The sequence below is a fragment of the Serratia sp. ASV30 genome, assembly GCF_016428815.1.
In the GTDB taxonomy this organism is placed as follows: domain Bacteria; phylum Pseudomonadota; class Gammaproteobacteria; order Enterobacterales; family Enterobacteriaceae; genus Chania; species Chania fonticola_C.
This window is the reverse complement of sequence record NZ_JAELTL010000009.1, coordinates 57672-113662: the sequence shown is the minus strand read 5'-3', so window position 1 is coordinate 113662 and position 55991 is coordinate 57672. Positions and strand designations below refer to the sequence as shown.

At 54.2% G+C, this 55991-nt stretch carries 57 protein-coding genes (2 of these 57 cut by a window edge); 33 read left to right on the top strand and 24 right to left on the bottom strand.

The annotated features are described in order from the left end of the window. From JHD74_RS06070 to yajD, 3 genes are all read right to left on the bottom strand, one after another. Positions 1-22, bottom strand: the beginning of a protein-coding gene (locus tag JHD74_RS06070; RefSeq protein ID WP_024485358.1) for a hypothetical protein. 284 nt of this gene lie to the left of the window's left edge; only the first 22 of its 306 coding nucleotides appear in the window; it begins with the start codon at positions 20-22; the stop codon falls past the left edge of the window. Then, a complete protein-coding gene (locus tag JHD74_RS06065; protein ID WP_024485357.1) occupies positions 19-654 on the bottom strand; it encodes a division plane positioning ATPase MipZ in 636 nt (211 codons plus the stop codon). Before JHD74_RS06065 ends, JHD74_RS06070 begins: the two co-directional genes overlap by 4 nt. A 336-nt stretch (positions 655-990) precedes the next feature. Further along, complete coding sequence (gene yajD, locus JHD74_RS06060; RefSeq protein ID WP_021180444.1) at positions 991-1332, bottom strand: HNH nuclease YajD; 342 nt, start codon at positions 1330-1332, stop codon at positions 991-993. A 231-nt stretch (positions 1333-1563) separates the two neighbouring features. Here yajD and JHD74_RS06055 point away from each other — a divergent pair, with 231 nt between their 5' ends. Next, positions 1564-2157 (top strand): LysE family translocator, encoded by a 594-nt coding sequence (locus JHD74_RS06055; RefSeq protein ID WP_065686795.1) that lies wholly within the window; start codon positions 1564-1566, stop codon positions 2155-2157. Here JHD74_RS06055 and JHD74_RS06050 read toward each other — a convergent pair. After that, positions 2133-2948 carry an AraC family transcriptional regulator gene (locus tag JHD74_RS06050; RefSeq protein WP_199062048.1) on the bottom strand — a complete coding sequence of 272 codons (816 nt, stop codon included), beginning with the start codon at positions 2946-2948 and terminating at the stop codon, positions 2133-2135. The genes JHD74_RS06055 and JHD74_RS06050 overlap by 25 nt on opposite strands. Positions 2949-3026: 78 nt before the next feature. Between JHD74_RS06050 and JHD74_RS06045 the strand changes: the two genes are divergently transcribed. Beyond that, positions 3027-3491 carry an isoprenylcysteine carboxylmethyltransferase family protein gene (locus JHD74_RS06045; protein WP_199062047.1) on the top strand — a complete coding sequence of 155 codons (465 nt, stop codon included), beginning with the start codon at positions 3027-3029 and terminating at the stop codon, positions 3489-3491. Between the two features lie 273 nt (positions 3492-3764). Here JHD74_RS06045 and JHD74_RS06040 read toward each other — a convergent pair whose 3' ends face one another. Both JHD74_RS06040 and amyA read right to left on the bottom strand, forming a co-directional pair. Beyond that, positions 3765-4616, bottom strand: coding sequence for a PA4780 family RIO1-like protein kinase (locus JHD74_RS06040; protein ID WP_065686797.1), 852 nt, complete (start codon positions 4614-4616; stop codon positions 3765-3767). Positions 4617-4739: 123 nt separating this feature from the next. After that, the gene (gene amyA / locus JHD74_RS06035) at positions 4740-6230 is read right to left on the bottom strand and encodes an alpha-amylase (protein WP_199062045.1); all 1491 of its coding nucleotides are present in this window, start codon (positions 6228-6230) and stop codon (positions 4740-4742) included. A gap of 246 nt (positions 6231-6476) precedes the next feature. Here amyA and JHD74_RS06030 point away from each other — a divergent pair, with 246 nt between their 5' ends. Then, a complete protein-coding gene (locus tag JHD74_RS06030) occupies positions 6477-7775 on the top strand; it encodes an SLC13 family permease (protein ID WP_074028005.1) in 1299 nt (432 codons plus the stop codon). A 51-nt stretch (positions 7776-7826) separates the two neighbouring features. Here JHD74_RS06030 and JHD74_RS06025 read toward each other — a convergent pair whose 3' ends face one another. Then, complete coding sequence (locus JHD74_RS06025; RefSeq protein WP_074028006.1) at positions 7827-8084, bottom strand: YdgH/BhsA/McbA-like domain containing protein; 258 nt, start codon at positions 8082-8084, stop codon at positions 7827-7829. Between the two features lie 432 nt (positions 8085-8516). Between JHD74_RS06025 and JHD74_RS06020 the strand changes: the two genes are divergently transcribed. Continuing rightward, positions 8517-9164 carry a TetR/AcrR family transcriptional regulator gene (locus tag JHD74_RS06020; RefSeq protein ID WP_024527444.1) on the top strand — a complete coding sequence of 216 codons (648 nt, stop codon included), beginning with the start codon at positions 8517-8519 and terminating at the stop codon, positions 9162-9164. A 46-nt stretch (positions 9165-9210) separates the two neighbouring features. On the opposite strand, the gene JHD74_RS06015 is transcribed toward JHD74_RS06020, so the two are convergent. Then, entirely contained in the window at positions 9211-9654 is a 444-nt protein-coding gene (locus JHD74_RS06015) for an acetyltransferase (protein WP_074028007.1), read from the bottom strand. A 116-nt stretch (positions 9655-9770) separates the two neighbouring features. Here JHD74_RS06015 and JHD74_RS06010 point away from each other — a divergent pair, with 116 nt between their 5' ends. From JHD74_RS06010 to trpS, 4 genes are all read left to right on the top strand, one after another. Further along, positions 9771-10655 (top strand): oxygenase MpaB family protein, encoded by an 885-nt coding sequence (locus JHD74_RS06010; protein ID WP_199062043.1) that lies wholly within the window; start codon positions 9771-9773, stop codon positions 10653-10655. Between the two features lie 126 nt (positions 10656-10781). Further along, positions 10782-11885 (top strand): suppressor of fused domain protein, encoded by a 1104-nt coding sequence (locus JHD74_RS06005; RefSeq protein WP_098928108.1) that lies wholly within the window; start codon positions 10782-10784, stop codon positions 11883-11885. Between the two features lie 45 nt (positions 11886-11930). Further along, entirely contained in the window at positions 11931-12458 is a 528-nt protein-coding gene (locus tag JHD74_RS06000; protein ID WP_199062041.1) for a cysteine hydrolase family protein, read from the top strand. 204 nt (positions 12459-12662) lie between these two features. Further along, on the top strand, positions 12663-13670 hold the full coding sequence (gene trpS, locus JHD74_RS05995) for a tryptophan--tRNA ligase (RefSeq protein WP_046808111.1): 1008 nt from the start codon (positions 12663-12665) through the stop codon (positions 13668-13670). Positions 13671-13706: 36 nt separating this feature from the next. Here the strand turns inward: trpS and JHD74_RS05990 are convergent, their stop codons facing one another. Together JHD74_RS05990 and JHD74_RS05985 are read right to left on the bottom strand one after the other, a co-directional pair. After that, complete coding sequence (locus JHD74_RS05990; RefSeq protein WP_199062039.1) at positions 13707-15065, bottom strand: MFS transporter; 1359 nt, start codon at positions 15063-15065, stop codon at positions 13707-13709. 210 nt (positions 15066-15275) lie between these two features. Beyond that, entirely contained in the window at positions 15276-16181 is a 906-nt protein-coding gene (locus JHD74_RS05985) for a GntR family transcriptional regulator (RefSeq protein ID WP_021805171.1), read from the bottom strand. A 149-nt stretch (positions 16182-16330) separates the two neighbouring features. Between JHD74_RS05985 and JHD74_RS05980 the strand changes: the two genes are divergently transcribed. The 8 genes from JHD74_RS05980 (at position 16331) to JHD74_RS05945 (ending at position 24462) form a co-directional block, all read left to right on the top strand. Continuing rightward, positions 16331-17356, top strand: a complete 1026-nt coding sequence (locus JHD74_RS05980) for a zinc-binding alcohol dehydrogenase family protein (RefSeq protein WP_074028011.1) — start codon at positions 16331-16333, stop codon at positions 17354-17356. Positions 17357-17426: 70 nt separating this feature from the next. Next, positions 17427-18884 (top strand): tagaturonate reductase, encoded by a 1458-nt coding sequence (locus tag JHD74_RS05975; RefSeq protein ID WP_199062037.1) that lies wholly within the window; start codon positions 17427-17429, stop codon positions 18882-18884. Between the two features lie 146 nt (positions 18885-19030). Next, the gene (gene phnC, locus JHD74_RS05970) at positions 19031-19864 is read left to right on the top strand and encodes a phosphonate ABC transporter ATP-binding protein (protein WP_021805168.1); all 834 of its coding nucleotides are present in this window, start codon (positions 19031-19033) and stop codon (positions 19862-19864) included. Between the two features lie 43 nt (positions 19865-19907). Continuing rightward, entirely contained in the window at positions 19908-20840 is a 933-nt protein-coding gene (gene phnD, locus JHD74_RS05965) for a phosphonate ABC transporter substrate-binding protein (protein WP_024527459.1), read from the top strand. 201 nt (positions 20841-21041) lie between these two features. Next, complete coding sequence (gene phnE, locus JHD74_RS05960; RefSeq protein ID WP_024527460.1) at positions 21042-21905, top strand: phosphonate ABC transporter, permease protein PhnE; 864 nt, start codon at positions 21042-21044, stop codon at positions 21903-21905. Next, positions 21905-22792 (top strand): phosphonate ABC transporter, permease protein PhnE, encoded by an 888-nt coding sequence (gene phnE, locus JHD74_RS05955; protein WP_074028012.1) that lies wholly within the window; start codon positions 21905-21907, stop codon positions 22790-22792. Before phnE (JHD74_RS05960) ends, phnE (JHD74_RS05955) begins: the two co-directional genes overlap by 1 nt. A 130-nt stretch (positions 22793-22922) precedes the next feature. Further along, complete coding sequence (locus JHD74_RS05950; protein ID WP_021180467.1) at positions 22923-23387, top strand: DUF1456 family protein; 465 nt, start codon at positions 22923-22925, stop codon at positions 23385-23387. A 136-nt stretch (positions 23388-23523) separates the two neighbouring features. Continuing rightward, on the top strand, positions 23524-24462 hold the full coding sequence (locus JHD74_RS05945; protein ID WP_074028013.1) for a cation diffusion facilitator family transporter: 939 nt from the start codon (positions 23524-23526) through the stop codon (positions 24460-24462). On the opposite strand, the gene JHD74_RS05940 is transcribed toward JHD74_RS05945, so the two are convergent. After that, positions 24457-24969 (bottom strand): GNAT family N-acetyltransferase, encoded by a 513-nt coding sequence (locus JHD74_RS05940; RefSeq protein WP_199062035.1) that lies wholly within the window; start codon positions 24967-24969, stop codon positions 24457-24459. The two genes, JHD74_RS05945 and JHD74_RS05940, sit on opposite strands and share 6 nt — an antisense overlap. A gap of 13 nt (positions 24970-24982) precedes the next feature. Then, positions 24983-25843, bottom strand: coding sequence for a 3-mercaptopyruvate sulfurtransferase (sseA, locus tag JHD74_RS05935; protein WP_199062033.1), 861 nt, complete (start codon positions 25841-25843; stop codon positions 24983-24985). A 94-nt stretch (positions 25844-25937) separates the two neighbouring features. On the opposite strand from sseA, the gene JHD74_RS05930 reads away from it, so the two are divergent. After that, positions 25938-26360, top strand: a complete 423-nt coding sequence (locus JHD74_RS05930; RefSeq protein WP_074028016.1) for an NUDIX hydrolase — start codon at positions 25938-25940, stop codon at positions 26358-26360. Here JHD74_RS05930 and JHD74_RS05925 read toward each other — a convergent pair. After that, the gene (locus JHD74_RS05925) at positions 26331-26843 is read right to left on the bottom strand and encodes a DUF523 domain-containing protein (RefSeq protein WP_024527466.1); all 513 of its coding nucleotides are present in this window, start codon (positions 26841-26843) and stop codon (positions 26331-26333) included. The genes JHD74_RS05930 and JHD74_RS05925 overlap by 30 nt on opposite strands. 254 nt (positions 26844-27097) lie before the next feature. On the opposite strand from JHD74_RS05925, the gene JHD74_RS05920 reads away from it, so the two are divergent. Then, entirely contained in the window at positions 27098-28228 is a 1131-nt protein-coding gene (locus JHD74_RS05920) for a Gfo/Idh/MocA family protein (protein WP_199062031.1), read from the top strand. 89 nt (positions 28229-28317) lie between these two features. On the opposite strand, the gene JHD74_RS05915 is transcribed toward JHD74_RS05920, so the two are convergent. The 3 genes from JHD74_RS05915 to JHD74_RS05905 form a co-directional block, all read right to left on the bottom strand. After that, entirely contained in the window at positions 28318-30189 is a 1872-nt protein-coding gene (locus JHD74_RS05915; RefSeq protein ID WP_199062029.1) for an amidohydrolase, read from the bottom strand. Between the two features lie 11 nt (positions 30190-30200). Further along, positions 30201-30746: an antibiotic biosynthesis monooxygenase gene (locus JHD74_RS05910; protein WP_024527469.1), complete on the bottom strand. Its 546-nt coding sequence runs from the start codon at positions 30744-30746 to the stop codon at positions 30201-30203. Between the two features lie 75 nt (positions 30747-30821). Continuing rightward, a complete protein-coding gene (locus JHD74_RS05905) occupies positions 30822-31466 on the bottom strand; it encodes a hydrolase (RefSeq protein ID WP_074028019.1) in 645 nt (214 codons plus the stop codon). A 139-nt stretch (positions 31467-31605) separates the two neighbouring features. On the opposite strand from JHD74_RS05905, the gene JHD74_RS05900 reads away from it, so the two are divergent. The 7 genes from JHD74_RS05900 (at position 31606) to JHD74_RS05870 (ending at position 38791) form a co-directional block, all read left to right on the top strand. Then, on the top strand, positions 31606-32499 hold the full coding sequence (locus tag JHD74_RS05900; RefSeq protein ID WP_024527471.1) for a LysR substrate-binding domain-containing protein: 894 nt from the start codon (positions 31606-31608) through the stop codon (positions 32497-32499). A 161-nt stretch (positions 32500-32660) separates the two neighbouring features. Then, positions 32661-33692, top strand: a complete 1032-nt coding sequence (locus tag JHD74_RS05895) for a fatty acid desaturase (RefSeq protein ID WP_199062027.1) — start codon at positions 32661-32663, stop codon at positions 33690-33692. 29 nt (positions 33693-33721) lie between these two features. Next, positions 33722-34651 carry an ABC transporter substrate-binding protein gene (locus tag JHD74_RS05890; RefSeq protein ID WP_074028022.1) on the top strand — a complete coding sequence of 310 codons (930 nt, stop codon included), beginning with the start codon at positions 33722-33724 and terminating at the stop codon, positions 34649-34651. A gap of 498 nt (positions 34652-35149) precedes the next feature. Continuing rightward, the gene (locus tag JHD74_RS05885; protein WP_199062076.1) at positions 35150-36304 is read left to right on the top strand and encodes an ABC transporter permease; all 1155 of its coding nucleotides are present in this window, start codon (positions 35150-35152) and stop codon (positions 36302-36304) included. Further along, a complete protein-coding gene (locus tag JHD74_RS05880; protein ID WP_074028024.1) occupies positions 36301-37236 on the top strand; it encodes an ABC transporter ATP-binding protein in 936 nt (311 codons plus the stop codon). The genes JHD74_RS05885 and JHD74_RS05880 overlap by 4 nt, the downstream gene beginning before the upstream one ends. Next, positions 37233-38003 carry an ABC transporter permease gene (locus JHD74_RS05875; protein ID WP_024527475.1) on the top strand — a complete coding sequence of 257 codons (771 nt, stop codon included), beginning with the start codon at positions 37233-37235 and terminating at the stop codon, positions 38001-38003. Before JHD74_RS05880 ends, JHD74_RS05875 begins: the two co-directional genes overlap by 4 nt. 5 nt (positions 38004-38008) lie before the next feature. Further along, the gene (locus tag JHD74_RS05870) at positions 38009-38791 is read left to right on the top strand and encodes a phosphate/phosphite/phosphonate ABC transporter substrate-binding protein (RefSeq protein WP_074028025.1); all 783 of its coding nucleotides are present in this window, start codon (positions 38009-38011) and stop codon (positions 38789-38791) included. Between the two features lie 6 nt (positions 38792-38797). Here the strand turns inward: JHD74_RS05870 and JHD74_RS05865 are convergent, their stop codons facing one another. Further along, positions 38798-38974, bottom strand: a complete 177-nt coding sequence (locus JHD74_RS05865; RefSeq protein WP_178380874.1) for a hypothetical protein — start codon at positions 38972-38974, stop codon at positions 38798-38800. 232 nt (positions 38975-39206) lie between these two features. Here JHD74_RS05865 and JHD74_RS05860 point away from each other — a divergent pair, with 232 nt between their 5' ends. Next, a complete protein-coding gene (locus tag JHD74_RS05860; RefSeq protein WP_037434423.1) occupies positions 39207-40142 on the top strand; it encodes an Rpn family recombination-promoting nuclease/putative transposase in 936 nt (311 codons plus the stop codon). Positions 40143-40241: 99 nt separating this feature from the next. Here the strand turns inward: JHD74_RS05860 and yedA are convergent, their stop codons facing one another. Both yedA and JHD74_RS05850 read right to left on the bottom strand, forming a co-directional pair. Continuing rightward, on the bottom strand, positions 40242-41156 hold the full coding sequence (gene yedA / locus JHD74_RS05855; RefSeq protein WP_024527478.1) for a drug/metabolite exporter YedA: 915 nt from the start codon (positions 41154-41156) through the stop codon (positions 40242-40244). Positions 41157-41296: 140 nt separating this feature from the next. Continuing rightward, a complete protein-coding gene (locus tag JHD74_RS05850) occupies positions 41297-41950 on the bottom strand; it encodes a metalloregulator ArsR/SmtB family transcription factor (protein WP_024527479.1) in 654 nt (217 codons plus the stop codon). 103 nt (positions 41951-42053) lie between these two features. Here JHD74_RS05850 and JHD74_RS05845 point away from each other — a divergent pair, with 103 nt between their 5' ends. Beyond that, positions 42054-43499, top strand: coding sequence for an MFS transporter (locus JHD74_RS05845; RefSeq protein WP_199062025.1), 1446 nt, complete (start codon positions 42054-42056; stop codon positions 43497-43499). 28 nt (positions 43500-43527) lie between these two features. Here the strand turns inward: JHD74_RS05845 and JHD74_RS05840 are convergent, their stop codons facing one another. Both JHD74_RS05840 and JHD74_RS05835 read right to left on the bottom strand, forming a co-directional pair. Then, a complete protein-coding gene (locus JHD74_RS05840) occupies positions 43528-43746 on the bottom strand; it encodes a hypothetical protein (protein WP_152529893.1) in 219 nt (72 codons plus the stop codon). Positions 43747-44060: 314 nt separating this feature from the next. Beyond that, positions 44061-44429 (bottom strand): hypothetical protein, encoded by a 369-nt coding sequence (locus JHD74_RS05835; protein ID WP_199062022.1) that lies wholly within the window; start codon positions 44427-44429, stop codon positions 44061-44063. 495 nt (positions 44430-44924) lie between these two features. Here JHD74_RS05835 and JHD74_RS05830 point away from each other — a divergent pair, with 495 nt between their 5' ends. The 3 genes from JHD74_RS05830 (at position 44925) to JHD74_RS05820 (ending at position 46856) form a co-directional block, all read left to right on the top strand. Beyond that, the gene (locus tag JHD74_RS05830; protein ID WP_074028028.1) at positions 44925-45770 is read left to right on the top strand and encodes an AraC family transcriptional regulator; all 846 of its coding nucleotides are present in this window, start codon (positions 44925-44927) and stop codon (positions 45768-45770) included. A 70-nt stretch (positions 45771-45840) separates the two neighbouring features. After that, complete coding sequence (locus JHD74_RS05825) at positions 45841-46548, top strand: AzlC family ABC transporter permease (RefSeq protein ID WP_074028029.1); 708 nt, start codon at positions 45841-45843, stop codon at positions 46546-46548. After that, positions 46545-46856, top strand: coding sequence for an AzlD domain-containing protein (locus tag JHD74_RS05820; RefSeq protein ID WP_021805142.1), 312 nt, complete (start codon positions 46545-46547; stop codon positions 46854-46856). Before JHD74_RS05825 ends, JHD74_RS05820 begins: the two co-directional genes overlap by 4 nt. Before the next feature lie 45 nt (positions 46857-46901). On the opposite strand, the gene JHD74_RS05815 is transcribed toward JHD74_RS05820, so the two are convergent. Then, complete coding sequence (locus JHD74_RS05815; protein WP_024527486.1) at positions 46902-47738, bottom strand: GNAT family N-acetyltransferase; 837 nt, start codon at positions 47736-47738, stop codon at positions 46902-46904. Positions 47739-47942: 204 nt separating this feature from the next. Continuing rightward, positions 47943-49037 (bottom strand): porin OmpC, encoded by a 1095-nt coding sequence (gene ompC, locus JHD74_RS05810; protein WP_074028030.1) that lies wholly within the window; start codon positions 49035-49037, stop codon positions 47943-47945. Between the two features lie 584 nt (positions 49038-49621). On the opposite strand from ompC, the gene JHD74_RS05805 reads away from it, so the two are divergent. Both JHD74_RS05805 and JHD74_RS05800 read left to right on the top strand, forming a co-directional pair. Continuing rightward, positions 49622-51193, top strand: coding sequence for a PTS transporter subunit EIIC (locus JHD74_RS05805; RefSeq protein WP_199062020.1), 1572 nt, complete (start codon positions 49622-49624; stop codon positions 51191-51193). A gap of 12 nt (positions 51194-51205) precedes the next feature. Then, positions 51206-52585, top strand: coding sequence for a glycoside hydrolase (locus JHD74_RS05800; protein ID WP_074028032.1), 1380 nt, complete (start codon positions 51206-51208; stop codon positions 52583-52585). Positions 52586-52709: 124 nt separating this feature from the next. On the opposite strand, the gene JHD74_RS05795 is transcribed toward JHD74_RS05800, so the two are convergent. Beyond that, a complete protein-coding gene (locus JHD74_RS05795; protein WP_199062018.1) occupies positions 52710-53429 on the bottom strand; it encodes a MurR/RpiR family transcriptional regulator in 720 nt (239 codons plus the stop codon). Positions 53430-53812: 383 nt separating this feature from the next. Here JHD74_RS05795 and dinG point away from each other — a divergent pair, with 383 nt between their 5' ends. Further along, on the top strand, positions 53813-55991 hold the 5' portion of the coding sequence (gene dinG / locus JHD74_RS05790) for an ATP-dependent DNA helicase DinG (RefSeq protein WP_024527491.1). 23 nt of this gene lie beyond the right edge of the window; the window shows 2179 of its 2202 coding nt (coding positions 1-2179); its start codon is at positions 53813-53815; its stop codon lies beyond the right edge, outside the window.

Below are 55991 nucleotides of genomic sequence, written 5' to 3'. Positions count from 1 at the left end.
GGGTTGGCGTACGTTTTTTCACAGGATCACCTCTGTTACCAGGCTTTCGATTTCGTGCTGCGCTTTTTCATTGTGCGCTTCATGCACGGTTAGCGCTTCGCCCCAGGCATCGCGATAAATTTTGCGATCGCACAGGCGGTTGTTCACCAACTTCAGTTCCGGGTATTCACTCAGCACTTCGGCCGCTTCGTTGGCTTCGTTAATGAAGATGTTGGTTGGGCACAGGTTGAGCACAATGTGGCCTTTTACCTTTTCATTGTATTCCTGGGCGGTGGAGAACATCTCGGACAGGTAGCCGATGGTATCCAGGTCCATCTGCGAAGGGCGCAACGGCGAGATAAACAGATCGGCGGCCAGCAGCCCGGAGCGTAATTCTGCGCTGTCGCGGCCAGCGGTATCGACAATCACATAATCGTAGTGACGATTCAGTTCCAGCAGGGTTTCTTTGATCTTGCCTGAGGCGGCCACCACTGGGATCTGTGGAAGCCCTTCTACATTCTGACGGTCGTTGAACCAGGTCATGATGGATTTCTGGTCGTCGGCATCGACGATAATGGCCGTTTTCTTCTGCTGCAGGATCAGATATCCGGCGATGTTTACCGCCATGGTCGATTTGCCGACACCGCCTTTCTGCGAACCAATCAAAACAATCATGTTGCCATCTCTCAAGTTGCCAAGCAGATAACTTATTAATCAACTAACTTAATAAGTTAATGCGCTTGCTAGGTTGGTAATTAAATGAGTTAACAAGTGCGTATGACGACAATATGCCCCATTGGCAGCGGCTTGCCAAGTAGTGAAAGTCTTAACTTGTGGGTTTACTTGTTTATCAACTTACTAACTTGGTAAGTAATTAGTTGAGAATAAGGACTCAAATAGGCGTTGGATTTAACCAAGTTAATAGCTTAACAGGTTGGTATTTTGTGAAGTGATTAAGGTAGGAGTCTGACGGAACCGCATGTCGGATGCGGTCCCGCTTGGGGGGGTACGCTACTTTTTCATCATGTTTTTCAGATTGGCGAAGGGGTTATGTGTGGCTAGCCCGACGTCTTTCTGTGCATCTTCACCGGCGACCACCGTAGAACCATACTGATCGGCTTCGGTGTATTTTGAGTGTTCATGATCGTGGCAGTACAGGCACAGCATTTCCCAGTTGCTACCGTCTTCCGGGTTGTTGCTGTGGTCATGATCGATGTGATGCACCGTCAGTTCACGCAGGTTGGAGTAAACAAATTCGCGTGAACAGCGCCCGCAGACCCACGGGAAAATTTTCAGTGCTTTTTCGCGGTAACCGGTTTCCAGTCGCGCGTAATTTTTTGGAATGTATGCCATGTGGGCACCTACAGGATCAGAATAATATTGCGCTCAATATTACCACAAACTGCCAGGAGATCGCGTAATCCGCACCCGATGCCCAAGAGAAGTCGTTCCCTGCGCCAAGCCCGATGAGTTTGAACGCTTTCCCTGGAAATCAAAGTGAAGTTGTAGGGCAATTTTGTTCAATACTCTCCCGCTGTAACCCGGCACGCTGGCACCTGTAACTCTCTTTTACAGGTGCTGACTATGACGCTTTATCTTTCTATGGCCGCTTTTGCGTTGGCCTCCTCTATTACTCCCGGTCCGGTAAACATCGTGGCACTTAGCTGTGGCGCGCAGTTTGGCTTCACGACCAGCCTGCGGCATGTGACCGGCGCAACCTTGGGTTTTACGTTATTACTGGTGTCGGTTGGCTTGGGAATGCACGAAGTGCTTACCTTATGGCCGGGGCTGACCACCGTTATTCTCTGGGGCGGCGTGGCTTTTCTGCTCTATATGGCCTATCAGCTTGCAGCGGATGACGGGAAACTGAGCCAGGGCAATCGGCAACAAACCCCCTCTTATTGGTATGGTGCCTTGCTGCAATTGCTGAACCCCAAGGCCTGGTTAGCTTCAGTTGCCAGTATGGGGGCCTTTGTCGGTGATGGGGAGATGCGGTTGCTGTGGCAATTTGCCGGGCTCTATTTTGTGATTTGCTACCTGTCGATAGCCTGTTGGGCCTACGCTGGGGCGATGCTTAGCGGTCTGTTGCAGCGGGCGCACAATCTGCGGCGCTTTAACCGCTTGATGGCGCTGCTGCTGGCGTTCAGCGCCTGTTACTTGCTGGCAGAGGGGATCTGATACTGGCCGGGGGTGGCTGCCAGCAGTTGTTTGAAGGTGCGCTGAAAGTGCGCCTGATCGGCAAACCCGCTTTCGTTGGCGGCAGCTGCAATGGAGAAGCCCTGTTTCAGTAGCCGCTGGCCGTGCTGGACGCGCTGATTGACCAGATAGGCATGAGGCGTCATGCCGTAGCGTTTCTTGAATGCGCGGATCAGGTAAGAAGGGGAGAGTCCGGATGCTTGGCAGATCGCCTCTAACGTCAGTGACTGGGTGCAATGAGTACGGATAAACGCCGCAGCCATTTCCAATTTAGGGGTCATATCCTGCTGCGGAACCGGAGACTCGCCGAGTAACTGCGGCAGGTTACTGAAGTAATCCACCAAGGCGATCTGTTTTTCCAGATGGCAACAGAGCGGATCGGTCAGTACCCCATACAGCTGATTCAGGCCGCTAAACAGTGCCTGATCCTGGCTGATAATCTGCTTGAACGGAATAAAGCCCGCATTAGGGTCCTGCTGAAGCGTTGCCAACCAGTGCTGGTCGATATAAAACATGGTATAGGCCCAACGCTGGTCGCCAATGGGGTTGCAGCCGTGCGCCTGCTGCGGGTTGATGATCACCACGTCACCGGTTTTGACCTGGAGGTGCTGGTCGCCGTTAACATAGGTGCTGGTACCGGCGGTGATGGTGCCAATACAGAAAAACTCATGGCTATGCAGCGCATAACAGAGCTTGCGGCCATCTTCGACGGCGCGGGCCTCAACGAACGGCAGGCGTTCATCGCGCCAGAATTGTGGGGCATATTGGCTCATCGTCTCTTCTCTGGCGTGGTTACAGGGAGAGCTTGTTATAGCGCAAATAGTATTGTGTGGTCGAGAGGGAACAGGAAAATGGTAGCGTGGTTGCAACGATTGGTTTTGCCGCCGGTGGTGATGGCAGTTTGTGCTGCTGGGATGGCGGCAACCTGCTGGCTAACCGAGGGGGGCTGGCAAGATAGCCTGCTTATTCTCTTGGCCGCTGGCGTATTGGCGGTGGCTTCCGTGACGATCATGTTTAGTGCCAGTTATGCCTTTCACCGGGCGGGTACCACGCTGCATCCACAAAAGTTTCAGCGGGTCAGCGCGTTGCTGGTCACTGGCGTTTTCCGTTTCAGCCGTAACCCGGTGTATCTGGGGCAGATCCTGCTGTTGGCAGCTTGGGGACTATTGCTGGGAGGGATCGGCGTCTGGTTATGGTGGGGGCTGTTTTTTGCCTACCTGGATCGTGTACAGATCCCGCGTGAAGAGGCGTTCCTACGAGACAACTTTGGGCAAGACTATCGGGTGTTTTGCGATCAGGTAAGGCGTTGGCTTTGAGTTGTTATTCCAGCCCGCAGTTTGTCTGTGCCCCTCACCCCAACCCTCTCCTTTAGTGAGAGGGAGCTGGAATGGTGTCGTAATCAGGTACGGTGATCACTCTATTACTTCCGCAAAGGGGCAGGTACAGTGCCTAGTCGTGTAGGGTGATCAATAAAAGAGATCTGACTCAGTGCGGTGATCAGGTAGACTTCTGCAACTGAAATCGAACTCGAACGGTCCCCTCTCCCTGTGGGAGAGGGTTAGGGTGAGGGGTAATTTTGAGGCTGAATATCAATCTTCTTCTTCGTTACGCGCCATCATTTGCCGCTGGTGCTCATCACTGGCCGCCTGGATCTCCTCCAGCACCGAGTCAACGTCGGCCCGCTTGCTGGTTTCAACAAACTTGCCTGTCAGCTCTGTCTCCGGCGTCAGGTTACCTTCCTGATACAGCGCCCAAATCTCTTTGGCATACTTGCTGCCCAGCAGTTGCGGCGCATACTGGCCGTAGTAGTGAGTCATATTGTTGATATCGCGTTCAAACATGCTTTTGGCGTGGTTGTTGGCGGCGGCATCTACCACCTGCGGCAGATCGATTATCACCGGCCCGTCTTTATCCATCAGCACGTTGAACTCTGACAAATCGCCGTGAACCAGCCCAACACAGAGCATGCGCACGGCATAGTTCATCATCAAGGCGTGATCGTTCAACGCCTGTTCCGGCGTTAACGTGACGTCACTCAGGCGTGGGGCTACCAGACCTTCTTCATCGGTGATCAGCTCCATCAGCAATACACCGTCCAGGCAGATATCCGGCTGTGGCACACGTACGCCAGCCTTGGCCAGCAGGTATAGCGCGTCCACTTCGGTATTCTGCCAGGCCTCTTCCTGCTGTTGGCGGCCAAATTTGGAGCCTTTACTCATGGCGCGTGCATCGCGGCTATTGCGCACCTTGCGGCCTTCCTGGTAGTTCACGGCCTGCTTGAAGTTGCGTTTATCGGCTTCTTTGTACACTTTGGCGCAGCGGATCTCTTTACCGCAACGCACGATAAATACGTCGGCTTCTTTGCCACTTTTCAAACGGCGGATGACGTCGTCGATTAAACCATCATCTACCAATGGCTGGAGTCGTTTTGGAATTTTCATGCAGCCTTGTACCCTATTTAGGCTCCGCTGTGAATATTTGCTTATGGTCTTAATGAAAAATCGGACCAAAAAGGCAAAAATGGGTTTTGCCGCCGGGGTGGTACATTGCCTCCCCGGAGGACCTTACTCTGCTTCAGCCATGACCCAGACGCTAACGCTGCCGCCGTTGACCGGGAAGGCTGCGCTACCGTGCTCATCTGTCATGATATCGTCCTCGCGGTTGCCGAGAAAGTCACGCCAGGATTTATGCGCAAAATTTTCGCCTAGTGCGACGGTTTTACTGCTTTCGGCCCCGTTGGTCATCACCACCACGCAACCCGGTTGCTCGGCAGTGCCACTGCGGCTGAAGGCGACGCAGTGGGGATCGTCAAAATAGTCGTGCTGTTCGCCGTTGGCAAAACGTTGACGCGCCTGGATCATCTTCTCCAGTTCGGCAATCACCGGCATTTCAATCTGGTATTCCTGGCCATCATCGCCTTGATCGCTATAACTGGCACCGTACAGATCCGGGTAAAACAGGCAAGGAACGCCTTGTTCACGCAACAGGATCAGGGCGTAGGCCAGCGGTTTGAACCAGGGTTCGACCGGCGCTTCGAGCGATTGCAACGGCTGAGTGTCATGGTTTGCCACCAGGGTTACCGCATGGGCAGGATCGACGGCGACCAGTGTATCGGTAAACAGCTGCGACATATCGTAACCATCGCCCTGTTTTGACGCCAGATGGAATTTCAGCTGTAGCGGTACGTCGAACAGCATCACCTTACCATCGACCAGTGCTAAATACTGTTGTAATGCCGCCAGATCGTGTGACCAGTATTCGGCCACGATAAACAGATCGCGCTGTGCCGCATCGCGCACGTGATCTGCCCAGTCTTTAAAGAACCAGGCTGGGATATGTTTGGTGGCATCCAGCCGGAACCCGTCACAAGGCAGGATTTCCATCAACCAGCGAGCCCAGTATTTTAGCTCCTCAACGACGGCTTGGTTACGGAACTCCACGTTAGCGCCCATCAAATAGTCAAAGTTGCCGTTTTCGTCGTCAACCTGGTCGTTCCAACCTTCTTCGCCGTAGTCATTGGCAATTTTGAAGATGCCTTTGTCATCTGGTTGCTCGATATAATCAACGCCGCTAAAGCAGGTGTAGTCCCAGATAAATTTGGAATAGGTGCCTTGCCGACCAGGGAAGGTAAAGCGGGTGTAGGCCAGCGCGTCGATGCCAACCTCTGCGATATCGTTACGGTTATCTTCATCAACCTTATAGACGTGCACCTGCTCTTTGTCATCGGCGCCGATCTTGTGGTTGAACACCACATCATAGATCACCCGGATCTGGTGCTCGCGCAAGCTATTAACGGCCTGCGTCAACGCCTCTTTGTCGCCATATTTGGTAGCGCGGGTGCCTTTTTGATCAAACTCCCCCAGATCGAACAGATCGTAGCTGTCATACCCCACCGAATAGCCACCCGCAGCCCCTTTATAGGCCGGTGGCAGCCATAGATCGGTCACGCCTAGCTCGGCCAGGGCGGGGGCACGTTCGGCCACCTCTTGCCATAGCTTGCCGCCATCCGGGTAGTACCAATGGAAAAACTGTAACAGCGTGGTCTTTTTCGTCATCAGTCAGTACCCCGGTTCGTCAGTAAACGTGTGCCAAATGCTCGCCCCTCTAAGCATGGGCCACTTTTGGCAAAAGGGAAAATAGCGGGTGCTAGCCTGCAAGCAGAGTAGTCTCTTGGCGCGGGGAAAGTATGGCCCATTTGGCCGCCGCCCGTGAACTGTGAGCCGTTTCACCGTTCGGGCGTTTCCGTTATGTGAAGATATAACCAGTTGATAACAAAATACTAACTATAGCAGGGAGTAGGGATGATGGATTACCCGATGGGCGTTTCCGCGCTGGTGACTTTGGTGGTGATCGCCTTATGGGCAACGTCGCGTTTGCCGGAGTATCTGGTTGCGCTGCTGTTTTTTGCTGCGGTGATGGTGTTACAGCTAGCGCCGACGGCCGTGGTGTTTTCCGGGTTTGCCTCATCGGCATTCTGGCTGGTATTGAGCGGCTTTGTGCTGGGAACGGCCATTCGTTGTACGGGGCTGGCCGATCGGCTGGCCAACCGCATTCTGCCGCTACTGGCCGGTTCCTGGCCACGGCTGGTGGGCGGTGTGGTAGCCATCAGCTATGCGCTGGCCTTTGTCATGCCGTCGAATATGGGGCGTATTACCCTGCTGATGCCGATCATTATGGCATTGGCCGAACGTGCCGGGTTGGCGGAAGGATCGCGTGGCCGCTACGGCCTGGCGTTAGCGGTGGGGTTTGGCACCTTCCAACTTTCGGCCAGCATTCTGCCTGCCAACGTACCTAATCTGGTCATGAGCGGGGCGGCAGAAAGCGCCTATGGTATTCACTTTACCTATCTGGCTTACCTGCTGCTGCATGCACCGATCCTGGGCCTGGCGAAAGGCGCGTTACTGACGTTATGCATCTGCTGGCTATTCCGTGCCAAACCACAGCCGGTGGAAAAAACCACCGAGCAGAGTCCACTTAGCTTGGCGGAATGGCGGTTGATTGCGCTGTTGCTGATCACGGTGCTGTTGTGGATCACCGATAGCTGGCACGGCATCGCTCCCGCCTGGGTAGGGCTGGCTGCTGCTTGCGTTTGCCTGTTGCCGCGCATTGGTTTCCTGACGGGGGAGCAGTTTGCTGCCGGTGCCAACATTCGCACCTGTCTCTATGTGGCCGGGATCCTTGGGTTGACGGCTTTGGTGAGCCATTCCGGATTGGGGGACTGGTTAGGCAGCGCGTTGCTGAACGTCATACCGCAAACCCAGGATCGGCCATTTACCGCTTTTGGCATGGTGATCGGTATTACGACGCTGTTGAATTTTGTCGTGACGGCCAATGGCGTACCCGCGCTGTTCACGCCGCTGGCACAGGTTCTGTCAGAGGGGAGTGGCTTGCCGCTAACCACGGTATTGATGACGCAGGTGATTGGCTATGCCACGCCGTTGCTGCCGTATCAGGCCTCACCGATTGTGGTGGCAATGGGGATGGGGAAAGTTCCGCCGCGTGAAGGACTGAAACTGTGCCTGCTGCTGGCCCTGTTAACCTTTGGGCTGTTGGTCCCGTTGGATTATCTGTGGTTCCGGCTATTGGGCTGGTTTGGCTGACAAGCAAAAGGCGGCACCAGGGCCGCCTCTTTGCATAAAACCGTTTAACGATCAGTTATAGATAATCGCGGTGCCGTGCAGTTTGTTGCTGCCGGTTGTTGCGATGATCTGGAAGGATTTGGCACCGGCTGCATCCGCTTTAGCCGCCAGTTTATTTTCCAGCGATGTCAGGTCAGAAGCGCCACTCACGGTGATCACGCCTGATTGTTGCAGATCGGCCGGTTGGCTGTTGACCAATTCTGCGGCGAAGCTACCGAAAGATACAGAAGCTAGTGCGATGGCGGCGAGGGTCATTTTCAGGTTTTTCATAATGGTTTCCTATCTCTACATGAGCAATAAAAGTTTTTGCGTTATCCCGTTTAATTACTTAACGGTCGATAAGTTAATGTTAGGCCTCTGCCCGAACGATTGCAAATGTTTTTTTAGTGGTCGTTAATTAATTCGTGCTATCCCGCTCAAGCTGCTGGCGGATGGGGAAGAAATGTTAAGATGGGGATTTAAATTAACGTATTGTTATTTAATGCTTATTATTAAAATTCATTCGAATTCTTCTCCACCTTGTAGCAAGATGCGGCCCGGATTGAACGCCATTTTCTGCCCGGCAGGGGCGTCATTGGCCGCATTGCTTACCGATCGCTAATTAAAAGTTGCTCGCTTATCATCGACGGCGTACTATTTTTTGTACCGATCGATAATTTAATGATTGTGCCCGCGTTGGGCCGCCGGGAAAGTGAGGGGTCTATGAGTATCAATAATGAAGACGCATGCGCGAAGAAATCACGCGGCAGGCCGAAGCAGTTTGATCGCGATCAGGCCGTTGAGCAGGCGCTTGAGCTGTTCTGGCGCCATGGCTATGAATCTACTTCGTTGGCCGATCTGGTGGAAGCGACCGGGGCTAAAGCGCCTACGTTGTATGCGGAGTTTGGTAACAAAGAGGGGCTGTTTCGCGCCGCAGTTGAGCGCTATCTGAGCCGCTACGTGGAATGTTACAACCGCCTGCTGGCCCAGGAGTTACCGATAGCCGATATCGTCGAGGCTTATTTGCGCACCTCGGCAGAGGTATTTACCGATCCGGAAAACCCTAGCGGCTGTTTTATGGTTTGTGCCAACGCCGCCTTGTCCTCCTCTTCAAACGATCTGGCCGAGATGCTGCGCAACAAGCATTTTGCGCAGGAAACCAGTCTGAAAGCCTGCTTTGATCGTAAGGTGCAGCAAGGGGAGTTGCTGGCTCGTACCGATACCGCATTGTTGGCGAAATACATAATCTGCCTGATTGAAGGGATGTCCGCCCAGGCGCGAGAAGGAGCCAGCCGTGAAGATCTGCTGCGGCTGCTGGATACCACCATGATGGTATGGCCGCGTTTGAGCCAAGTGGGCAATAAAGTTTGATCTGCCGTTAGACAGCCCCTCTCTCATCATGGGAAGGGGCCCGTTTTTACCGCGCTGTCAGCTTCATATGCAGTAATGGGAAAGGCTTGCCTTGGCCATCCAGCTCGCTGCGGCCCGTCACCACAAAACCGTAATGCTGATAAAATGCCAATGCCTGCGGATTCTGCTCGTTGACGTCCAGCAGCAGTTCCTGATGCATGGCCTCAACCTCCGCCAGCAAGGCCTTGCCAATGCCTTCGCCACGCCGATCGGCATCAATAAACAGCATCTCCACTTTGTTGCCATCCAGGCCGATAAAACCGCATAGCTGTCCCGTAGCATCTTCGGCAACCCAGACGCTGACCGCCGGGAGATAATCGTTGAGGATCAGCGGATATAGCCGCGTAATATCCTCTTCGGCCAGGAAGTTATGGGTGGCGCGCACCGAGCGCTGCCAGATTTCTACTAGCTGCACGTTATCCGTAACCACACGCTTTCTTATCGTTATCATCGAAATTCTCACTCTATTGTCATTATTGTCATTTTAGCTATCCACATAGCGAGTTGAGCAGTCTCAGACTCAGCCCCTCACTATGATAAACTGCGCCATAGGCCGTGGACAGGGGGATGGAAGTGATACGCGCAGCGATAGAGAAACAGGTGCTCAGCCTGACCGGGCTGGCACTCGGCGGGATTGATTTTGAAAATCCGGCTGGCGATCCGGGGCTGTTTGGCCCGCAGTCTGTCACTTGGCAAGTGCATGGTGACTTCACCTCCATGCTTTGCGGCGGCGTCAGTGCGCTGCTGTTGCAGATGCTGCACCCGTTGGCCTTGGCAGGAGTATGGGATCATTCCAACTTTCGTGAGGATATGCTGGGCCGTCTGCGTCGTACCAGCCAGTTTATCTCCGTCACCACGTTTGGCCCCAGTGCAGAGGCGCAACGCCTGATCGCCAAAGTCAAAGCCATCCATTTACAGGTCAACGGCACCGACAATAACGGCCAGCCTTATGCCGCCAGCGATCCGCATCTGCTCACCTGGGTCCATGTCGCCGAAAGCAGCCGTTTCCTGGCCTCGCACCTGCGTTACCGCAATCCGCATCTGTCCCTTGCTCAACAGGATACCTATTATCGTGAAGCGGCTCGCGTCGCGGAAGCCTTGGGCGCGCGCGATGTCCCAAAATCCTGTGCGGCGGTTGACGATTATCTGCAACAGATGCGCCCGCAGTTGGTCTGCGATGAACGCACGCTGGAAGTGGCGCGCATTCTGCTGGCGGCCCCGGCTCCCAGCACGCTGGCGCGGCCGTTCGGCGCATTGGTGATGCAGGCAGGGATCGATCTGTTGCCGGACTGGGCGCAGCAACAGTTGGGATTCACCCCAGGAGCGACCAGGCGGCGGTGCGTGCGTATTGGCATTGGCGGCGTTGGACGAGTGCTGCGCGCTTCGGTACGCAATGGCTCCTACCATCGGGCGATGCGGCGCATGAATAAGAGCGCATCAGCGCAATGTTAGCCAGCGCAGCCACTTTTGAGACTATTGCCCGTGATCCCGATTGATGATGCGTTCTACACTGGCCCAGAGAAATATTCTATTTTTAGCGTACAGCCTATTTGTGCGCCAGCAACCCCTTGAGGTGATATGAACGAGTCAAACGTACTTGCTGAAGTGAATAACGAGAATCAAACGCTGGTCGCGGTGGTTCAGCAAGATAGCCGGGCCGCCTATTTTTATATCTACCCAACGGAAGAGTACAGTGAACGTTTTCAGGTGCGTGCCTGCTGGCTGCGCAACCTGGCTACGGCTCCGCAGCAGGAAGATCGCGCCGCTATGGAAGCTGGCCTTCCCCCTATGTTGGCGGCTGAGTATTGCCGTAATCTGGAAGGCGAAGCGCCATTGGATCCCGCAGGGCTGATGGTTGTCTGGACGGAAAGCGACGACGGGGCTGCCCTGTGGTATCACGGGCAACTGCTAGCGGTGATCCCCGGCTGGAGTTTATACATCGATCACTCGGTCTGCTATTCGGCAAGCTGCATCAAAGAGAACCCATTGGCCTATCCGCTGGGCTCTGCATCCACCAATACGCAATATGCGCTGGCGGAAAATACCCGGCAGTTCTGGCGTAGCTGGCAGCGGGAAGAGGGGAATCCTTGGCCAAAAATGCAGAGTGATTACCTGGCTCAATACGAACAACACTTTGGCCCTTCGGTGAAGTATTACGCTATCGATCAGGGCAAATGGCCGCCGATGGCCATCACCCAGCATGAGCGCGACGGGGTTTACTATTTTCTGACCATGGGTGTCAGCATTCGGCCGATGCCGTGGGTAGAGATTCTGTTCAACGACGATGCTGCCAGATTCCGCCGGATGGAGATGGCGATAGCCATCGATGGGCAGTATATGACCGAAGAGAATGCGGTGCAGATGGCCAGCGCGCTAGCTGGATTTGCCCATGTGCCCTGGGCGAACATCACCTGGTTTGGCGAAGGCCATACGCTGGCGTCGGCGGTGGCTCCGCAGGGCTATGAAGGCTATGTGCTCTCTTCGTCATTTTATCCCTACAGTGAGCACTTGGTATTGCCTAAACAATACGGTGATACGGTGAATATTTTCTGGGCCAGCCCGGTGTTTGCCACCGAGAGGGAATTGGCGCAGGCCACGCCCAACGGTGGCCACGATTTGGTGAAGAATATGCGTGAGCAGGGTGTGGATCATATCTTCCGCCCACGTCAGCCACTTGTTTAACGAGTGCGAACACTGTCTATTTTACGATCGCTTTTGGAGCCAGCTATGAAGTCAGCGTTGTTAGTTATCGATGTGCAGCAGGGTTTGTTTAATCCCCCGCCAGCAGAGGCCGAGCAGGTTCTCACGCGGATTAATCAACTGAGTGAACGTGCCCGGCAGGCTGGTGCGCCGGTAATTTTTATTCAGCATCAGACGGCTCATGAGGAACTACCGCACGGCAGCGAAGCGTGGCAAATTCATGCTGCGTTACAGGTGAAAAACGGCGATCATCGAATAGACAAAACCACGCCGGATTCCTTTTTATGTACCAATCTCGGCAAATTGCTGATTGCCGAAGGGGTGACACAGCTGGTGATCTGCGGCTATTCCACGGAATATTGCGTCGATACCACCACCCGTCGAGCTGCTGGCCTGGGTTATCCGGTGGTGCTGGCGGCAGATGCACATACCAGCCACGACAAGCCCCATGCCAGCGGGTTGCAAATCCGTATTCACCATAATGCGACCTTGTCGAGTATCGAGAGTTTTGGCGTGGCGATCCGTGCCGTGCCTACAGCTGAAGTGAGTTTCTGAGCCGGATGTCGCCCTTGACGCGGTTCTGGGCGGGGTGTAACGTAGCCGAATGAATATCTTCCCGCAGTTCACATCTTGTTTTAGCTGGTGGCGCCTTTTCTAAGGGCGGCACGGGTATTCATCCCTCTTTTTTTAATGCCGCCGGTTTTGGCGGCATTTTTATAGCGTTGATCCGGCGGTCTGTTTACTTCCAGGAGCAAGGCTATGAGTTACACCATTCTGACTGGCGATCGCGCCACCGGTTCACTGCATTTGGGTCATTACGTCGGTTCACTGCGCCAGCGCGTTGAGCTACAGCATCATCATCAGCAAACGGTAATGGTGGCCGACCTGCAAGGGCTGACCGATAACGGCAGCAATCCGCAAAAAATCAGTGCCAACGTGCTAAACGTGGTGGCCGACTATCTGGCGGTGGGGATCGACCCTGCCAAGACCACGCTGTGTCTGCAATCGGCGCTTCCGGCGCTGGCAGAACTGACGATGTATTACCTCAACCTGGTCACCGTCGCCCGCCTGGAACGTAACCCCACGGTGAAAAGCGAAATCATCGAGAAAGACTTTTCACGTAGCCTGCCTGCCGGATTCCTGATTTACCCGGTCAGCCAGGCGGCGGATATCACCGCTTTTGGGGCGACTCATGTGCCAGTTGGGGAAGATCAGTTACCAATGCTGGAGCAAACCAACGAAATTGTCCGGCGCTTTAACCGCATCGTCGATCGCGAGGTGCTGGTGGAGTGCCAGCCGTTGCTGAGCCGCGTTGGTCGGCTGCCGGGGCTGGACGGGCAGGGCAAGATGTCGAAATCACGCGGCAATACCATCATGCTGGGGGCCAGCGCCGACGAAGTGCATAAGGCGGTGATGAGCATGTTTACCGATCCCAACCACCTGAACGTCAGCGATCCCGGCCAGGTGGAAGGCAATATGGTATTCACCTATCTGGACGCGTTTTGCGAGGACGCAGCGCTGGTGGCACAGTTGAAGGATCACTATCGTCAGGGCGGCTTGGGTGACGTGAAGATTAAACGGTTGTTGGAGGATTGCCTGCAAACCCTGCTGGAGCCTATCCGCACCCGGCGGGCCGAGTACAGCGCCGATAAGGGCGAGCTGATGCGTATCCTGAGAGAGGGCAGCCAGCGGGCCAATCAGGTGACTCAGGGCACCTTGGCACAGGTCAAGTCCGCGCTGGGTCTGGATTTTTTTGCCCTGGATTGAGGATCCCTCTCCGGTTGGAGAGGGAAAATCTGGCGATCAGGCCGCGCTGTCGGTGATCGGGTGTTTGACGATAAACACGTAGGACAGCGCCCCGATCAGGGTAACGCAGGAACAAATGGTCAGTGCCAGGCTGAATGAGTTGGTGGTATCCAGGATCCAGCCGGTGATCACCGGGGCAAACGAAGCGAACACAAAGCTGGCAAAGTTTTGAATGCTGCCCACCGAGGCGGTCATACGGGATGTGACCGCCACGTGGATCAGCCCCCAGCAGGAAGTACCGGCAAAGTGGATACAGAACAGCGCCATACTGATTAATGCCACCGCGCTGGTGGTGGTGGTGGCCTGTGCCACGACGGAGGTAAAACCAGCGGAAAGCAGCATACCGGCGACGATACAGATTTTACGGCTCTTGAGCGGAGCCATGCCCCGGCGCACCAGGAAGTCGGTGACAAAGCCGTTTGACAGCATGCCCGCCGCACCAAACAGGAACGGGATTGCCGCCAACATACCGGTACTTTTCAAATCCAGATGGTAGGTGGTCTGCAGGTAGCCCGGCAGCCAGGCCAGATACAGCCAGGCGGTGTAGTTGATGCCGCTAAAGCCGATCATCATCCCCCACATGGTGCGGTTTTTGAACAGCGATCGCCATTCCTTGAAGTTCATCGGCTCACGGCGTGCGCTCACGCTACCGGCGTTGAGATAGCTTTGCTCCTGCTCGGTGAGTTTGATGTCTTCACGGTTGCGATACAGCATGTACCAACCAATGGATAACGCAATGCCCAGTAAACCAATGGTGATGAACATCCCGCGCCAGCCTAACAGCAGCATCATGGCGGTGAGGATTGGTGGACTGATGGCTAACCCGATGGTGGAGGCCGAGTTAAAGATCCCCATCGGCATACCGCGATCTTTGATGTTGAACCAATCGTTGATGACTTTCACGCCGCAAGGGTTCATGGGGGCTTCGCCGATCCCCAGGCCGATACGCACCCAGATAAACTGGGTAAAGTTGTGGATCATGCCTGACATCGTCTGGAACGTAGACCAGACAAACATCCCCAGACCGAGCATGATGCGCGGGCCTTTGCGATCCAGCAGCGGTCCACAGGGTAATTGGGCAATCCCATAGGCCAGCGAAAAGGCGGAAAGCAGCAGGCCGATCTCGGTACCGCTCAACCCCATTTCTTCACGAATGGTGGAGTTGGCGACGGACAGCGAACTGCGATCGAGAAAATTAATCACGGCAGCAAAAAATAACAGGATCATTGCCGTAGTCTGGATTTTTTTAATTTTTGCAGAGCGCTCCGCTATGCCGCCTTTGGGTATAGGATTAATGCTATCTGAATAACTGTCCGCCGGTTCTTTACCAGTGCTCACGGTGGTTATCTTTTCCATCACTCGCCTCTATATTCCGTATTAATAATAGTTATTCTGCCGGGGCATGGCCCTGGTTCGGTGTTAACAACGGTATGTCTTTCGGCAGTGAGCCTAGGCGGCGAAAATGTTTCATGGTGCTTTTTTTAACCGGTTCCGTGCGGCGGTTACGATTTTGCTGTTTTTAATCGGTTTTAAATCCCGTTTCACTCGGTTTTTTATCAATAAAAATCAGCAGGCATCCTGTTTGATGGAACGGATCATCGACTGTTTGGCAGTATCAAGATGGCGGTGAAGCTCACGGGCGGCCTCCTGGTCGCTGCGGCAGATCAGGGCGCTTAAAATGGCCATATGCTCTTCAATCGCAATAATATTTCTTTGCTTCAGGTCGGTTTCATCCCATTGATAATGGAAGTGAAAAATCACCGAAATGATTTCCAGCGACTGATTGAAAAACGGATTGTTGGCTGCTGACAGGATCAGGGTGTGGAAGTCACGATCCAGCTGAGAGAACAGCCGATAATTGTCGCTGATGGTGTCGCGCAACTCGCGATGGCGGTTCAACAACTCTTTGGCCTGCAACCAGCGGCTATCCTGTGCGGGCAGGTTGATAAAGCGTGATAGCGCGTGGGTTTCCAGCATTTGACGGAGTTCAAACAGCTGCTCGGCATAGTTCTGATCAAATTTTTTCATGCTCCATTGGCCGCGGCGTACGTTGTCAATAAGGTCAAAGCGGCTGAAGCGCAGCAGGAATTCCCTCACCACTACCGGGCTGACGTTAACCGCGCGTGAAAGCTGCAATTCGGTGAATGAATCCCCCGCGCGCAGCTGCTTTTGGTTAATCATCTGATAGAACGCTTTCTCAAACAGCTTGCCTTGCTCGTCCAGCGAGTGGCTCATGCATTCAAAGCCGTCTTCTGCCAGCGGCATGCGCAGGATCACATAATCATCCTTGACCTTCTCCAGAACCCCGCGTTGATGCAGGTGCGTGAGCGTGTGACGCACCGTGGTGCGGCTGATGTTATACATTTCTGCCAGCCCCGCCTGGGAAGGCAGCGGTGAGCGGATATGGCCCTTGATGATGCCGTCGATCATCTGATTAACCACGTTCTGGCGGAGGTTTTGCGTTCTGCTCATGAGATCCCTCTGTGGGCTAAGGTGTTTTTTAAGCATTTAAAACCCATTTAAACCGGTTTAATTTGTGCTGACTCACAAATTCTCCTCATCAGCACAATACGCCTGTTCTTTTTGCGGGATAACAGCGCCACATCACAGGAGGAGGGATCATGACCACAATGAATACGCTAGTTTGTCTGGAGCCGACCCGGCTGGTTTACCAACAAAGGCCGGTACCGCAGCCTGCGCCGGACGAAGCGGTGCTAAAAATACTGACAGTAGGCATTTGCGGGACCGATATCCACGCCTGGTCTGGTCAGCAACCGTTCTTCAGCTACCCGCGGGTGCTGGGGCATGAAATATGCGGCGAGATTGTCAGCGTCGGTGGCCAGGTGAGTGAATTGCGCGTCGGGCAGCGTGTGGCGGTGATCCCTTATGTCTCCTGTCATCACTGTGGAGCATGCACCAGCGGCAGGCCCAATTGCTGTGAAAATATCTCGGTGATTGGCGTGCATCAAGACGGCGGTTTTAGCGAGTTTTTAAGCGTGCCGGTGAGCAACCTGCTGGCTGTGGATGATGTGGAGCCCCAAGCGGCGGCGCTGATTGAACCATTCTCTATCAGTGCCCACGCCGTACGCCGAGCGGCCATCGAGCAGGGCGATCATCTATTGGTGGTAGGGGCAGGGCCGATTGGTCTGGGGGTTGCGGCTATCGCCAAGGCGGACGGGGCAACCGTGATCGTGGCCGATACCAGCACAGAGCGCCGTGCCCATGTAGAAAAAATGCTTGGGCTGATCACGCTAGATCCATCGGACGCCGGTTTTGACGCGGCCTTAAGAGCCCAATTCTCCGGCATGCTGGCGGCAAAAATCATTGATGCCACCGGCAATCAGCATGCGATGAACCATAGCGTCAACCTGATCCGCCATGGTGGCAGCATTACGTTTGTCGGCCTGTTCAAGGGCGATCTGCAATTCTCCGATCCGGAATTCCATAAAAAGGAAACCACCATGATGGGGAGCCGCAATGCGACCAAAGAAGACTTTATCAAGGTAGGGCGATTAATGGCCGCCGGAAAAATAACTGCCGGGATGATGCTTTCCCATCAATTCGAATTTTCCACGCTGGCAGATATTTATGAAGCAGAAGTGATTAATAATAAACAGCTGATTAAAGGCGTGATTCATTTTAACTAACTTGATTACTCCCCAGGTCTTGCCGAGTGTAATTTACGACCTGGGGGATCACCGGATGCAAGGAGCAATAATGAAACAACTTAATCGTAGTGAATTTCCTGGCGCGCAATATCCCGATCGCATTATCCAATTCGGTGAAGGTAATTTCTTGCGCGCCTTTGTCGATTGGCAAATCGACCTACTAAACCAGCATACCGGGCTGAATGCCGGCGTGGTGGTGGTGCGGCCAATTGACAGCCAGCAGCCGCCTTCGCTCAATACTCAGGATGGCTTGTATACCACAATTATCCGTGGGCTGAATGAGCAGGGGGAAGCGGTTTGCGAGCCGCGCCTGATCCGTTCGGTCAACCGGGAAATCAACGTTCACCACCAGTACGACAGCTATCTGGCATTGGCTCGGGATCCGGCGATCCGCTTCGTGTTCTCCAACACCACCGAAGCGGGGATCAGTTATTTACCGGACGATAAGTTCACCGACGCTCCGGCGGCCAGCTTCCCGGCCAAGCTGACGCGGCTGCTGTTTGAGCGTTTCAGCCATTTTGACGGTGCTGCAGACAAGGGCTGGGTGCTGCTGCCGTGCGAGCTGATCGATTACAACGGCGAAGCGCTGAAAGAGTACGTGTTGCGCTATGCGCAGCAGTGGCAGTTACCGCAGGCGTTCACCGATTGGCTGAACGATTGCAACACCTTCTGCTCAACGCTGGTCGATCGTATCGTCACTGGCTACCCACGCGATGAAGTAGAGCAGTGGCAACAGCAGTTGGGGTATCAAGATAGCTTCCTCGACACGGCGGAACATTTCTATCTGTTTGTGATCCAGGGCCCGCAGTGGCTGGCGAAAGAGCTACATCTGGATAAGTTGGATCTGAACGTCCACATCGTCGATGACATCAAACCTTATAAAGAACGCAAGGTAGCGATCCTCAACGGGGCGCATACGGCGCTGGTGCCGGTGGCGTTCCTGGCCGGTTTGAATACCGTGGGCGAGGCCATGAGCGACGAGCAGATCGGCGGCTATGTGGCACGTACCATTGCCGAAGAGATTATGCCGGTGCTCGATCTGCCGCAGGAAGAGTTACGGCCATTTGCCGAAGCGGTTCAGAACCGTTTCCGTAACCCGTTTATTCAGCACCAGCTGCTGTCGATTGCGCTGAACGGCATGACCAAGTTCCGCACGCGTATCTTGCCGCAGCTGCTGGCTGGCCAACAGAAGAATGCCGCGCTGCCGAAACGGCTGACCTTTGCTTTGGCGGCGTTGCTGGCCTTCTATCGTGGCGAACGGCAGGCGGGTAGCTATGCGTTACAGGATGATGCTCATTGGTTGACGAGGTTTGCAACGTTGTGGGCCGGAGTGGAACATCGTGACCTGACGCTCGCGGCGCTGGTAGAAAGCGTGCTGGCCGATGAAGCGCACTGGGGTCAAGATCTCAATGCCATTCCTGGGCTTACCGCTGCCGTGACCACCGATCTGCAAGCTATTCTTGACCACGGAATGCGTGCGGCATTGAGTGAAATGGAACGCCGATAAAACCTCCATCCGCATATTTTAATCCTGCCAATCACGGGAAATGGCGTTGAACGTCATTTCCCGGCCATAAAACCATCATCTGCGTGTCATACAGTTATTCGTTAATAGGTGCCCATAAGATTAGCCACTGAAATCAGAGAAATCATATGGCGCAGGCACTGTTAAAACTGGCACCGACCGACTATCCAGGGCAGCAACCGATCCCGTTACGCAAGGTATTAGCGGTAAAAGGGCTAGGTAAGGCGTATCAATCTCAGCAACGCGTCCTCGACGACATCAATTTTGATCTGCACGCCGGGGAGTTTGTGGCGGTGATCGGCCGCTCCGGGGCCGGTAAATCAACCCTGCTGCATACGCTGAACGGCACCATTCCTTCCAGCTGTGGTGAAATGCTGCATTTTGAGGACGACGGAGTTGCACAGGACATCGCGCAGCTCTCGGCCCGCCAGATGCGCCAGTGGCGAGCCCGCTGTGGCATGATCTTCCAGGATTTTTGCCTGGTTCCCCGGTTGGATGTGATCACCAACGTGCTGCTTGGCCGCCTCAGCCACACCTCGACGCTGAAATCCTTCTTCAAAGTATTCGACGATGCTGACCGTGCGCGGGCCATCGAGCTGCTGCAATGGTTGAATATGCTGCCGCATGCACTGCAACGTGCAGAGAACCTGTCTGGCGGCCAAATGCAGCGCGTCGCTATCTGCCGCGCGCTGATGCAAAACCCCAAAATTCTGCTGGCCGATGAGCCGGTTGCCTCGCTCGATCCGAAAAACACCCGCCGCATAATGGATGCGCTACAGAAAGTCAGCGAGAACGATATCGCGGTGATGGTGAACTTGCACTCGGTCGAACTGGTGAGGGAATACTGCACCCGGGTGATTGGCATCGCTCAGGGAAAAATCATTTTCGACGGCCACCCGTCGCAGCTTAACGAACGTATTTTGCAGCAACTGTATGGCGAAGAAGCCAATCAGATCCATTAATCACTTGAACGTCACCTCTACCTTTTCACACAGGGCATGCGCAATGAAAAAAGTATTCACACTGACCACCATGATGGCTGGCGTAATGATGGTATTTAATGCAGGTGCAGCGGAAGCGCCGAAAGAGTTGAACCTGGGGATCCTGGGGGGGCAGAACGCTACCCAACAGATTGGCGATAACCAGTGTGTGAAAGATTTTCTCGATAAAGAGCTGAACGTAGACACCAAGCTGCGTAACTCTTCCGACTACTCTGGCGTGATCCAGGGCCTGCTCGGGGGCAAGATCGATCTGGTATTGAGCATGTCGCCTTCGTCATTTGCTTCGGTGTATATCAAGGATCCCAAGGCGGTCGATCTGGTGGGGATCGCGGTGGATGATACCGATCAGTCGCGCGGCTATCACTCGGTGGTGGTGGTGAAAGCCGACAGCCCTTACAAAAAGCTGGAAGACCTGAAAGGCAAATCCTTCGGCTTTGCGGATCCGGATTCGACCTCCGGTTTCCTGGTGCCAAACCAGGTGTTCAAGAAGCAGTTTGGCGGCACGCCGGATAACAAATACAACAACTTCTTCTCCAGCGTCACCTTCTCTGGTGGTCATGAGCAGGACGTACTCGGCGTATTGAACGGCCAGTTTGAGGGTGCGGTCACCTGGGCCTCGATGATTGGTGATTACAACACCGGCTATACCAGCGGAGCCTTCAACCGCATGATCCGTATGGATCATCCAGATTTGATGAAGCAGATCCGCATTATCTGGCAGTCGCCGCTGATCCCGAATGGCCCGATCCTGGTGAGCAACTCCCTGCCTGCGGATTTCAAAGCCAAGGTGGTTACCGCCATCAAGAAGCTGGATACCGACAACCATCAGTGCTTTATCAAGGCGATGGGCGGCAAGCAGCACATTGGCGACGTCAAGCTGGCGGAATACCAGACCATTATCGATATGAAGCGTGAGCTGACCAAGGGCGATCGCTAAGGCTGGCTACGTTCTCGGCCCCTCACCCTAACCCTCTCCCACAGGGAGAGGGGACTGACCGAGTCACAAATTTGTACCTTGGACGTGCTACAGATTGGCTTCATGTCCTTGCCCATAACACCGATCTAGCTCCCTCTCCCTGTGGGAGAGGGTAGGGGTGAGGGGACAATACTCTCCACTACAAGAAGATGGAAAGCGATTTTGAATACAGACTTCGCACACTACTACCAACGGATCCGCAGTAAGCAAAAGCGTGAAACCTTGCTCTGGTCGCTCGGGCTGGTGGTGCTTTATCTTGGCGCAGGCAATATCGCCGAGTTCAACCTGCATACCGTCTGGGTGTCGATCCCCCATTTCTTTGACTATCTGGCAGAAACCATCCCGGTACTGCACTGGCCGCTGCTGTTCGCCGACGGCCATACCGAAGGCTCCTTCGCCTATTGGGGCTACCGGCTGCATATCCAGTTACCGCTGATTTGGGAAACCTTACAGCTGGCGCTGGCGGCGACCATCCTTTCCGTGCTGGTGGCAGGCGGGCTGGCCTTTTTGGCGGCCAATAACACCCACAGCCCGGCGACGCTGCGCTTTGCCATCCGCACGCTGGTGGCGTTCCTGCGCACCATGCCGGAGCTGGCCTGGGCGGTGATGTTTGTGATGGCGTTTGGCATCGGTGCCATTCCCGGTTTTATGGCGCTGGCGCTGCACACCATCGGCAGCCTGACCAAGCTGTTCTATGAATCGATCGAAACCGCCTCCAACAAGCCGGTGCGCGGGCTGGCCGCCTGTGGGGCCACGCCGTTACAGCGTATGCGTTTCGGCCTGTGGCCTCAGGTCAAACCGATCTTCCTGTCCTACAGCTTTATGCGGCTTGAAATCAATTTCCGCCAGTCGACCATCCTCGGCCTGGTAGGTGCAGGCGGAATTGGTCAGGAGCTGATGACCAATATCAAACTCGACCGTTACGATCAGGTCAGCATGACGCTGCTGCTGATTATCGTGGTGGTTTCGCTGCTGGATTACGCCTCCGGTGAATTACGTAAACGCGTTGTCGAGGGGAAAGCCTAATGTCCGTTCAGCCGATCTCTGCCACCAACCTGCAGCAACTCAAGCAGCAGAATCCGGAAATCTTCTCACGCCAAGGGCGCTATCTGCGCACTCTCGGCATGATTACCGTGGCGATTGTGTTGTATTACGTCTTCTTCTTCCTGGTGTTTGGCATTTCCTGGCCGCAATTTGCCAACGGTTGCCAACAGATTAGCCGCTACTTTATGCGCATGTTTGTCTGGCATGACTTTGCCAACTGGCCGTTTGGCTATTATTTCCAACAGATCTTTATCACCCTGGCGATCGTGTTTGCCGGCACCATTACGGCATCGTTGATCGCCTTGCCGCTGTCGTTTTTTGCCGCGCGTAATGTGATGTCCTCACCAGTGCTTCGGCCGGTGGCGACGCTGGTACGCCGCCTGCTGGATATTCTGCGGGGGATTGATATGGCCATCTGGGGCCTGATTTTCGTACGTGCCGTGGGCATGGGGCCGCTGGCGGGGGTGTTGGCCATCGTGATGCAGGATATCGGCCTGCTTGGCAAACTGTATGCCGAAGGCCACGAAGCGGTGGATAAATCCCCCAGCCGTGGGCTGACGGCGGTGGGTGCTAATGGATTGCAAAAACACCGTTATGGCATTTTCACCCAATCTTTCCCGACCTTCCTGGCGCTGAGCCTGTACCAGATTGAGTCCAATACCCGTTCGGCGGCGGTGCTTGGTTTTGTCGGGGCAGGGGGGATCGGCCTGGTCTATGCCGAGAACATGCGGCTGTGGAACTGGGACGTGGTGATGTTTATCACCTTGATCCTGGTGGTGATCGTGATGTTGATGGACAAGATCTCCGCCATCCTGCGTAACAAATATATCGTTGGCGAAGACATTCCGCTTTACCCGAAAAATCATTAACCTCTGCGGGTAAACCCTGGTTTGCCCGTGGAAATTCCATTGAGAAACCCCCGCCGGATCCCTATACTGCCGCCATGCAAGGTGTGCAGCGCTGCACGCCTCTCCTGATTGACAAGCGAAAGGCTATTCCATGATTAACAATGATGTGCTGCGCAGCGTGCGCTACATGCTGGCTATTAATGACGCGAAGATGGTAGAGATCGTCAAGCTGGACGGTTTTGACGTCGATGTCGCAGCCATGGGGACCTACATGATCAAGGAAGGCGAGCCGGGTTTTGCCAACTGCCCCGACGAAGTGATGGCCCATTTCCTCAATGGTCTGGTGTTCTTCAAGCGTGGCAAAGACGATAAATTCCCGGCACCGGCGGTTGAGCTGCCGATCACCAACAACTTGGTGCTGAAAAAGCTGCGTGTGGCGTTTGAACTGAAAGATGTCGATCTGCACCAGATTTTTACCGCGGTGGAATTCCGTATCTCCAAGCCTGAGCTGAGCGCGCTGTTCCGCAAAGAAGGCACCAAAAACTACCGCCCATGTGGCGATCAGATGCTGCGCTACTTCCTGAAAGGGCTGACCCAGCGCATACGCGGCGCCTAATCCTGCGTATCACGACATCAGGCGTCCTCATCGAGGGCGCTTTTTTTTTGTGCACCCTGCATTTGTCGATCATACTCAGTACGATGCCGCCCGACGGTAGAACATGTCCGAACTTTCCGACTGAAATAAGGGAATTATGACGACAGCACCCACCACGTTGCCACCGGTGTTAACCAGCACGGCAATAGAACAAAAAATCCTGCGCAGGTCGATATTCTGCACGCTGTTTATTGCCAGTGCCGGGATCGTGTTTGGGATTGTCTGCGGTTCCATGTCGATCGTGTTTGACGGCATGTTCTCGGCGTTGGATGCAGGCATGTGTTCATTATCCCTGCTGGTGTCCCGCCTGCTGGGGCAACCCCATAGCCGCCGTTTTCAGTATGGTTTTTGGCATGTCGAACCAATGGTGCTGGCATTTAACGGCAGTTTACTGACGTTGCTGTGTCTGTATGCCTTTGTGAACGCCGTCAAAGGCATTGCCGACGGAGGGCGTGAACTCGAGCTGGGCTGGGCGATTGTCTATGCCGTTACCGTCAGCCTTTTCTGCTTTACCCTCTACGTTAAGCAAAGCCGGCTGAATAAGCAGGTTAAATCGGAACTGATCGCGCTGGATAACAAAAGCTGGCTGATGTCGGCCTGTATCAGTTCGGCGTTATTGGTGGCCTTTATTCTTTCCTGGCTAATGGAAGGAACCCGTTATGAATACCTCAACGTCTATGCCGACCCTGTCGCGCTGGCACTGTTGACGCTGGTCTTGATCCCGGTGCCGATCAAAACGGTAAAATCTGCTATTCAGGAAGTGCTGCAGATGACGCCGGACAGCCTGGATGCCAAGGTGGAAGCCATTATGGCGCAGCTGACGCTGGAGTATGGCTTCCTGGATTATTCCAATTACGCCACCCGCGTTGGCCGTGGGCTGTTTATTGAAATCCATATCGTGATCCCGCCAGAGATGGAACACAGCGGCGTCCACAAGCTGGATAAAATCCGTGACCAGATAGCCGACGCCATTGGTGAAGATAGCCCGCACCGCTGGCTGACCATCTCCTTTACCCATAACGCCAAGTGGCTATAGATTTTTCGCCATCACCCACATGGCCACGGATTGGCTGACGCTGGTATAGCTGTCCTCACCCACGATCGCCATGCCTTGCCGTTGATAGAAGCGTTGGCCAGCCACGTTGCTTTTCAGCACGTCCAGCCACAGGATTGGTTGCTGTCTCTCAATGGCGCGTCGCTGTACTTCGGCATAGAGCCTTTCCCCATAGCCGCGTCCGGCAAACTGCGGCAGGAAATAGATCTTTTGCAGCTCGGCCCCAGTGGTTGCGGTTGCCGCCAGCAGGCTGTCAAAATTAAGCTTGGCAAAGCCTACCGGCGTCTCCCCCTCATAGGCAAGCAGCCAGCAAGTATCGCGGTCTCGCAATGAGGGCTCCAGCGCTTGTTCGGCAAAATCCTTGGTCAGAAACGCCTGCAACTCCTGCTGGTTTTGCCAGAGTGCAGCAAAGTGAGCGAGGTAGCTGGCAATCCCGATTTCCCGCACGGTCGCTAAATCAGCGGGCAACGCTTGACGGATCGTGAACACGATAGCCTCTTTGTTAGTGGTTAGTTGACTCATCTTGGGCGATCGGCTGCTTGCCGCTCAGGGCACCCCATTCGCTCCAGGCACCGTCATAGAGCTTCACCTGCTTGGCACCCAGTGATTGCAGGCCAAAGGCCAGCACCGCGGCGGTGACGCCAGAGCCACAGCTGACGATGGTGGGCGCGTCGATATCGACCCCTTTTTCTTCGAAGGTTCTTTTCAGCGCCTCGAGTGATTTGAAACGTCCGTTCTCCAGCAAATCGCCATACGGAATATTGATGCTGCCAGGAATATGGCCACGGTGCAGGCCTGGGCGCGGTTCCGGGGCTTGGGCATAGAATCGTGGTGCGGCACGGGCGTCGAGGATCTGCCGCTGGTCGTTCATCGCCTGCTCAACCTGCTGCATATCCACCACCGCTTCGGCATTAAAGTGCGCGCGGAAGGTCGCGGGGATAGGCTTTGCAGGGCCGGTTTCCAAGGCGTTACCGCGCGATGTCCAACCCTGCAAACCTTCATCGAGCACGAATACGTGCTGTGCGCCAAAATTACGGAACGTCCACCAACCGCGTGGGGCAGAGAACTGATTGCCTCCATCATAGAAAACAATAGTCTGTTGATCATTGATGCCCAGTTTACCTACGGCAGCGGCAAAGGCTTCTGCCGTGGGCAGCATATGCGGCAGCGTCGTATTTTTATCCGCGACGTCGTCAATATCGAAATACACCGCACCGGGTATATGGCCCCGCTCAAATTCGGCCAACATGTCTTGCTTCGGCACCTGACCGACAGGTGCCATACGCACGTCAACCAGCGTCAGATTTTCATCGTTGATATGTTGCTCAAGCCATTGCGCGGTCACTAAAAAAGCAGAGTTCATGGTTATTGTTCGCCTGTCAGGACAAAGAAGGTTTTCACTATACCTCAACGATCTTGCATATTGGTATGCTGCGGTTTGAAAGGGGGCAGGGCAGATGATTGACCAAGACTTTGGCGGGGCGAAAATCGCCTTGCTGTACGGCGGCCAGGTGCTGGTTTACCTGCGTGATGACAACCCGGCGATCCCCTGGCCCGGCTGCTGGGACTTGCCCGGCGGCGGACGTGAAGGGGACGAAACTCCGGTGCAATGTGTGCAACGGGAAACCGAGGAGGAGTTTGGTATTCTATTGCCTGCACGGCAAATTGTCTGGCAGCAGCGTTACGCCGGGATCACGCCTGGCTCGCCGCCCACCTGGTTTATGGTGGGGGAAATCACCTTGGCACAGATTGCGGCGATCCGTTTCGGTAATGAAGGGCAGTGCTGGCAAATGATGCCTGCGGATGAATTTGTGCGGCACCCGCAGGGCATTGCCCATCTGCGTCAGCGGCTAGCGGATCGCCTGGCCCAACTCGACTAGCCGGACACGCTCGATCAACACGTCGAGCTGGTGCTCGGAAAATACTTCGATGCCATGTTGGCGCAGCAGCTCTGCAGTGACGCCGCTGCCGGGTTGGGTTTGGCCGTTGAATGCGCCGTTGTAAATGGTCTGACTCCCGCAGGAAGGGCTGCGATCGCTCAGCAGGGCAAAGCGGCAACCATGCAGACGAGCGGTATCCAGCGCCAGATGGGCACCTAACAGATACTGGTCGGTGACGTCGTTCCCTTGCGCGTCGAGCACTCTGGCCCGGTTGGCTATTACTTCAGCGCCATCGGCAGCGGCAGCAATCTCTGCCGGTGGGCGCGGCGTGGAGAAACCGGCGGCCAATTCGGGGCAGCACACCACCAATCGACCCTCTTTTTGCCACTGCTGTAAGGTGGTATCGATAATGGTTTTGCTGGAGGCGTTATAACGTACGTTGAAACCGGCCAGGCAGGCACTGAGCAAGATTTTCGGCGGCATGAGGTGTCTTCTGTTGAAGGGGCGAAAGTGTGGCAGCAAGGCCACACGCGCGGTTTTATAATAGCAGTGCGGTTTAGCTTAATGCCAGCCGTACCTTCCCACTATTTTGATTACTCATGTTCTTTATCCACCGCATTTTATGAGGGCAGTCACGGATCCGGGGCAAAGTTGATTATCGGCTTGTTAATGAAATTTAAATTTCATATAAATACATAATGATTTTTATTTTCCAAAAATAGGCAAGGGAGAAAACGATGAAACAGGTGCGCGTTGGATTGATCGGTACTGGCTATATTGGCCGCTGTCATGCTATCGCTTATGCTCAGGCCAGCACGGTGTTCCCGCTGAAAGGGGAGCTGGTGTTGGAGATGCTGGCGGAAGTCACACCCGAGCTGGCAGCCCAGCGTGCGGCGGAGTTTGGCTTCGTACGTTCAACCGGTGACTGGCACGAACTGGTGGCCGATCCCGCCATAGACGTGGTGGATATCTGTGCCCCGAACTTCCTGCATAAAGAGATGGCCCTGGCGGCTATTGCACAGGGCAAGCATGTTTATTCCGAGAAGCCGCTGGCGCTGAATGCGCAAGACGCCGCCGAGATGGTGCAGGCTGCGCGGGCCAAAGGGGTCAAAACCCTGGTGGGATTCAACTATATGAAAAACCCGACCAGCCAGCTGGCGCGGGAAATCATTGCCAACGGTGAAATTGGCGAGGTGGTGCATTTTTACGGTACGCATAATGAGGATTATCTGGCCGACCCGCGTACGCCGATCGACTGGCACTGCCGCAAAGCCAGCGCCGGGCTTGGGGCGTTGGGCGATCTGGCGGCGCACATCGTGAATATGGCGCATTATCTGGTGGGGGATATCGTCGCGGTGTCGGGTGATATGCAAACCCTGATCAAACAGCGGCCCGATCCGAACAACCCGGCCAAGGTGTGCCAAGTTGAAAACGAAGATCAGGCCAGCGCGCTGGTGCGCTTTGCCAATGGTGCGATGGGCACCCTCGAAACCTCACGCATTGCCTGCGGGCGCAAAATGGGCCTGACTTATGTAGTGACCGGCACCAAGGGCACCTTGAGTTTCACTCAGGAACGCATGGCCGAACTGAAACTGTATCGCCATGATGAACCGGCAGAGCGGCAGGGCTTCAAAACCATCATGGTAGGGCCAAAGCACCCGGATTACGCCGCGTTTTGCATCAGCGCCGGGCATGGCATTGGCTTTAACGATCAGAAAACGGTGGAGATCCGCGATCTGGTCAATGGCATTGCCGCGGGCGATCGGATGTGGCCTGATTTCGAGGAGGGCTGGAAGGTATCCTGTGTACTGGATGCGATTGCCGCCTCTGCCGAACAGCGCCGCTGGTTGGATATCAACCGCGATTGACTCTGGTGACTTGTGGAGGCGGCTAACGGTGCTATCCCGTAGGGCCTTGCATGCTGCGCCCATTTGCAGCATGCAAGGCCCTTGTACGCTTAAAACGCAAAGCAAGAACAGCCGAATGCGCCCCAGAAGGCATTCTCGTTAGCGATGGGAATGCTGGAACGGCGGGCAATATCATGCTGGTGAGCATGAACGCCACAAGGACCGCAACACTGGTGTGCCTGGCTTAATGCACCTACCTTGCTGGTGGTTGCGGGCGGTGCTGAGCGATAATGCCCCGGTACATTGACCACCGGTGACCATTCAGGCAGTACCGGTAACGGCGGCGGAGAGAACGGCGAGAAACTGCCCGCAGCATAGACAACTTTGCCATCCACCACGGTCATGACCGACTCAATTCCCTTGATCTGCTCTTCCGGTACGCTGAAGTAATCCTGTGACAGCACGGCCATATCCGCCAACTGTCCCACCTTGATCTGGCCCTTTTTCCCTTGTTCGGTAGAGAACCAGGCACTGCCCTGTGTCCAAAGCATTAATGCCGTTTCACGATCCAAACGAGCCTGATCGTCATACATTGCCATACCGCCGACCGTACGGCCAGAAACCAGCCAGTACAGCGCTGTCCAAGGGTTGTAACTGGCGACGCGGGTGGCGTCGGTGCCTAGTCCAACCGGCAGTTCTGCCGCCAACATTTCGGCGACCGGTGGAGTCTGCCTGGTAGCTTCGATGCCATAGCGTTCGGCAAAGTATTCCCCTTGAAACGCCATGCGGTGCTGTACGGCAATGCCGCCACCGAGGGCTTTCACTCGCTCGATATTACGCTCAGAAATGGTTTCCGCATGGTCAAAAATCCAGTGCAGACCAGCAAAGGGGATTTCGCGGTTGACCTTCTCAAACACGTTCAGCATCCGGCTGATAGATTCATCGTAAGTGGCATGCAGACGGAACGGCCAGCGGTGTTCCACCAGATGGCGTACCACGCGTTCCAGCTCATCCTCGGTGCCTTCAGGCAAATCCGGGCGAGGTTGCAGGAAGTCCTCGAAGTCGGCCGCCGAGAACACCAGCATTTCACCCGCGCCGTTATGGCGGTAAAAGTCCGTTCCCTGGCCGGGTTTGAGCATATCCGTCCACAGCTGGAAGTCTTCCAACTCCTGCTTTGGCCGTTGGGTAAACAGGTTGTAGGCGATACGCAGGGTCAGCTGTTGTTTTTCGTGCAGTTCCGCGATGACCTGATAGTCCTCGGGATAGTTCTGGAAACCGCCGCCTGCGTCAATCGCGCTGGTCAGGCCCAGGCGGTTGAGTTCGCGCATAAACTGGCGGGTGGAGTTCACCTGCTGTTCCAGCGGCAGCTTTGGCCCTTTGGCTAAGGTGGCGTAGAGGATCATGGCATTGGGCTTGGCGATCAACATTCCGGTTGGGTTGCCGTTGCCGTCGCGTTGGATTTCGCCCCCTGGCGGGTTTGGTGTGTCCTTGGTGTAGCCCACCACTTTCAGCGCAGCGCGGTTAAGCAGGGCGCGATCGTACAGATGCAAAATAAATACCGGCGTGTCTGGGGCGGCAGCGTTGATTTCATCCAACGTAGGCATACGGCGCTCGGCGAACTGGAACTCGGTCCAACCACCGACCACTCTGACCCACTGTGGGCTGGGAGTACGCAGTGCCTGTTCCTTGAGCATACGTAAGGCGTCGGCCAGCGAAGGCACGCCTTCCCAGCGTAGTTCCAGGTTGTAATTCAAACCACCCCGGATCAGGTGCAGGTGTGAATCATTCAGGCCTGGTACCGCCGTATGGCCGTGCAGGTCGATGATCTGGGTTTCCGGCCCGGCGTGTTGCATGACGTCGCTCTCACTACCGACGGCCATAAACTTACCGTCCTTGATCGCCACGGCCTGAGCGGTGGGATTTTCGCGATCGACGGTATGGAATTTACCGTTGCTGATGATCAATGAAGCGGTGTGACTCATAACGTTTTCCTTTAATGGCGGGTGAGCCATTGATGAAACAGACGGGTAACCAACGGCATCCACAGGAATACCACCAGGGCGACAACGCTGGCATCATTGAGTAAATGCCCAGCCAGTGTGCCGCTCAGTTCCGGCAGCAGCTTGCCCCAAAACCAAGGCACCAGATTGGTCGAAGGGAAAATCACCAGCAGGGTGATTAAAAACTGTTTCCACTTGGCCGGTGGCCGCACGTTGGCGCTGGCAGGTGTGAACCAAAACTCGGCTCCGGGGCGGATCTCAATATGATCGCTCCCCTGCAGCAGTGGTGTGACTTCTTCGATATATTTCAGTCGCTGAGGCGAGTGGATCCAGCGGTATAAATTGTCGAGATTATCGAAGCGTACCAGCACCGTATAAGCCAGCTGATCACCGGAGGGGCGAATGACGTTAACGCCTAGATGGCCGTCAAACTGGGCGGCGTCGGGCATGATGCGTTTTAACCAGGCTTCATAGGCTGGTTCCTGGCCGGGAGCCAGATGGTGAGTGATCACCAGCGTAACGTGTTGCTGATGGGACATGGATCCAGCTCCTGAAAAATCCCGGCGCGCGGCCGGGAGGGGAATGCGGTCAGTCAAGGTGAGCCCTGCGCGGTTTTACTTGCCGCTGCGAGCCGGGGCGTGATGCACCAGAGTGTAAGCATAGTCAACGCCCATCCCGTAGGCACCGCTGTGTTCACGTACCAGATCCATCACCGCATCGTAGGTTTCTTTGCGTGCCCAATCGCGTTGGTACTCGAGCAGCACCTGTTGCCAGGTCACCGGAATGGCTCCAGCCTGCACCATGCGATCGATAGCGCGCTCATGGGCATCCACCGAGGTGCCGCCAGAGGTGTCTGTGACCACGTAAACCTCATACCCGGCTTCCAGTGCCATCAATGCCGGAAAGGTCAGGCAGACCTCGGTCCACAGGGCGGAGATCACCAGTTTTTTACGGCCAGTGGCCTCCACGGCTTTAACGAATGCCGCATCTTCCCAGGAATTCATCGAGGTACGTTCAATCGGGGTGAGTTCTGGATGCACTGCCAGCAGTTCCGGCCAGATATAGCCGCTGAAACTTTCACTTTCGACCGAGGTAAAAATAGTGGGAACATTAAAAATTTTGCCGGCTTTGGCCAGCGCTACCACGTTGTTTTTCAGCTGTTGGCGATCGATATTGGCCACGCCAAAAGCCATTTGCGGTTGATGATCGATAAAGATGAGTGCGGAATTTTTTGGATCAAGCAGTTGAAACTTCGACATAATGTACCTTCCAATTGTATTACCGTGAATAAGACGTATGCGCTGTATCAATGGAATGAATGGTAGGTAGGTGCCGTTTTCAAAGATAGCGTAGAATTTTTACCTTCTTGTTAAGTTTTTTTATCAATGGGAGAAAGGGGTGAGACTAAACCTGGAAGCGCTATTGATCCTGGACGCACTGGATCGCCATGGATCATTTGCCGCAGCGGCCGCCGCGCTGTTTAAAACGCCTTCTGCCCTGAGCTACATGGTGCAGAAACTGGAGAGCGATCTGGCGATCACGCTGCTCGATCGCTCCGGCCACCGGGCAAAATTCACCGCTACCGGCAAGCTGATGCTGGAAAAGGGACGGATATTGCTGCGTGCAGCGCAAGATCTGGAGCAGCAGGCGCGCTATGTAGAAAGTGGCTGGGAGAGCGATCTCACTCTGGCAGTGGATGCATCGTTCCCTTTTGCCCGGCTGTTACCGCTGATTGATGAGTTTTACCGTAATCACCACCACACCCGGCTGCGTTTCAGCCATGAAGTGCTGGCTGGCTCCTGGGAGGCGCTGATACACGGCTGTGCCGATATTATTATCGGTGCGATTTGTGAGCCCCCTTCGCGCGCTGGCTATGCTTTTAGCCCGCTAGGGCAGTTGGAGTATGTGTTTGCCGTCGCCCCGCACCATCCGTTGGCAGATCAGCCGGAACCGTTGCAGAAAAGCACCATCCGCCAGCATCGCGCAGTGGTGGTTCATGACTCATCGCGGGTGAGTTCACCGCAAAGTCTGCACGTGCTGGATGAGCAGGATCAACTGACGGTATTCAGTTTTGAGGCCAAATTGCAGGCGCAGCTGGCCGGGTTGGGCTGCGGCTATCTGCCTCATTATCTGGCAGAACCTTATCTGAAAACCGGCCAGTTGGTAGCGAAAAGCGTGGAAGCAGAGCGTGATAGCGACACTGCCTACTTCGGTTGGCGAGAAAGTGCTACCGGCTTGGCCAGCCTCTGGTGGCGCGAGCGATTGCAAGCTTATGCCGTGATGGGGGAATGACTCTGTAAGGTTAGCAGAGCAGGCTAACACGTGGTCTGCTCTCGCCTTCCAGGGGCGAAACGTCATGATGCTGGTTTTTAACTTTGCTATACCACTTTTGTTATTTTGAGCGCCGATCCGCTTCGCTGATACTGAGAAAAATAGCCTCAGCGAGCCGGAAAATGCCCTCAGCCAAACCCCATAGCCACTATCTGCATGACGAACAACGTGCCTGGATCCAACAGCTTAACCGGCAATGGGTCTGGCGGCTGGAGCTGCCGACCTGGGGCATTATGCTGCTGGTTTACGGCAGTTGGTTCGGTGTGGTGCATTACTGGCAGCAGCTTGGCCCCTGGCTGGGCGCACCGCTGCTGACGCTGGCGACTACCTGGTATCTCTCGTTGCAGCATGAGCTGATCCACGGCCATCCTACCCGCTGGCCACGGCTCAACCAACTGTTCGGCCTGCTTCCCCTGGCGGTGTGGTATCCCTACGGGCTGTACCGCGACAGCCATATTCAGCATCACCGTGACGATCATCTGACCCAACCTGCCGAAGATCCGGAAAGTTACTATTTCAGCCGGGCGCAGTGGCAACGGTTTCCTGTTTTGCTGCCTCTGTTGGCCAAGGTGCGCAACACCTTGATTGGGCGAGTCACGCTTGGCCCTGCATGGGATATTGCCGCCACGCTGGCGAATGCCCTGAAAGCCATATTGGCAGGGGAATTGCGTACCTTGGTGATGTGGCTGGTACACGGCATTCTGTTGATGGCTCTGCTCGCCTGGCTGCAAACACAGGGCATTTCTGCCGCCTTTTATCTGCTGGCGGTGAGCTACCCGGCGCTGGGGTTGACCAAAATCCGCTCATTTTATGAGCATCGTGCGGTGGACGCTCCGCAGGCACGTTCTATTATTAATGAGGCCTCTTGGCCGTGGCGGCTGCTGTTTCTCAATTTGAACTATCATTTAGTGCATCATGATTTACCCGGTTTGCCTTGGTATGGCCTGCGAAAAGTCTATCTGGCAGAGCAACAAGCCTACCGGCAACGCAGCCAGGGATTTGTGGTGCAGGGCTATGGCAACTGGTTTGTCGACCATGCCGTAACGCCAATTGCTGTTGAAGTACACCCGTTTGAACAGGAGAGTGTCGGGAAACAGCATGTGATACGCTGGACCCATACCGCGCAGGATTTTCCAATCGATCTGGCGAAATAGCCGGAAGGCATCATCAAAGAGGATAAAGCATGGCTATTACCCCATTACGCGCACGTTTTTTGGCATTGGCTTTGACCGTTCTGGCGGGAGCCAGCGGTGTTGCACAGGCGGCCGATACGGTACGCGTGGGTTCTAAAATTGATACCGAAGGTTCGTTGCTTGGCAACATCATTGTGCAGGTGCTGGAAGCCAACGGCATCAAAACCACCAACAAACTGCAGCTAGGCACCACCAAGGTACTGCGTGGTGCGATCACCTCCGGCGAGATTGATATCTACCCGGAATACACCGGTAACGGTGCCTTCTTCTTCTCCGATGAAAAAGATCCGGCGTGGAAAAACGCTCAGGCCGGGTTCGAGAAGGTGAAAAAGCTCGACTATGACCAGAACAAAATCGTCTGGCTGGATGCCGCTCCGGCAAACAACACCTGGACGATCGCCGTTCGCCAGGACGTGGCGCAGGCCAACCATCTGAAAACCCTGGCAGACCTGGCCAAGTGGATCAACGACGGCGGTAAGTTCAAACTGGCGGCATCGGCGGAGTTTATCGAACGCCCGGACGCGCTACCGGCCTTCCAGAATGCTTATGGCTTCAAGCTTAATCAGGATCAGTTGCTGTCACTGGCTGGCGGCGATACGGCGGTGACCATCAAGGCAGCGGCGGAACAAACCTCTGGGGTGAATGCGGCGATGGCGTATGGAACCGATGGCCCGGTAGCTGCGCTGGGGCTGCAAACGTTGGAAGACCCACAGGGCGTACAGCCGATCTATGCCCCGGCTCCGATTATTCGTGAAGCAACGCTGCAGCAGCACGCCAATATCGCCGAACTGCTCAAGCCGGTATTCGCTACGCTCGACGGCCCAACCTTGCAGCAGCTGAATGCGCAGATTGCCGTAGAAGGCCAGGATGCCAAACAGGTTGCGATCAATTATCTGAAACAGAAAGGGTTGATTAAGTAACCTTGATTCGACGACTGAATCTGATATTGCCCCTCACCCCAACCCTCTCCCACAGGGAGAGGGAGCGGATACGGAGCAGCCATTAAGGGCAGGATTCAATCTGTGGCATGAGTAATCCTCTCTTCCTTTGGGAACTGATACGGAGCAGGATTCAATCTTTAGAACGTTTAATCCCCTCCCCGCAGGAGATGGAACGGATGCGGCATTGAGGTTATGTGCAGGAGCCAACTTGTGGCACGTTCAGTCCCCTCTTCCACAGGGAGAGGGAGCTGGTACGGAGCAGCCATTAAGGGCAGGATTCAATCTTTAGAACGTTTAATCCCCTCCCCGCAGGAGATGGAACGGATGCGGCATTGAGGTTAGGTGCAGGAGCCCATTTGTGGCACGTTCGGTCCCCTCTCCCTGTGGGAGAGGGTTAGGGTGAGGGGACGTCAGCTTACGCGTAGCTATGCATTCTGCGCTTAACTGGCTGATTAGACCCTGGGAGTGATTTTGATTATTGTCTTGAAAAACCGCGTATTACTGACCTTGTTTATTTTGCTGCTGCTTGCGGCCTTTGGCCTGCCGTTCCTCAGCTATGCCCCTAATCGCCTGCTGTCTGGCAAGAGTATCTCTCTGATTTCACTGTTACATGGCCCAGCGTTGTGGCTGCTATTGCCATTACTGGCGTTGGCCGTGCTCAGCCTGTTGACCCCCACGCGCAATCGGGCGCGGCTGACCGCCTGCGTTGCCGCTGTTCTATTGGCGATGACCTTTTGGTTAAGCGGCTATACCGCGCAGCAACTGGCATTGCAGGGCTCGCCGTTGGCACGCACTTCCTGGAGCAGCGGCTGTGCGCTAATGGCAGCATTGAGCGGCCTGATCGCTGCAGATGCCATGGCGCGGATCACCCCCTCGCACCTGTGGCGCATTCTGGGTAACGTCTTGGTGCTGCTACCTGCCGTGCTGCTGTTGTTTACCCATCAGCTGGACCAGCTTTCCCTGCTGAAGGAGTACCACAACCGGCAAGAGGTATTTGACGCTGCGTTACTACAGCACTTGACCCTCTTGCTGGCTACCATGATACCGGCTCTGCTGATTGGCGTGCCGTTGGGCGTGCTGTGTTTTCGTTCAACCCGCTGGCAGGCCCCGATCTTCTCTACGCTGAATATCATCCAGACCATCCCTTCCATTGCGCTGTTTGGTCTGTTGATTGCCCCGTTGGCCGGGCTGGCGGCGGCGCTACCTTGGCTGGCGAACTTGGGCATCAGCGGTATCGGCATGGCCCCGGCGATTGTGGCATTGGTGCTCTATGCTCTGTTGCCATTGGTGCGCAGCGTGGTCGCCGGTTTGCAAAGCGTGCCTGCCAGCGTGATTGAGTCCGCCAGCGGCATGGGAATGACGCGCGGGCAGATATTCCTTGGCGTACAGCTGCCACTGGCATTGCCACTGTTCCTGACCGGCGTGCGGATCCTGGCGGTGCAAACCGTGGGAATGGCGGTGGTGGCCGCGCTGATCGGTGCCGGGGGTTTTGGCGCAATCGTGTTTCAAGGATTACTCAGCAGCGCGCTGGATCTGGTGTTGCTCGGAGTGATCCCGGTGATCGCCATGGCAGTGATTGTCGATTCGCTGTTTAAATTCATAATTTCAATGTTGGAAGTGACTGCCAGATGATTAACTTTGACCGGGTAAGCAAGATTTTTCAGGGGAAACCGGCAGTGGACGATCTCTCGTTGAGCATGGCGGAAGGGGAGTTTACCGTGCTGATCGGCACTTCCGGTTCTGGTAAGTCCACCACGTTGAAGATGATCAACCGCCTGATCGAGCATGATAAAGGCAAGATCAGGTTTGCCGGTGAGGAGATCCATAAGTTCAAGCCGCAGGATTTGCGCCGCCGAATGGGCTACGCCATCCAGTCGATCGGCCTGTTTCCCCATTGGACGGTAGAAGAGAATATCGCCACGGTGCCGCAGTTGCTGAAGTGGCCACGGGCACGGATCCGCGATCGGGTGACTGAGTTGATGGAGCTGCTGCAACTGGAGCCGGAACAGTTCCGCCGCCGCTATCCGCATCAGCTTTCCGGTGGACAGCAACAGCGGGTTGGGGTGGCACGGGCGCTGGCCGCCGATCCTGAGGTGTTGCTGATGGACGAACCCTTTGGTGCGCTCGATCCGGTGACCCGGGCCTCGTTGCAGGCTGAGATTGCCCGCATTCATCAACTTTCTGGCCGCACCATCGTTCTGGTGACACACGATATCGATGAGGCGCTGGGGCTGGCCGATCGGATCGTGCTGCTCGATCAGGGGCGAGTGGTGCAGCAGGGTACTCCGCTGGAGCTGTTGACCAACCCGGTGAATGATTTTGTGCGTGACTTCTTTGGCCGCAGCGATCGGGGGATCAAACTGTTGGCGTTGGGCACGGTAGCCGAAAGGGTGCGGCCAGGCGAGGCGGAAGGGGAACCCATTCAGGCCATGATGAGTCTGCGTGAGGCGCTGTCGGTGTTTGTTGCCCGAGGCAGCGAACGTTTGCCGGTGGTTGACGAACAGGGGCAAGCGCTTGGCGTTTTGCATTTCAGCGATTTGATTACACACAAGGCGCTATCATGAATATCACGCGCTGGTGGCGCGATCCGCTGCCGTGGACATTTACTCTGCTAGTGGCGTTGGTCTTCGGCATGAACCATCTGCACGGCCTGTTTGCTGCTTGGTTCCCACAGTTGGATAGGCCGGTGTATCAGCAGGACAGCTTCTTCTCGCTGGTTGTTGCGCATTTATCGCTAGTAGCCGTATCGAGCCTGATTGCGGTAATGATTGGCGTAACCGCTGGCATTGCGGTGACGCGCGGTGCCGGGCGGGAGTTTCGCTCATTGGTGGAGACCGTGGTTGCCGTTGGGCAGACTTTTCCACCGGTCGCGGTATTGGCGGTGGCGGTACCGGTAATGGGCTTTAGTGAGCAGCCAGCGATTATTGCGCTGGTGCTGTATGGGTTATTACCGATCCTGCAAGGCACCTTGACCGGGATAGAGTCGGTTCCGGCGGGGACACGTGAAGTAGCTCAAGGGGTTGGGATGAACCGCTGGCAAGTTTTGTGGCGCGTTGAGTTGCCGCTGGCGGCCCCGGTGATCGTCGCGGGGATCCGTACTTCGGTGATTATCAATATCGGCACGGCGGCGATAGCCTCGACGGTGGGCACCAAAACGCTGGGAACGCCGATCATTATTGGCCTGAGCGGCTTCAATACTGCGTATGTGATCCAGGGAGCGGTGGTAGTGGCGTTGTTGGCGATCATTACCGACATGCTGTTCGAACGCTGGGTAAGCTACCTCACCGCCTGGCGTCAGCAACGGCTGACTGTCTCATCTTCTGCGGGGTAACTTCCATGGCGATAGTCTCTTTACCGATGTACGGCGTTAGCCACCAACAGGTGGAACCGTTCTGGCAGGCGCTACGCGATAAGCTGCGGCAACTGGGTATGGCGGAGGTTCCCCAGACGCTGAGTTGGCCGCAGGATTTGCCGCAACACTGGCAGCGGCCGGATCTGCTACTAAGCCAAACCTGCGGTTATCCATTGGTGACAGTGCTACCACAGGTACAGCTGGTGGGCACTTACCATTACCGCGTGGAAGGTTGCAGCGGAGCGAACTACAGCAGTTGGCTGGTAGTGCGTGAGGATGAATCGGCTGAGCGTCTGGAAGATTTTCGCGATCGCGTGGTGGCGTATAACAGCCGGGATTCACAGTCGGGGTATAACAGCCTGCGAGCCTTGATTGCCCCGTTGGCGCGAGAAGGACGTTTTTTCCGCCAGGCGATCGCCTCTGGCAGCCACTATCAATCACTGGAGATGATCCTGGAGGGGCAGGCGGATATTGCGGCCATTGACTGTATCAGTTTTGCCCTATTGAAACGGGCACGGCCACAAGCCGTTGCTGGGCTGAAGATTATTGGCCGTACCGCAGCGGTACCGGGCTTGCCGTTGATCACGGCGGCCGGAACCCCAGACTCACAATTGGCAATCCTGCGCACTGCGGCCAGTGCCATGGTCAACCATACGGCCAGTGAAAGCCTGCTGATCGGCGATTTTAGTCTGGTGCCGCGTGCCGCTTATCAGCGAGTGGCCGAGCTTGAAAGGCTGGCGGCCAACGCTGGCGTTACGGCGTTATAAAGCAGGTTATTTCGCTTGGATAGTGGCCGTTGGGGCGCTATCGGCTGCGGCATCGATGGTGGTTGTGGTCTCTTCCTGTGGCGTGGTGGAACGGGTGTACATATTCAGCCCGGCCAGAAAGACGCCGCTCAGAGAGCCGAAGGCGCATAAGGCGATGACGATGAGGAACGCTTTTTTCCGCATAATGATGATTTCGCAGGTTGTCCAGAACAGCGGGAATTATAGCCCCTTCACCGGGTGAAACAACACTCGTTTAATTGGGGGTATGCGGGCTGCACCGATCCTCTCGTCTTTTTGGGCGGGATCGGGTTCGCAACTGATGTTCAAAGGTTTTGCGAGGCGGATTCAGAACCCATTCGTTCATAATGTGCGCCGATGACAGCCTATGGTAGGTTTTTTTATGTTAAGTCCAAGGATGACCGACATGAAAAAAGCCACCTCCACCCCGCATGATGCGGTATTTAAGCAGTTCCTCACCCATCCAGACACGGCCCGTGATTTCCTGGAATTACATGTGCCGCCTGCCTTACTGCAGTATTGCGATCTGAACACGCTAAAGCTGGAACCCGGTAGTTTTATCGAGAGCGACCTGCGTGCCCATTACTCTGACGTACTTTACTCGTTGCGAACCGAGAGAGGGGATGGTTATGTGTACGTTTTGATCGAACATCAAAGCTCGCCCGACAAACATATGGCATTTCGTTTAATACGCTATGCCATTGCGGCAATGCAACGCCACCTTGAGGCAGGACACGACCAGCTTCCTCTGGTTATTCCTGTGCTCTTTTATCACGGCCAGGTGGCGCCTTATCCCTACTCAATGAGTTGGTTAGAGGAATTCAGTGAGCCTGAACTAGCCAGGCAGCTCTATGCGGGGCATTTTCCGTTGGTTGACGTTACCGTCATTCCGGACGATGAAATCATGCAGCACCGCCGCATGGCCATTCTTGAGTTGTTGCAAAAGCATGTACGCCAGCGTGACCTGGTTGAGCTGTTAGAACAACTGGTCACATTGTTGTTGGCCGGATACACTACCAAAGAGCAACTCATATCATTGGTGAACTATATGCTGTTGGTGGGGAAGGCAACCGAACCGGAGACGTTGCTCCGTGAGTTGGCCAGACGCGCGCCGCGGCATGAGGAGGAATTGATGACTATTGCAGAATATCTTGAGCAAAAAGGTTTCGAGAAAGGGATAAAGCAAGGCATAAAGCAAGGCATGGAAAAAGGGCGGGAAACCGTGTTGGAAATAGCGAGTTCTATGCTGGCTGAAGGCTTTGAACGTGCCATGGTGATGAAGTTGACCGGTCTTTCGGAAAACGATTTGGCACAAATTCACCACTCACATTGACGGCCGGGCTGGTGACATAGTGACACCAGTTTTTTATTCCCCAGCAGACAGGCTAAGGGAAGAATGCCTGCTTCCCTTTCCTTGTGTGGTACAAATGCCTTACTTTACGGCGGGTTGCACCTTGGCCGGGCGGGCAAACAGATATTTACCCAGCGTCACCAACACCACCGCCGAGACGATAATCACCAACGCCAGCCACTCGCGCGGGCCCAGGGATTCGCCAGCAAAACCGACGCCGAGCAGTACCGCCACCACCGGATTGACGTAGGCATAGCTGGTCGCTACCGCCGGGCGTACGTTTTTCAGCAGGAACATATAGGCGCTGATCGCCAGCATCGAGCCGAAAACAATCAGATAACCGAGCGCCATAAAGCCGCTGAAGGTGGGCATTTTATCCAAATGCTCACCACTCAATTGGCTGGCGATGGTCAGCACCACGCCGGCCACCAGCATTTCTGCGGCACCGGCCATCGGCCCGGCAGGGAGCGAAATACGTGAGCCGAGTACCGAACCAAAGGCCCAACTGGCGGAGGCCAACAGGATCAATAGCGCGCCTGTCGGGTTACCTACCAGGTTATTGCCGGTATTAAGCAACACAATGCCCACCAGGCCAAGGGCGATGCCTGTCCATTCCAGTTTGGTATTGCGGATCCCCCAAAACATGCTGAAGCATAGGGTGAACAGCGGAACCGTAGCGACCATCACCGCGGCAATGCCGGAAGGCACATCCTGATGCTCGGCTACCGTGACCAGACCGTTACCCACGGCCAGCAACAGAATGCCAATGGTGCCAGCGGCGACCCACTGTTTCAAGGTGGGCAGGGCATGGCCCCGCAGCAACAGGAAAACGAACAGGATGATACCGGCAATCAGAAAACGAATGCCCGCCATCATCAAGGGAGGCCAGCTTGCCACCCCCACTCGGATGGCGAAGTAGGTCGATCCCCAGACAATATATAACGTAAACAGCGCCCCGATTAACGGCAGGAGATGACGATTTTGTTGGCTCAGCATGGGTTATTATTCGGTAGGGTGAAAAATCGTTAGGACACTCAGTAAACCTTAAGGCATGGCCGATAAGCAATGCTTTTTTGCCCGTTGAGTGGTGTCGTGGTACTGGGGGAGGCCGCCAGTACCTGGCCTAAATCAAGAGATTATGATTGGGAGATCTCGTAGGCGCAGCGGCGGGCACCGGTAAGAATATGTTCGCTGCGCTCAACCTTGGCTTGCAGCACCTCGGTAAATACGTTCAGCTCGGCGCGGCAAAATCCTTGGCAAACCGTCGCTGCGCTGCAAATGGGACAGTGATTTTCCACCAGCAGAAACTTGCCGTCTTTCCCTTCGCTCCACTCGGCCATATACCCTTCACGGCAACGGATGGCCGCCAGACGAGCGACGCGTTCACGCAGATCGGTTGCACCGATCATCGCCTTTTGGTAATTAATTCGGGTCTCCTGCTCTCGGCTGTCGATCAGCAGGTCCATCGCCTGCTCACCCAGTTTGTCACGTACCGTGCGCAACAGTTGGGCAGTTAATTCGGCATGGGCGTCGGGGAAATGGGCGTTACCTGCGGCGGTCAACTGCCAGAGCTGTACCGGGCGGCCAACGCCGCGTGTTTCAGCTTTGGCTTCTACCAGACCTTCTTTTGCCAGCTTGACGAATTGCTGACGAGCCGCTTCACCGGTGGTGCCGAGTACTTTTCCTGCTTCTGAGGCTTGCTGCGGACCGTGGGTTTTCAACAGCTTCAGCAAGCGGTCACTGACCGAATGTGCGGTGCATTCGCCATTTTCCAAGTTAATTCTTGACATATTACAGCGCCTCGCCCTTAATTATTCCAAGATATTGCTTGTTAAATTTAGCCTAATAGCAAGATCAACTCAATGCCATTCCTCTGAAAACAGGACGATAACCGTGATAACCGATGATAACAGCCGTTGGAGCGATCTCTTTTCCGGCAAAAATGCCGCCAGTGCCATCGCACTGTCGCTCGGCGTCGCTTTGCATGCGATCAATATTCTGGTAGCGACCACCATTTTGCCTTCGGTGGTGCAGGACATCGGTGGGTTGGATCTCTATGCCTGGAACACCACCCTGTTTGTGGTGGCCTCGATATTAGGCTCGGCGTTGTCGGCTCGTTTGCTGAGTGGCTACGGGGCTCGTAGCGCCTATCTGGTGGCGTCGCTGTTCTTCATCGTGGGCGCGATGCTGTGTGCGCTGGCCCCTTCCATGCCGGTGATGCTGATTGGTCGTACGGTACAGGGGTTTGGTGGTGGCCTGATCTTTGCACTGTCGTACGCGATGATTAACCTGGTGTTTGAACAGAAACTTTGGCCACGCGCCATGGCGTTGATCTCAGCAATGTGGGGGATTGCTACGTTGGTGGGGCCTGCCGTCGGCGGGATTTTTGGCGAGTTGAACGCCTGGCGCTGGGCGTTCGGTATTCTGTTGCCGATCATGGTGCTGTACGCCGCCTTTACGTTCCGTATCCTGCCCAAAGGTAAACCACAGCAGCGGCCAACGCCGTTACCGCTGATACAGTTGCTGCTGCTGGCTGGAGCAGTATTGGTGGTGTCGGCTGGCAGCCTGGCAGATAGCGGTTGGCTAAACGTGGGCGGCATCGTGCTGGCGTTGCTGTTGTTGATTGGGTTAATCCGGCGCGAGGGACATTCACGCGCCCGCCTGCTGCCACATCAGGCACTGCGTCGTGGTTCGGCGCTGGCTTCGCTGTACGCTACGGTAACCCTGTTGGTGATCGGCATGACCAGCGAGATCTTTGTGCCTTACTTCCTGCAAACTCTGCATGGTCAGTCACCGCTGATTTCCGGCTATATTGCGGCCACTATGGCGGCCGGTTGGACCCTGTCGGAAATCCTCAGCTCCGGTTGGCGTGGGGTAGGGATCCGTTTGGCGATCATCAGCGGGCCGATTTTGGTGCTGCTTGGTTTGCTGGGGTTGGCGGTACTGATGCCTATTCCCTCTAATGGCCACTGGCAGGCACTGGCGCCGATCGTGCTGGCTTTGACGTTGGTCGGTTTCGGGATCGGTTTTGGTTGGCCACACTTGCTGACGCGCATTTTGCAGGTGTCTCCTCAGGCCGATAAAGATATCGCCGGGGCTTCCATTACCACGGTGCAACTTTTCGCCACGGCGTTTGGCGCAGCGTTGGCGGGGATGGTCACCAACCTGGCCGGATTTACCACGCCGGGTGGCATCGAGGGCGCGGCCTCCGCTGCCCATTGGCTGTTCCTGCTGTTCGCCTTGGCCCCGCTATTGGCGATCTACAGTGCCTGGCGCAGTGCGGCCATTAGCCAGCCAGCCGAGGAGTCTGGCCATTCTCCGAGCACATCGACTTCCTGATAACGAAACGGTGGGCGAACTAAATAAATCAGCCGCCATCCATGGATGGCGGTTTTTTCAAGATGGCGCAAAGAAACTTATGTATAACGATGATCACGGCAATTGAAAAAAATACCGAGACGATAAGCTTGGATATTCCCGAGGGTGCAGAGTAGAGAGAGTTAGCGCCGATCCCGGCACCGGCCGTAAAAAATGAAGACAAAACCAAGCCGATGATGACTGAAAGCGTCCAATAGGGTTTTTTCATGTTTTCCTTGGCAACGGCTTCTGGCTTAAGTGGTACAGTATGCATCGCCGTTATTGGGTTTAATCTCCATCCATACGGTTGCCGATGGATGGAGGGTTTTAGGATTTGGCTTTTTTAAAGATGGCACAAATAACTTTATGGAGTACCATGATAAAGTAAATTGAAAAAACCATTGAGACGACAAATTTGGATATTCTCTCTGGGGCCGAGTAGAAATGATTAGCTTCAATTCCGGCGCCGGACAAAAAAATTGAGGATAAAATCAGCCCGATGACGACAGAGACGATCCAATAGAGTTTATTCATGCTTTTTTCTTACCAGCTACAACCGCCGCTGCCATTTTTACCACTGCAGCTGCCTGAACTTTTATTTCCGCCAGGGCCCGTGCCGACATTCCCACCTCCTCGTCCACTATCTTTGAAACAGCCGCCGGTCGCAGCGCCATAAGCCAGGCCAGCAGCCATACCCGCAGGTCCACCAATAACGCCTTTCCCCGTGTTGGCCAACATGCCATTGATACAGTCGGCATTGCCATACTTGTCATAGAAACCGCCAGAGTTATTCCCGGAACTATTATTCCCTTTGCCTTTGTTGTTTCTGCCGCCGTTATCTGTGCGATCGCCCCCATTATTACCACGGCCACCAGACACATAACCTAATAACGATAATTCAATAAGTTCCATAGGAAACTCCTTTTATGAGGTTTTTTAAAGTGTGTTGCTTTAAATGCAATTCATTATTAACTCATTCGTAATCGTATATCAATGGTTTTTTTAAAAAATAAGCGTGGTATTTTTATTTGTAATGATTATCGTAAGTTTAAAATGTAATATGTTTTTAATTCCCGTGGGTAATCTCAGAGGCTATTAGGCTACCGATAAGGTTGTTAATATTAATCGTAAATTTAACTGAATGGCCTAAAATAAATATTTTAATTTTATCATTTAGCCGTTTAATACTCATTCAAGTGTGCAACAGGTGGGGAGCGGGCAGGTTAGAGGACCGTTGAGCGCATGGATGCGTATGAACGGTTCCACGGCGTGTCGGTGTTCTTACATGCTTCCTACCTGTCACACCATTACGTAAAGCTATTTAGCTGAGGGGATATGGGCAATTTTGTACAAACGCCCGATCTCACCGAGTGCTAGAATGAGTTTCGATCCGCGTGGAAGGTAGGTATGGCAGAGAGCGTGAGCAGGAAAGGGCGTCAGGAACAGGCTAATTTCATGCACGTCGACGATCTCGGCGGGCTGGAAGTGTTGCAGGCCACCTATCGCCGCCAGACCTTCTCCCGCCACAGTCACGAGGGGTTCTGCGTTGGCGTGATTGACGAGGGTGCCCAGCGTTTTTACCGCACTGGCGGCGAGCATGTCGCGCCGTTGGGCAGTGTGATCCTGGTCAACGCCGATGATATCCATACCGGCAGCTCTGCCAGCGAAGACGGTTGGTCCTATCAGGCCATGTACCCCAAACCGGAGCTGTTGGCGTTCTTATCGCGCGACCTGAAAACCGTCGCCGGGGCCACGCCCTACTTCCCAAATCCAGTGGTACAGGATGCCGGGCTAGCCGGGCAATTGCGGTTAGCCTTCGGCATGATGCGCAGTAACGAAAATCGCCTGGTGAAAGAGACATTGGTGTTTTCGGCGCTGACCTGGTTAATGCTGCGCCACGGCAAAAGCCGCATAGAGCCTGCCACGCAAAGTAAGGCACAAAGCCAGATAGCGCGGATCAAAGCCTTCCTGGATGATTTCCCCGAGGCCAATATCTCCCTGCTGGAATTGGCAGAGAAAGCCGGGTTAAGTCCTTATTATTTGCTGCGTCAGTTTCAACAGACGACCGGTTTGCCGCCCCATGCCTATCAGATCCAGGCGCGTTTACGTAAAGGGCGCCAGCTGTTAAAGGCGGGCAATGGCGTGTTGGAGACGGCACTGGCCTGCGGTTTTCACGATCAGAGCCATTTCCACCGTCATTTCCGCAAGTCCATCGGAGTGACGCCCGGTGACTACGTCAAATCGTTGAGATAAATACGCAAGCGGATACAATACTCGCCCTCTTTCCTGCGCTATTCTACTCCTTCGTTCGAAGGAGAAAATAATGACTTACCAATCAACACTCACGGAGCCGCCAACGTTGCGCCTTCGCCCGGCCCTGCAAGGTGCGGTGGCGATCCTGCCGCTGTGCCTGGCGGTATTGCCCTGGGGGATCCTGGCAGGGTCAATGGCGATCCAGAGTGGCCTGACGGCGGCAGAGGGGCTGGGGATGTCGGCGATTGTTTTTGCCGGGGCCTCCCAACTGGTGGCGATGGGGATGATCAAGACCGGTGCGGGTATGCTGGCGATCCTGATCTCCACCTTTTTTGTCACCGCCCAGCACTTCCTCTACGGCCTGCGCCTGCGGGAATGTATTGCTCCGCTACCGCTGAGGTGGCGTGTCGCGCTGGCGTTTTTGCTGACCGATGAGCTGTTTGCCCTGACGGGGGATCATGGTCCGGCGCGCTTTAACCGTTGGTATGCACTGGGAGCAGGGCTGGCGTTTTATTTGAGCTGGTTCTTTGCCACCTTGCTCGGCGTAGTGGCGGCCAGCAGCATTGATCTGGATAGCTACGGGCTTGATTTCTCGATCGCCGCGACTTTTATCGCCATCATTGTGCCGTTGGTACGCAACCTGCCGGTGCTGGCATGCGTGTTGACATCATTGGTGCTGTCGATTGGTTTGCACCATTATCAGGTGCCGGGCGCTTTGATTATTACCACCGTGGTGGCGATGCTGGTTGGACTGCTGTGCAGCAGGGGGAAAGAATGATCTGGCTGACCATTGTGTTGATGGGCGTGATCGTCTTCTTCAACCGCTACTGTTTCCTGGCACCGGGCCTGCCGGTGCGCTTATCGCAACGGATGAGGACCTTGTTGAGCTTCTCGGTACCTGCAGTACTGACCGCCATCTGCGGACCAATCATCGCCTTTAACGGGGATGAGTGGCGCGCACTGCCCGAAAACCCTTATCTATGGGGAGCCGTGTTCGCTATTGTTCTGGCCGTTTTCCTGCGCAATACGCTGGCGGTCGTGGTGTTGAGTATGCTGATGTTTATTCTGCTACGCACACTGCTGTAACCCGCGACCCACAATATTCCCCCTGAATTATTCAGGGGGAGAGCGTCACATCGCCATTGTCATTTCAAACTGACGCAACGGATCTTCACGCCAACCAAGGTGCTGGAAGAAGGGCGCGACATCGTCCGGAACAAACACGTTGGCCGACAGCGCCAGTGGGGCAAACTGTGCTTGCAGCGCTTGCAACAGACGGCGCGCCTGGCCTTGGCCGCGAAGCGCTGGCGGCACATAAATCATGCGCAGATGACACTGCTGTGCGCCCGGTATCACCAAAGCAAAAGCCTGCTGGTCCAGAGTGAAGGCGCACGGGGTGCCGGGCAGCTTGTACAGCGATTCTGGAGCGATCAACCACGGCAAGCCATATTGGCCGTCGGCGGTCATCCGCTGGGCAAGTGCCAACGGGTCGATCTGTTGCAAGGCTGCCGAGGGTTCCGGGGTTGCCAACGGGGCGTGAAATCCCAATAGCGTGCGGGTGATGGCTAAGCCCGCCTGTTGATACAGCGCCAGGGCTGCTTGATTACCGGCGATCACCTCCAGCGAAAGCTGGCGATCGCCTCGCGTATGGGCATCCGCAATAATGCGCTGCATTAACGTCCTGCCTAGCCCTCTGCCACGCATTTCCGGGCGGATAGATAAGGCCGCTACACGGCTATGTTGGCCCCGGCGTGCGATCAGGGCCAGCGCCACCGGGTGCTGCTGGTGAGTGACGATAATGCTGTGATTCAGGCTGAGGTCTTCGGCGGCAAAGCGGCTGCTAAAGGTTTCACCGTCGATCACAAAGGGAACAATATAGTTCTCAAAGCAGTGGCTGAGTATTTGCGCCAACTGCATGCTGCTGTAGGGCAAGGCGGTGTGAAACTCGAACTGGCTATCGATAAGCATGACGGTTCCAAAGGCAGCGATGGGGCCTTTATATTTAGCTGCGATCGGTCAATCAGGCAAGTATTAAGCTGTTTTTACCGGGTTTTTTGAGTTGTTCGAGCGCAAGGATCGTGATGAAAAAACCGGGCGAATTCGCCCGGTGAAGTCACTTCAGAAATAGCCGTAGCTATAAATTGCAGTAGTGGTTATGTGTCACAGCGTAAATCAGAATTGGTAGGTCAGGGCTACGGCAACCACGTTGTCGGTTTTCAGACCCAGTTTGTTGTTGTCGTCGAGCTGGTTGATTTTATAATCCACATAGGTGGACATGTTTTTGTTGAAGTAATAGTAGGTGCCCACGTCAATATATTTCACCAGGTCGGTGTCACCAATATTTTCAATGTCTTTAGCCTTAGACTGGACATAAGCCAGTGACGGGCGTAGGCCAAAGTCGAACTGATATTGCGCAACCACTTCCACGTTCTGAGTTTTATTGGCAAACCCGCTTACGGAGGTAGAGGCATTATTAATGGTCGCGGTGCCGGAAATTGGTGTCAGGTTATGGGTTTCGGCATAGGTGGCTGCCAGATACACGCTGTTGGCGTCGTATTTCAGGCCGGTTGCCCACACGTCGGCTTTATCGCCCTTGCCATAGCTGCTCTGTTTTTGGCCGGTAGTCCGGTTAGAAGAGGCATAGGCGGCCGTAACGCTGACGCCATCGATGATTTCGTAGCTGGAAGACAGACCGAAGCCGTCGCCGTTAGCTTTGCTGCCAGCACGGCCATCGTTTTCGTTCTTGCCCTGGTACTGCAACGCAAACTTCAGGCCGTCGACCAGGCCAAAGAAGTCGTTGTTACGGTAGGTAGCCACGCCGTTGGCACGCCCGGTCATAAAGTTGTCGGTTTTTATATAGGTATCATCGCCGAATTCCGGCAGCATATCCGTCCAGGCGCCAACGTCGTAGATAACGCCGTAGTTACGGCCATAGTCGAATGAACCAAAGTTTTTCACTTTCAGGCCAGCAAAACCCAGACGCGTTTTGGTGTCTTTAGTGCCATCCGCTTCGCTGTGGTTGGCGGCGATCTGATATTCCCACTGGCCGTAGCCGGTCAGCATATCGTTAATCTGGGTAGCCCCTTTAAAGCCGATACGCACGTAGGTTTTATCGCCATCATTGCTAGTATCGTCAGAGAAATAGTGCAGTGCTTTTACCCGACCATAGAAATCAAGCTTGTTGCCGTCTTTATTGTAGATCTCTGCTGCCTGTGCGGTCTGGGCAATGAAAAGTGCCGCAATAACGGCAAGAAGATTAGGTTTCATGGTGTTCCCTTATTAAATATACCCTATAGATTTCAAGCTGCGGCTAGGCGCCAAACTATCTTCATCTCCAGGAGCTTACTTATAGTAAGTAACCGGGGTGAGATAGTGCCGGTAACAACGCGGCAGTTTGAAAGATGACGGGTATACGATTCGATTGAAAGACGCTTATCATCAGTTGTATCACTGTTTTACTTTGCTGCCAGAGTTAGCGCAGCGCAGATTTTTTACCGCAGTTGTGTGATGTATTTATGACAGAACATTCAAATCTGTATCGAATGACGAAAATTAACGCAAGATAGGCGTTTTTCTGTTTTCTGTCCCCTCGCTACCATAGCCGGGTATGCGGCATGTCGCATGGTCTTCATCTGTAGTACAGGCTACTGGCATGGGTTCTCTAACGGCACGCACCTCTCCCTGGTATACCCCGTCGGACTCCCGGCCCCGATGAAACAGGTGTTCATTTTGTGGCTATCTGTACCTATTTGCTGCAACAGGTTCCAATTGTCAGACGCACTTGTTATAACGAATGTACTGGAAGTCAGTTCGATATAATTATAAAACACCCTATCACTAAAGGAACGACTATGTCTGGACTACGGCAACGTACTCTAGAGAATATGCAAAAGTTCTCTAGAGCGATGATTGGCGCTGTATTATTTTTGCCAGTAATAGGTTTAATTCTGGCATTAAGCTCAGTGCTTACCAATCCCAATATTTTTTCTGATACCAGCTTTCTTCATCACCTTGGTGTGTTACTGGGGGATACCTTCTGGCCACTATTTGGTAATTTAGGGTTACTATTCTGTGTCGGTATAAGCTATGGCTTGGCAAAAGATAAAAAAACCGAAGTCGCATTGGTTTCCGTCATGTGTTTTATCATGTTTCTCGGTGCTAACCACTCTTGGCTGGAGTTCACCCACGGCGTAGCAGAAAAAATCAATGGCGAGTATTACGGCACCGGGCAAACGCAGTTGCTGGGCTTTGTTGTGGTCGATATGGGGGTATTCCTCGGTATTATTTTGGGTTGTACCATTGCATGGGTTCATAACAAGGTTACGCAAATCGAATTACCCGGTGCATTATCGATGTACGGTGGTGCAAAACTGACGTTGATCGTTATGACTCCGGTCGTTATCGTCTATGCCATCGCTTTTACCTGGATCTGGCCATTTATGACGCATGGCATTACTACCCTGACCGGTTTTATGAAAAATGCCGGGGTTGCCGGGGTATTTGTTTACGGATTCTTTGAAAAATTCCTGATCCCTACCGGTCTGCACCATTTCGTCTGGTCGCCATTCCAGCTCACGCAAATTGGCGGCACGATAACCGTCGATGGGCAAACGGTATCCGGTACCCAAGCCATCTTTTTAGCTTACATGCGTCACCCTGATCTAACCCCGATGATGAACGAGGGGTTGCGCTTCTCGCAGCAAGGTATGACAACGATCTTCGGTTTGTCCGGTGCAGCGCTGGCCTTTTATCATACCGCCAAGCCGGAGAAAAAATTAATGGCGAAAGCCATCCTGTTGCCAGCGATTATCACCTCTATTCTCACCGGGATCACTGAACCCATTGAGTTCACCTTTCTGTTTATCTCCCCATTATTATGGGTGGTCCATGCAACGTTGACAGCCGCCTCACAGGCACTGTGCGATATGTTTAGCGTACGCCCCTGGGGGGCTTCTGGTTTAATCGAATTCGTTATTTATAACCTGCCTTTACCGGCATCGTTAACCCGTTGGCCAATATATATCTTGATTGGCATTGGTCAGTTCTTTGTTTATTACGTAGTTTTCCGTACCATCGTGGTGAAATTAAATCTTAAAACCCCAGGGCGTGAAGATGATGATGACGTAAAGCTATACAGCAAAAAAGACTACCAGGAAAAAACACAGAAAAACAAACCGTCGTCTGAACAGCAAACTGGCGATATTATTAACGGGTTGGGTGGCAAGGATAATATTGTTTCAGTAGAAAACTGTTTTACCCGGCTTCGGGTGGTTATTCATGACATCACTCTGGTTGATGATAATGTCTTGAAATCCACCGGAGCCAATGCGGTGGTACGAAATCGAAATGAAATACAGGTTATTTATGGTGTCAAGGTTGGGCAGGTACGATCAAAAGTAGATACCTGGCTGGCTGATAATTAATTGGGAGTTTATATGAAATTGACAGTTTTGGGTGGTGGTGGCGTTCGTTCGGCATTTCTTGCTAAATCATTGGCGTATAATGCGCATCGTATCGGACTAAAAGAGGTGGTTTTTTTAGATAATTCAGAAGAAAACTTGGCGTTATTTGGCCAGATCGCCAGCTATATTTTTAAAACCATCCGTCCGGATATCGATTTTAGCCTATCGACCGAACCAAAAACCGCTTTGCAGGGGGCTAACTATGTGATCACCACGCTACGCGTTGGCGGTGATGGGAGCCGTATTCGTGATGAGCGTATCGCGCTAGACCATAATACGCTGGGCCAGGAAACCACCGGTGCAGGCGGGTTTGCCATGGCGATGCGTTCCATACCCGCCATTCTTGACTATTGTCGGTTAATTGAAGAGCACGCTGCCAGCGACGCGATCCTCTTCAACTTTACCAATCCGTCAGGGCTGGTGACCGAAGCGATAATCAAATCTGGGTTTAAACGCCGCGTGTATGGTATTTGCGATGCACCCTCGGAGTTGATCCGCGAGCTACCGGCAATTCTGGGGTGCGCAGAGAGCGATTTGCAGGTGGAATGTTATGGGTTAAACCATTTTTCATGGTTCACTCACTTTACCGTGCAGGGCAAAGACGTCACCGATATCCTGATCAACAAGCCGGAACTGTACAGCAAAACGGCAATGCAGTATTTCTCACCGGAGCTGGTGCGCCTGTGCGATAAGCAATTGCTGAACGAATATCTCTATTATTACTACTATAAAGAAGAGGCTCTGCAAGCTATTCAGGCGTCGGGAGAGACACGTGGTGAGCAAATTGCCCATATCAACTGGGAAATGCGCGAGGAACTCCAGTCTATTGATGTTAAAGCCAGGCCGGTTCAGGCGTTTGATATCTGGATGAAGCACTATTTGCGCCGTGAAAACAGCTATATGCAAAATGAGTCACAGCAGGAAAAATTCAACACCAGGGAACCATTAACCCTCCAGCAGTTTATTGAACAACCAGACAGTGGTGGCTATGCCGGTGTGGCGCTGGATATTCTTGAGGCAGTTAATAGCGATGCCACCAAGCGGATCGTCGTATCGCTGACCAATAATGGCACGCTTGATTTTTTACGTGACGACGACGTGATTGAAATCAGCTGTGACTTGAGCAAAGAGGGGCTGAAGCCGGTGACACCGATCCATGTTCCCACCGCGCAAAAGAATATGATTTCCTGTGTGAAAGAGTATGAGCGCCTTGCCGTTGAGGCCATTCTGAAGCAGGACAGATCCCTTGCCGTACGGGCATTAATGGCGCATCCATTGGTCGGTTCATGGTCACTGGCCGATAAGCTGGTCACCGCTTATCTCAGCGGACCGCAGTTTACTTCTTGGCAATAACTCTGGTTATGGCGGGTGAAAACTGCCCGCCTTGACTATTCAGATCGCCGAGACATCACAACCGGCCCGTAGTGTAGAGGGTGAGATATGCAGCACCCATTCAGCAGTGTCGTCATCAATCTTATTACGGGATTTGTTTTTGGTGGAACCAGAGTTTAAGCAGGTGCTCAAAGCCAAGAATACAGTAACCGAAAAAAGGATTAGACCAGTAAATATCATCGTCATATTTTTGTGGATCATGAATGATGAAAGCAGTATTGGCTGCTTGGGCCAATGGACTTTGGTAATCTCCGGTGAAGCAGATAAGTTCGGTATCCTTGTCTTTCAGCGCATTTAACCAACTCAGTGCAGAGGAGCTACGGCCAGATTTGGAGATGATCCAGATCGAATCAAACTTGGCAGCATTTTTTTGTTCAAGAATTTCATAGTCTGGCCACAAAGCCAGGCTGGCATTGACGCCAATTACCAGGAATTTATTATAAATATATTGCGCAATCAGCTGTGAAAAACCACTGCCATGGATCAGTATTCGCTCATTTTGCAAGCGGTGTAATAAAGGCTCAAGTCGTTCTGGTGGTTGAATATTCATAAAGTCGATGTCATTGGTAACATCCAGCTTAGGCATGGTAATATTAAATTTAATAAAGTAAACCAACTCTAGCCAACCGCTGAATTTCAATTTTTTCGCCAGCCGTACCAGTGATGACGGATTGCTGTAACATTGTTCAGCCACGTTGCGGATGCCCTGACTAAGACATAACTCCGGATTGGTTTGAATGTATTGGAGTACGGTAACTTCTGTTTTGCTTAACTGCACGTCACGAAAAAGATTAGTCAGATCCATTATTCACTCCTCATGCGATGATAGGACAATAGCACAAGTACAATGAGACGTATGAATAGTCGATCACGATAATAACTTTAGGCATGAAAATAGAGGAAGAGCAGGGGAGTATCATTCTGGCTACGGTCTTTTTCTATGAAAAATAGAGACACACATTAATCGTGTTTATTTTGGTGTTATGGGGCAACGGTAATGCACAAGCCAAAATGGGTTAACCAGCCTGAAGGATGCGATGCCGATCGCTATGATGACACCGTAGCAAGCAAGAGCGGGCTTGCATTGCGGTGTGTTTCGCAATGTTGGCAAGCCAACCGTAACTCGGGCTGACGCCGCGGGCGGTCTGTGGGACAATAGCGCCATCATTTCGTATAGATAAGAGTTGAATGGCGCTTTCCCCCGCAGTTAAAGATCAGATCGGCCAGTGGTACAAAGCCCTGCAGCAGCAAATACCGGATTTTATTTCGCGTGCCCCTCAGCGGCAGATGATTGCCGAAGTGGCGAAGACCCTGGCCGGAGATTACCCTCGCCATCTGGCGATCGAAGCGCCCACCGGCGTGGGTAAAACGCTCTCGTACCTGATACCGGGTATTGCCGTTGGCCGTGCCGAAAGCAAACCGCTGGTGGTCAGTACCGCCAACGTGGCGCTGCAGGATCAGATCTACAGCAAAGATTTACCGCTGTTGAAAAAGATCATTCCCGATCTGAAATTCACCGGTGCGTTTGGCCGTGGGCGCTATGTTTGTCCGCGCAATCTGGCGGCGATGAGCACCGACGTGGTCGAGCAGGGCGATCTGATGCTGTACCTGGACGAAGACGAGCTAGCGCCGTCCAGCGGTGAAGAGCAGGCGCTGTGCCAAAAGCTGGCGAAAGCCCTGGCGCGCCATGAATGGGATGGCCTGCGCGATCACTACCAGCTATCGATTGATGACCCCTTATGGGGCAAGCTGAGTACCGACAAGGCCAACTGCCTGGGGCGCAACTGCCACTATATTCGTGAATGCCCGTTCTATATCGCCCGCAAAGAAATTGAAACCGCCGATGTGGTGGTAGCCAACCATGCGTTGGTGATGGCGGCGCTGGAAACCGAGTCGGTATTGCCGAACCCGAAAGAGCTGCTGCTGGTGCTGGACGAAGGCCATCATCTACCTGAAGTGGCACGAGATGCGCTGGAGATTGACGGTGAGATCACCGCGCTGTCAACCAACCTCCAGCTCGATATGATCGTGCGCCAGGTAGAACAGTGCATGACGCAGTACCGGCCAAAGAACCCGCCGGGGTTGGCCAATAGCGAACGGCTAAAAAACCACTGTGAAGAATTGCGTGAGCTGATCCAGATTTTTGAGCACCAGGCTAACGCCTATCTGCCGCCAGACAGCGGCAACGCCGAATATCGCTTCGAAATGGGCGAACTGCCTGCGGAGATGGTCGAGATCTGCGCGCGTCTGTTCAAACTGACGGACGGCCTGCGCGGCCTGGCCGAATTTATTCTTAACGATCTCACAGAGCAGACCGGCAAGCACGATATTGTACGGTTGCACCGTTCCATCATCCAGATGAGCCGCACGCTGGGCTATCTGGAGGCGATGAGCAAGCTGTGGCGGCTGGCGGCGATGGACAAATCCTCCAATGCGCCGATCTCCAAATGGATTGCGCGTGAGCTACGCGATAACGTTACCCATCTTTACCTGCATTGCGTGGGCATCCGCGTCAGCGATCAGTTGGAAAAACTGCTGTGGCGCAAGGTGCCGCACGTGGTGATCACCTCGGCAACGTTACGTTCATTGAATAGCTTTTCACGGCTGCAAGAGATGAGCGGGCTGAGCGAAAAGGCGGGCGATCGCTTCGAAACGCTGTCTTCGCCGTTTAATCACGTCGAACAGGGTAAAATCGTCATTCCCAAGATGCGTTTTGAACCGGCGATGGCCAACGAGGCCGAGCATCTGGAAGAGATGGCGCGCTTTTTCCGTGGCGAGCAGGCTAGCGGTCAGCATAAAGGGATGCTGATCCTGTTCAGCAGCCACCGTGCGATGCAGACCTTCCTCAGCTATGTCACCGATCTGCGTCTGATGTTGCTGGTGCAAGGCGATCAGCCGCGTTACCGGCTGGTGGAAGAGCACCGTAAGCGGGTAGAGAAGGGCACTGCCAGCGTGTTGGTTGGGTTACAGTCATTTGCCGAAGGCTTGGATCTGAAAGGTGAACTGCTGACCCAGGTGCATATCCACAAGATTGCCTTCCCGCCGATCGACAGCCCGGTGATCCTCACCGAGGGCGAATGGCTTAAATCCCTCAATCGTTACCCGTTTGAGGTGCAGAGTTTGCCAAGCGCGTCGTTTAACCTGATCCAACAGGTAGGTCGTCTGATCCGTAGCAACGAGTGTCACGGTGAAATTGTGATTTATGACCGCCGCCTGTTGACCAAGAGCTACGGTTCACGTTTGTTGGCAGCGCTACCGGTGTTCCCGATCGAACAGCGCGAGGTGCCGGAAGCGGACAAAGCCCATAAGGCGGCGTTAAAATCTGCGGCAGAGGCCACCAAGAAAGAGAAAAAGCGCAAGAATCCGT

Coding starts and splice junctions, on each gene's coding strand:
- JHD74_RS05850 (WP_024527479.1), bottom strand. CDS start 41,950: ATGTCAAGAATTAACTTGGAAAATGGCGAATGCACCGCACATTCGGTC.
- JHD74_RS05875 (WP_024527475.1), top strand. CDS start 37,233: ATGAATATCACGCGCTGGTGGCGCGATCCGCTGCCGTGGACATTTACT.
- JHD74_RS06020 (WP_024527444.1), top strand. CDS start 8,517: ATGAGTATCAATAATGAAGACGCATGCGCGAAGAAATCACGCGGCAGG.
- JHD74_RS05895 (WP_199062027.1), top strand. CDS start 32,661: ATGCCCTCAGCCAAACCCCATAGCCACTATCTGCATGACGAACAACGT.
- JHD74_RS05905 (WP_074028019.1), bottom strand. CDS start 31,466: ATGTCGAAGTTTCAACTGCTTGATCCAAAAAATTCCGCACTCATCTTT.
- JHD74_RS06005 (WP_098928108.1), top strand. CDS start 10,782: ATGAACGAGTCAAACGTACTTGCTGAAGTGAATAACGAGAATCAAACG.
- yedA (WP_024527478.1), bottom strand. CDS start 41,156: ATGCTGAGCCAACAAAATCGTCATCTCCTGCCGTTAATCGGGGCGCTG.
- JHD74_RS05890 (WP_074028022.1), top strand. CDS start 33,722: ATGGCTATTACCCCATTACGCGCACGTTTTTTGGCATTGGCTTTGACC.
- JHD74_RS05860 (WP_037434423.1), top strand. CDS start 39,207: ATGACCGACATGAAAAAAGCCACCTCCACCCCGCATGATGCGGTATTT.
- JHD74_RS05945 (WP_074028013.1), top strand. CDS start 23,524: ATGACGACAGCACCCACCACGTTGCCACCGGTGTTAACCAGCACGGCA.
- JHD74_RS05815 (WP_024527486.1), bottom strand. CDS start 47,738: ATGCTTATCGATAGCCAGTTCGAGTTTCACACCGCCTTGCCCTACAGC.
- JHD74_RS05950 (WP_021180467.1), top strand. CDS start 22,923: ATGATTAACAATGATGTGCTGCGCAGCGTGCGCTACATGCTGGCTATT.
- JHD74_RS05910 (WP_024527469.1), bottom strand. CDS start 30,746: ATGTCCCATCAGCAACACGTTACGCTGGTGATCACTCACCATCTGGCT.
- JHD74_RS05920 (WP_199062031.1), top strand. CDS start 27,098: ATGAAACAGGTGCGCGTTGGATTGATCGGTACTGGCTATATTGGCCGC.
- JHD74_RS05820 (WP_021805142.1), top strand. CDS start 46,545: ATGATCTGGCTGACCATTGTGTTGATGGGCGTGATCGTCTTCTTCAAC.
- JHD74_RS05800 (WP_074028032.1), top strand. CDS start 51,206: ATGAAATTGACAGTTTTGGGTGGTGGTGGCGTTCGTTCGGCATTTCTT.
- yajD (WP_021180444.1), bottom strand. CDS start 1,332: ATGGCATACATTCCAAAAAATTACGCGCGACTGGAAACCGGTTACCGC.
- JHD74_RS05795 (WP_199062018.1), bottom strand. CDS start 53,429: ATGGATCTGACTAATCTTTTTCGTGACGTGCAGTTAAGCAAAACAGAA.
- JHD74_RS06045 (WP_199062047.1), top strand. CDS start 3,027: ATGGTAGCGTGGTTGCAACGATTGGTTTTGCCGCCGGTGGTGATGGCA.
- JHD74_RS05805 (WP_199062020.1), top strand. CDS start 49,622: ATGTCTGGACTACGGCAACGTACTCTAGAGAATATGCAAAAGTTCTCT.
- sseA (WP_199062033.1), bottom strand. CDS start 25,843: ATGAACTCTGCTTTTTTAGTGACCGCGCAATGGCTTGAGCAACATATC.
- JHD74_RS06000 (WP_199062041.1), top strand. CDS start 11,931: ATGAAGTCAGCGTTGTTAGTTATCGATGTGCAGCAGGGTTTGTTTAAT.
- JHD74_RS05865 (WP_178380874.1), bottom strand. CDS start 38,974: ATGCGGAAAAAAGCGTTCCTCATCGTCATCGCCTTATGCGCCTTCGGC.
- phnD (WP_024527459.1), top strand. CDS start 19,908: ATGAAAAAAGTATTCACACTGACCACCATGATGGCTGGCGTAATGATG.
- JHD74_RS06065 (WP_024485357.1), bottom strand. CDS start 654: ATGATTGTTTTGATTGGTTCGCAGAAAGGCGGTGTCGGCAAATCGACC.
- JHD74_RS06055 (WP_065686795.1), top strand. CDS start 1,564: ATGACGCTTTATCTTTCTATGGCCGCTTTTGCGTTGGCCTCCTCTATT.
- JHD74_RS05975 (WP_199062037.1), top strand. CDS start 17,427: ATGAAACAACTTAATCGTAGTGAATTTCCTGGCGCGCAATATCCCGAT.
- JHD74_RS05840 (WP_152529893.1), bottom strand. CDS start 43,746: ATGAAAAAACCCTATTGGACGCTTTCAGTCATCATCGGCTTGGTTTTG.
- JHD74_RS05835 (WP_199062022.1), bottom strand. CDS start 44,429: ATGGAACTTATTGAATTATCGTTATTAGGTTATGTGTCTGGTGGCCGT.
- JHD74_RS06030 (WP_074028005.1), top strand. CDS start 6,477: ATGATGGATTACCCGATGGGCGTTTCCGCGCTGGTGACTTTGGTGGTG.
- JHD74_RS05985 (WP_021805171.1), bottom strand. CDS start 16,181: ATGAGCAGAACGCAAAACCTCCGCCAGAACGTGGTTAATCAGATGATC.
- trpS (WP_046808111.1), top strand. CDS start 12,663: ATGAGTTACACCATTCTGACTGGCGATCGCGCCACCGGTTCACTGCAT.
- phnC (WP_021805168.1), top strand. CDS start 19,031: ATGGCGCAGGCACTGTTAAAACTGGCACCGACCGACTATCCAGGGCAG.
- JHD74_RS05930 (WP_074028016.1), top strand. CDS start 25,938: ATGATTGACCAAGACTTTGGCGGGGCGAAAATCGCCTTGCTGTACGGC.
- JHD74_RS06025 (WP_074028006.1), bottom strand. CDS start 8,084: ATGAAAAACCTGAAAATGACCCTCGCCGCCATCGCACTAGCTTCTGTA.
- JHD74_RS05925 (WP_024527466.1), bottom strand. CDS start 26,843: ATGCCGCCGAAAATCTTGCTCAGTGCCTGCCTGGCCGGTTTCAACGTA.
- JHD74_RS05880 (WP_074028024.1), top strand. CDS start 36,301: ATGATTAACTTTGACCGGGTAAGCAAGATTTTTCAGGGGAAACCGGCA.
- JHD74_RS05825 (WP_074028029.1), top strand. CDS start 45,841: ATGACTTACCAATCAACACTCACGGAGCCGCCAACGTTGCGCCTTCGC.
- JHD74_RS06015 (WP_074028007.1), bottom strand. CDS start 9,654: ATGATAACGATAAGAAAGCGTGTGGTTACGGATAACGTGCAGCTAGTA.
- ompC (WP_074028030.1), bottom strand. CDS start 49,037: ATGAAACCTAATCTTCTTGCCGTTATTGCGGCACTTTTCATTGCCCAG.
- amyA (WP_199062045.1), bottom strand. CDS start 6,230: ATGACGAAAAAGACCACGCTGTTACAGTTTTTCCATTGGTACTACCCG.
- JHD74_RS06040 (WP_065686797.1), bottom strand. CDS start 4,616: ATGAAAATTCCAAAACGACTCCAGCCATTGGTAGATGATGGTTTAATC.
- phnE (WP_074028012.1), top strand. CDS start 21,905: ATGTCCGTTCAGCCGATCTCTGCCACCAACCTGCAGCAACTCAAGCAG.
- JHD74_RS05990 (WP_199062039.1), bottom strand. CDS start 15,065: ATGGAAAAGATAACCACCGTGAGCACTGGTAAAGAACCGGCGGACAGT.
- JHD74_RS05870 (WP_074028025.1), top strand. CDS start 38,009: ATGGCGATAGTCTCTTTACCGATGTACGGCGTTAGCCACCAACAGGTG.
- JHD74_RS05915 (WP_199062029.1), bottom strand. CDS start 30,189: ATGAGTCACACCGCTTCATTGATCATCAGCAACGGTAAATTCCATACC.
- JHD74_RS05830 (WP_074028028.1), top strand. CDS start 44,925: ATGGCAGAGAGCGTGAGCAGGAAAGGGCGTCAGGAACAGGCTAATTTC.
- JHD74_RS05980 (WP_074028011.1), top strand. CDS start 16,331: ATGACCACAATGAATACGCTAGTTTGTCTGGAGCCGACCCGGCTGGTT.
- JHD74_RS06050 (WP_199062048.1), bottom strand. CDS start 2,948: ATGAGCCAATATGCCCCACAATTCTGGCGCGATGAACGCCTGCCGTTC.
- JHD74_RS06010 (WP_199062043.1), top strand. CDS start 9,771: ATGGAAGTGATACGCGCAGCGATAGAGAAACAGGTGCTCAGCCTGACC.